The organism is Lacinutrix sp. WUR7 (assembly GCF_016864015.1).
Lineage (GTDB): Bacteria > Bacteroidota > Bacteroidia > Flavobacteriales > Flavobacteriaceae > Oceanihabitans.
This window is the reverse complement of record NZ_CP045067.1, coordinates 2053500-2111170: the sequence shown is the minus strand read 5'-3', so window position 1 is coordinate 2111170 and position 57671 is coordinate 2053500. Positions and strand designations below refer to the sequence as shown.

Below are 57671 nucleotides of genomic sequence, written 5' to 3'. Positions count from 1 at the left end.
TTTTAAAGCAGAAAGACATGCATTAATTTTATCTTCCGTCATTTCCGTTAAAACTTCTTGCTTCTTCTGCACCATGGTTAATACAGTTGCAAACGCTACTTTCTCATCGGTATTCGCATCGAAAATTTCTGCATACCATTTTACAATGCCGCTAGGATGTTCTGCCGCAGCCACATCTCTATCTACTTTTTGCTTACACGTTAATCGAACATAAATAGTATCGTTATGGTACAACGGACGTAAGAATCTGCATTCTTCTAATCCGTAATTCGCAGAAACTGGCCCTTTATTTGGGTATACAAATAATCCTGCAGCAGCCGAAATAATGAAATAACCATGCGCTGTTCTTTGTTCGAAAATACTTCCATCTAAAGAGGTAATATCTGTATGCGCATAGAAATGATCCCAAGTGACATTTGCAAAATTGATAATATCTGTATCTGTAAATGTACGTCTGTGGGTTTTCATAGACATTCCTGGTTGGATATCTTCCCAATGGTATTTAAATGGATGCTGTGGTGCTTCCTTGTATTTTGCGTTTTGCTGGTAAATACCAGTAATCTCCGTTAATGTTGTTGGTGAACCTTGGATTGCTGTACGTTGCAAATAATGTTTTATGCCACGCATTCCTCCCATTTCTTCTCCTCCACCAGCACGACCTGGACCTCCATGAACTAAATATGGTAATGGTGAACCATGACCAGTACTTTCTTTAGCCATATCACGATTAACCACCATAATACGACCGTGATGAGATGCTGCATTTATAACATACTCTTTCGCAATCTTATCATCATTTGTGGCAATAGATGATACTAATGATCCTTTACCCATTTGTGCTAAAGTAATCGCTTCGTCTAAGTTTTTATAAGGCATTATAGTACTTACTGGTCCGAAAGCTTCACGTTCATGAATAACTGTATTTTGAAAAGGGTTATCTGATCTTAATAAAATCGGACTAATAAAAGCTCCTTTTTTAGCATCTGCTCCAATCGTGTTTATTTCATCTAAACTTCCGTAAACGATTTGTGCTTCTTTAGATAAATCATTTACAGAATCTCTAACCGCTTGCACTTGTTGATGACTTACCAAAGATCCCATTCTTACTTCTTTCAATCTTGGATCTCCAATAGTTACTTTGTCTAAAGCTTTTGATAATGCGGATTGCACATCATCTACTAATTTTTCCGGAACAATGATTCTTCTAATCGCAGTACATTTCTGTCCTGCTTTTACGGTCATTTCTTTTCTAACTTCTTTAATAAACAAATCGAATTCTGGTGTTCCAGGAACAGCATCTTCTCCCAAAACGGAAGCATTTAAAGAATCGGCTTCCATAGTAAATGGAACAGACTCCTCAATTAATCTAGGATGCGCTTTTAACAAGCGTCCTACTTTTGCAGAACCCGTAAAGGTTACCACATCTTGAGACTCTACAGTATCTAAAATGGTTTTTACGGTTCCGTTTATGATTTGTAATGCGCCTTCTGGTAAAATACCGGATGCTATAATTTCTTTTGCTACCGCTTCAGCCAAATAGGAAGTCGAAGGTGCTGGTAAAACCACAGCAGGAACTCCAGCCATCCAGTTTACTGCACATTTTTCTAACATTCCCCAAACTGGGAAGTTGAAAGCATTAATATGCACAGCAACTCCTTTTTTAGGCACCATAATATGATGTGCCATAAAGCGTCCGCCACGAGATAAATCGATAGCATCGCCTTCTACGTGATAGGATTGATTTGGGAATAGCTTACGCAAGGAAGCGTTTGCGAATAAGTTTCCGAAACCACCTTCAATGTCTATCCAACTATCTACTTTGGTTGCTCCAGTCCTATAGCTTAAATCGTAAAACGCATTTTTTCTTTTGGTAAGATATAAGGCTAAACTTTTAAGCATGTTTCCACGTTCTTGAAAAGTCATTTTACGAAGTTTCTCTCCTCCTTTTATTCTTCCGTAGTTTAGGATTTCTGGAACGTCTAAACCTTCAATAGCAACGCTAGTGAATGCTTCACCTGTTACTGCATCGAGAATTGGTGTTCCTTCTTCTTTACCTGTTGTCCATTGTCCTTGGACGTAGTGCTCTATCTTTTTCATTGATAAATGTATTTATCATTCCCTCCAAGCGGGAAACTATTTTTATGTCTTCTCGATACCATTCCGATAGAAAAAATCGGAATCACTCGAAGTGACTTTATAATTATAATTTTTTACTTACAAGGTTTTTGAATCCTTGATCGATTTGTAATCTTCTATTTGTTTCGCAAAACTTCCCTCATCTTTAAAAGCAATTAAATTTCCTTCTGGATCTTTAAATTTTGCTACTTTCCCCCAATCATGTTCTTGGTAATCGACTTTAATATTTTGTTTTTTTAGCGTCTCTGAAACGGCTCTTACATCTGCTACATTTATTCGTAGACAACTGTAATTTTTATTTTCTGAAACGTCTTCTAAATAATCTAATCTATCTTCTTTTTCGACCATTAAATAGGTTCCGAAGAAATCAAAACACGTTAAATCTTCATTCTGAAATAAAACAGAAAGGCTTAAAACTTCAGCATAAAAATGAACACACTCCTTATATGCTTTTACATATAGAATTAAACCTGTTCTTTTTATACTCATATTCCTAATTGTTTTTTAATAGCTACAAGGCTTCTACAACCTCGCAGGGTAAACTATTCTAGACCTCAAAAGTTTAAAAAACCTATGCGGTCTTTTTCATTCGAGAGGGTTTGCGTTAGCGATTGAACGGTTTGTTTGAGCTCCTTTTTGATTTTCTCAAAAAGAGCGAGTAGTGAAAGCGCGACCCTTGTGGTAACGCCCAAACTATTTTACAAATTCACATTTTCAATAATCGCAGCATACCCTTGTCCGACACCAATACACATCGTGATCAACGCATATTTTTTGTTCTGTTGTTTTAATTCTAAAGCTGCAGAAAAAGCAACTCTTGCTCCTGTAACACCAAGCGGATGACCAATAGCAATTGCACCTCCATTTGGGTTAATTCTGGAATCGTTATCGGCTAATCCCCAAGCACGAATGCATGCTAATGCTTGCGCTGCAAAAGCTTCGTTAAGTTCGATGATATCCATATCTTCCATGGTTAATCCTGCTTTTGCCAATGCTTTATTTGAAGCTTCAACTGGACCAATTCCCATAATTCTTGGCTCGACACCAACCACTGCTGAACTTACTATTCGTGCTAATGGTTTTAGGTTGTATTTTTTTACTGCATCTGCTGAAGCGATAATAGTTGCTGCTGCTCCGTCGTTTAACCCCGAAGAGTTTCCAGCAGTTACACTTCCACCTTCTTTTTTGAATGCCGGTCTTAGTTTTCCTAAGATTTCTAAAGAGCTTGTTGGTTTTACAAATTCATCTTTAGAAAAAAGAATTGGATCTTTTTTGCGTTGTGGAATTTCAACGGTTACAATTTCCTTTGCTAAACGTCCGTTTTCTTGTGCTTTGGTTGCCTTTTGCTGACTCCAAAGCGCGAACTTATCTTGATCTTCTCTAGAGATATTATATTTTTCTACTAGGTTTTCAGCCGTCATTCCCATGCCGTCTGTACCATACATTTGTTGCATTTTAGGGTTGATAAAACGCCATCCGAAAGTAGAGTCATACATTTTTGAATCGCCACCAAATGCCGAAGATGGTTTTGCCATTACGTAGGGTCCGCGTGTCATATTCTCAACGCCTCCAGAAATAAAGACATCGCCGTCTCCTGCTTTTATTGCACGATTTGCGTGAATGATTGCCGATAAACCAGAGCTGCATAATCGGTTTACGGTTTCACCAGGCACGGTAAATGGTAATCCGGCTAACAGAGATGACATTCTTGCAACATTACGATTGTCTTCTCCCGCCTGATTTGCGCAGCCCATAATGACATCGTCGTATGCTTCCTTTGGGATACTCGGATTTCGTTTTACGATTTCTGAAATTACTAATGCTCCTAAATCGTCTGTTCTCACAGCAGATAATGTGCCTTTGTAGTTTCCTATTGGTGTTCTAATTCCGTCTATTATATATGCTTCCATATTCATGCCTGCGAAAGCAGGTATCTTTTAATTATTACTATTTTTTGGCGTTACACTACTTCGCTAAAGCTACGTAGTGTCGGGCTTTTCTATGTACCTGCCTGCCGGCAGGTGTTTTTTTTTTACTTATTCTCGATACTAAATTGCAAAAAAGCAATTTCACTCGAACTGACGTAAAAAAGGATATCGTTTCAATCCCTAACGCAGGTATTTGCTATGTTTTTTTCTTAGCCAAAGTTTATTTTCCTTTAACTAAGAGATTCCTGCCTGCGCAGGAACTTTACCAATCTTTTTGGGTACGATAAACCACGCCTTTAAAAAGTGCTACCATTTCATCACCTCTTTTCACTTCTATAATATTAAAGCCTAATCTATTCTTTACCGTTTCTATTACCGATTCTGCAACAATATAATCGCCTTCATTTAATGCTTCAATATGGTTAATACTTGTTTCAATGGAAACAGCATATTTACCATGTGTGTTTGCAGCAAATCCGAAAGCGGTATCTGCTAACGAATAGCTAATTCCGCCATGCGCTTTATTCATGCTGTTCAACATTTCCTTTCTAATGGTCATTCCGACTTTACATCGTCCGATTTCACATTCTAGAATTTCTATTCCTAGCCAAGTGCTGTATGCGTCTTGGGATAGCATTTTATGTGGAATTTGTTCTGGTTTCAATTTATATTTTTTTGTTATTTAAAACCTTTCGACTGCGCTCAAGGTGATACTTAGTTTCAATTGTTCTATAAAGAAAATTGCTATAAAAGCAATTTCACTTGAACTGACATTTAACTAAAAAAATGTTTTATTTTCTCTGTTCATTTTTCGTAACAACGGACTACAGCGATATCTATCTTCGTGGTATTCGTTGTATAATGCATCTAATTTTGAAACACACCAATCGATTCCTTTTTCATCAGCCCAAGCCAATAAGCCTTTCGGATAATTAACTCCTTTGGTCATCGCTATATCGATATCTGCTGCAGATGCGATATTTAAAAATAGTGCGTCTGCTGCTTCGTTGATTAGCATGACTAATACACGATCGAAAATTTGATTTTTAAGAACCATTTCCTTTTCATAGGTTTCAAAAGTTCTTGTGTTAGCATGATTTGTGTTAATTATTTTTCCGTTTTCATCGTAGTCATAATATCCTTTTCCTGATTTCCGTCCTAAATAACCTGCTTCTGAAAAACGTTTTTGCGTAAACGAAGGCTTATATCTTGGATCAAAATAGAAAGCGGTGAATACGGTTTCGGTAACAGTATAATTCACATCATTTCCAATGAAATCCATCAATTCGAATGGCCCCATTCTGAAACCACCTAAAGATTTTAAACTATGATCGATGGTTGCAAAATCGGCTAATCCTTCTTCATAAATTCTTAGTGCTTCGCCGTAAAATGGTCTTGCTACTCTATTTACTATAAATCCTGGCGTGTCTTTAGCAACTGCTACTACTTTTTTCCAATCGGTAATCGTTTGGATAGCTTTCTCCAAAACCTCTTTTGAAGTTTGTATGGCAGGAATTACTTCCACCAATTTCATTAAAGGCGCTGGATTAAAAAAGTGAATCCCAACGCAGCGTTCCGGTTTTTTAAGGGATGCTGCAATGGATGCTATAGATAAACTAGATGTGTTTGATGCAATAATACAATCATCTGCAACATAGCTTTCTAATTCTGAAAACACTTTTTTCTTAATGTCTAGGTTTTCAATAATGGCTTCTATAGTTAGGTTGGAATCTGCTAAATCTTTTAGGTTGCTTACATAAGCGATGTTTGCTTGAATTCTATCTTTTTCAGATGTATCAATTCTTCCTTTTTCAATTAAACGCAATAATATTTTCTCCAAACTTCCTTTTGCTTTATCTAAAGCTGCTTGATTGGTATCGTATAACTTTACTGTACAACCAGAAGTTGCAGCCACTTGCGCGATGCCGCTTCCCATGGTTCCTCCTCCTATGATTCCTATATTCATGTATATTTTATTAAAAACCTACAAGGTTTCAGAAACCTTGAAGGTTGCGTCCTTTTTAGTTTCCTTTAAAACTCGGTTTTCTTTTTTCAATAAATGCCGCAACACCTTCTGCATAATCATTGCTTTGTGCTGCTTCTATTTGCAATTTAGATTCTAAAGCCAATTGCGATTCTAAATCGTTAGTCATCGATTTATTGAATAATTCTTTAATCATTCCCAATGCTTTAGTTGGCATGTTTGCTAGTTTTAAAGCTAGTTTATAAATGGTTTCCTCAAATTCTTCCGTAGGAACACATTTGTAAATCATGCCCATTCTTTCTGCTTCTTCAGCTCCAATTTTATCACCAAGCATAGCTAAAGCCAATGCTTTTTGAAATCCGATTAATCTTGGTAAAAAGAAAGTCCCAGCACTATCTGGAACCAAACCTATCAAACTAAAAGCTTGAATAAAACTTACTTTTTCATGCGCAACAACAATATCACAAGCCAAAGCAATATTTGCTCCTGCTCCTGCTGCTACTCCGTTAACCGCAGCAATTACTGGTTTTTTAATATTTCTAATTCTAGTGATTATCGGATTGTAGTGTTCTTCTAGTATTTTTTTAAATCCTGGATTCAAATCTGGATCTGTAACTTCTTTTAAATCTTGACCGGCACAAAATGCTTTTCCGTTTCCTGTAAGAACAATGGCTCTCACATCTTCATTTTTTTCACAAGCATCTAATGTGTCGTGCAGTAAAAATGCCATTTCACGATTGAAACTATTGAAGACTTCTGGTCTGTTTAGCGTTATGTATGCTACTTTATTTTCTATTTTTATTAGAATTGAATTGTTACTCATACCTTATTTTTTATTTGTTCTCGATACAAAATTGCAAAAAAGCAATTTCACTCGAACTGACATCCATTTTCTATTTTAAACATTTAAAGTAATCAAATGGTTCTTGGCAATCATCACACTGAAATTGTGCTTTGCATGCTGTGGAACCAAACTGACTTACTAATCTTGTATTTGTGGAACCACAATTGGTACACTTTACTAATCGTTTTCCATTTAGCAATACATCTTTATCTGCTTCTGCGTTTAAAGGTGCTGCTATTCCGTAATCTTCTAGAGCTTTTCTTCCTCTTGGTGTAATCCAATCGGTGGTCCAAGCTGGTGCAAGAATTAATTCTATTTCGGAATCATATCCTGCTGCTTTTAAAGCACTTTTAATATCGTCACCAATAACATCCATTGCTGGACAACCACTATAGGTTGGTGTTATTTGCACTTTCACCATATCCTTTTCTATAACAGCTGAACGAACAACTCCCATATCCATAATAGATAATACTGGAATTTCAGGATCTGAAACCTGTTCCAGAATTGGAATTAAAATTTCGTCTATGTTTTGTTCTGTTGTCATATTTATTGAGACCTCTCGACTGCGCTCGAGGTGACATTTAGTTTTGATTTATGAGATTTCCGCCTTCGCGGAAATGACAAAAAAGGCATTTTCTACCATTCCATATTAGGATAAGCACGCTGCATATATTGAAGCTCTGCTAATAAATACCCTAAATGTTCTGTATGAATTCCTTTTTTACCTCCTTTTTGAAACCATTTAGATTCTGGAATTTCCAGTGTTGCTTCTTCTAAAACGGCATTTACTTTTTCATAATATGCTTCTTTTAACAAAGTAACATCTACACCAATTCCTTCAGCAACCATAGCCTTATCTGCTTCGGTTTGATGAAATAACTCATCGGTATACGTCCATAATCCATCGATAGCATCTTGCATTTTTTGATGGCTTACAGCTGTTCCATCTCCTAAACGTTTTATCCAATCTGTAGAAAAACGCAAATGATAGCTTACTTCTTTAATGGATTTGTTTGCTATTGCCGACAATGTTAAGTCTTTGCTTTTCTGTAATTCTTGTAAAAAAAGTAAGTGGTAGACATCGAATAAAAACTGACGTGCCATAGTATATGCAAAGTCCGTATTTGGTTGTTCTACCAACAATACATTTACATATTCTCTTTCTTTACGAAGCATTGCAATATCATCTTCGGTTCTATTATCACCTGCAATTTTTGCTGCATATTGGTAATAACTTCTTACTTGTCCGAATAAATCTAAAGACATATTGGTACATGCAATATCTGTTTCTAGACTTGGCCCATGACCTGTTAGCGACCCTAATCTTTGTCCGAGAATTAGACTGTTGTCTGCGATACCTAGAATGTATTTGTATAAGTTTTCGTTTATCATGTTTAATCGATTGAGACCTTTCGACTGCGCTCAAGGTGACATTTAGTTTCAATTTATGAGATTCCTGCCTTCGCAGGAATTTTACATATGTTTCACCTCATCTGGTAAATCGTAAAATGTTGGATGACGATATACTTTATCGTGAGCAGGCTCAAACATTTCACCATTATTCTCTGGATTGGATGCTGTTATATGTTTAGATTCTACTACCCAAATACTAACACCTTCACTTCTTCTGGTGTACACGTCACGTGCATTTTCTAATGCCATATCTTCATCTGCTGCGTGTAAACTTCCGCAGTGGCGATGTTCTAATCCGTTTTTACTTCTTACGAAGACCTCCCAAAGTGGCCAGTTTTTTTTATCAGACATAATTAATTGTATTTTTTATCTTGTTCTCGATACAAAATTGCAAAAGAGCAATTTCACTCGAACTGACAATGAAATTTAAATTGCTTGTTTTTGTTTTCTTTCTTGTTTCTTTTCTGCGTAAGCCATAGCTGCATCGCGAACCCATTCACCTTCTTCCCAAGCACCAACTCGTGCTTTCATTCGTTCTTTATTCATTGGTCCATGTCCTTTTACAACTTGCCAGAACTCATCCCAATTGATTTCACCAAAATCGTAACTCTGACGTTCTTCGTTCCATTTTAAATCGGCATCTGGAATTGTCAATCCGATTAACTCGGCTTGTGGTACCGTTTGATCTATAAATTGCTGACGTAAATCGTCGTTAGACTTACGTTTTAATTTCCATTTCATGGATTGTTCTGTGTGGATAGATTCTGCATCTGTAGGACCTAACATCATCAAACTTGGCCACCACCAACGATTTAAAGCATCTTGTGCCATGTCCTTTTGTTCTGGTGTACCATTAGCCAATTTTATCATGATTTCATAACCTTGACGTTGGTGAAAACTTTCTTCTTTACATACACGAACCATTGCTCTTGCGTACGGTCCGTAAGAGGTATTACACAATGGCACTTGGTTTATAATTGCAGCACCATCTACTAACCAACCTACTGCTCCCATATCTGCCCAAGTTATTGTTGGGTAGTTAAAGATGGAAGAGTATTTTGCTTTTCCGGAGTGTAATTGCTCGTATAATTCTTCACGAGAAACCCCTAAAGTTTCGCAAGCAGAATATAAATATAAACCGTGTCCTGCTTCGTCTTGTACTTTTGCCAACAAGGCAACTTTACGACGTAAGGAAGGTGCTCTTGTGATCCAGTTTCCTTCTGGAAGCATACCTACAATTTCGGAATGTGCGTGTTGCGACATTTGCCTAATATGCGTTTTGCGATATTTTTCTGGCATCCAATCTTTTGGTTCGATTTTCTCGTCTCTGGCAATACGTGCTTCGAATTGCGCTTCTAGATTTTTTATTTGTTCTTCACTCATAATATATAGTTGTTCGTGAATCGTTTTTTATTAATGGATTCCGCATCAAGTGCGGAATGACAAATCTTTTTGGTTACACTGCATTCGCGTTAGCGATTGAACAGTTTGTTTGAGCTCCTTTTTGTTTTTTCGCAAAAATAGCGAGCTGTGAAAGCGCGACCCTTGTGGTAACGCCCAAATTTTTATTACATTAAATTGATGAGATTCCCATTTTCATGGGAATGCTCGCCTTTGGCTCACACATCAAAATCGACCACAACTTTTCCTGTTGTTGGTACTGCTTGACAGCTTAATACTAGTTTTTGTGCGACTTCTTTATCGTCTAATGCGTAGTTTATTTTCATTTCTACTGCGCCTTCAACCACGCGACATTTACAGGTGCTACAAACGCCTCCTTTACATGCGAATGGCAAATCTGCTCCTGCACCTAAAGCTGCATCGAGAATATTATCGTAATCTTTAGTCATGGTGAAAGCAAATTCTTTTCCGCCATCGACAATAGTTACTTCAACACCTTCTACATTTTGTTTGGCTAAACGTTCTGCTCTTTTAATATCTTCATCTGAAAGTCCGGTAACAAAAAGCTCGAAATGCACCAATTCTTTAGGCAATCCTGCATCTATTAAATAAGTGCTTACATAGTTTACCATTTTTTCTGGTCCGCAAAGAAATACTTCACTCGTATCTGGAATATCGATAAACGTTTTGGTTAGCACTTGCATTTTCTCATCGTCAAATCGTCCATTAAACAGTTCAATATCTCTACGTTCTTTGGTTAAGAAATAATAAATTTCTAGTCTGCCAAAAAAGGTATTTCTAAGTTGTTCTAGTTCTTCTTTAAAGATAATGGATTTTGCGGTTTTATTTACATAAAACAATTTACAAGTTGCGTTTGGCTCTGCGGTTAAGTGTGCCTTTATCATGGAAAGCACTGGTGTAACACCGCTTCCAGCTGCAAAAAACAGATAATTTTTAGCTGCATCTGGTTGTACTGGAACTCCGAAGTTTCCGCTTGGCGCCATGACTTCTAGTGTATCTCCTGTTTTTAAACTATCGTTTACATAGCTTGAAAATTTACCCCCTGGAATTCCCTTTACAGCCACTTTCCATTGGTTATCTGCAGGACTAGAACAAAGCGAGTAGGAACGACGAACATCTTCGCCATTAATATCTGCTTTTAATGTTAAATGTTGCCCTTGACGGAATTTAAATTCGTTTTTTAATTCGTCTGGAACAGCAAAAGAAATTACAGAACAATCTTCTGTTTCTTTATATATATCTTGAATTTTGAGCTTATAAAATTGCGCCATATTTGTACTTTGTAATTTAACTAACACTTGTTAGTTTAGAGAACAAATATACAAAATAATATTATTAACTATTTGTTAATTCCGTGAATGAGGACTTCACTTAGGTTATTTGCTAAATCGTTTGCGTTAAGATCTTCTTTTTTGGGAATCCATAAATAGAGGGAACGCAGCGTAGAAAGCATAGAAAACATAATCACTTCGGGATTACTTTGTTTAATTTCTAAAGCATGTATCCCTTGATTTATAATTTTAATAAAATTAGCTTCGTAGTCATTACGTAACTGCAAATAATAATCTAATTGATCTTCTAGATGCATCCAATCGCTATTTAAGGAAGCCATTTGGTTGGTATTACACGCGGTAATATTTACATGCATAGCCACTATTTGCTTTAGCTTATCGATATTAGAAGTCTTGGAATTATAAATAGCATCCATCCCATTTGTAAATTCTTCGGCAAGGGAAATAATTATTTCTTTTAAAATTTCTTGCTTTGATTTTATGTGATTGTACAGACTTGCAGCTTTCATTCCCATTGCTGTTGCTAAATCTCGCATGGTAACGGCATTATAACCTTTCTCTTTAAAAAGCTTGGCTGCTGTTTTAATTATTTCGTCTTTTCGTGTTTGCTGCGTCATATAGTGGCTGAAGATAAAAAAAATATGTTGTAACCTATGTTACTTATCTTTTGAAAAAATTGAATGTAATTTGTAAAAAAACAAAATTATGGGATTATTCAGTTTCTTATCTGGAAATAAAAACGATAAAATTAAAGATTTTCAATCTAAAGGCGCAATAATTATTGACGTTAGAACGAAAGGAGAATATAGCCAAGGTGCCATTCCCGGATCTAAAAATATTCCACTACAAGTGATAACCGGAAAAATAAGCGAGATCAAAAAACTTAACAAACCAGTAATTACCTGTTGTGCAAGTGGTATGCGTTCTGGTAGTGCAGCAAGTATCTTAAAAGCACAAGGAATTGAAGCTATTAATGGTGGCGGCTGGTTAAGCTTGAGTAAAAAGCTATAACGGAAAGCTTTTTAACACTTCTAAATTACGAATAGGTTTTTCGTTGTATTGTAAGCTCCAACCTAAAGAATTGGTTAGAATATAAAACTTAGACAACTCACTAATCAGTCTGTTTTTGGCATTGGTTTTTAAATCGGATGCTTCTACTTTTCTCATTAAAGATTGCTTTACGGTTTCTTTAATAGCATTGTAGTCATTAGCTTCGAATGGGTTTAAAAAATCGGATTGCACGTCATAATATTCAAAATCTGGACTGATTTTAATTTCTTCTTCTGGAATACTTAAAATGGTAAGTGTTTTAGTTGCTTCGTCAATTTTATATTCTATTTTGCTTAAATCATAAGCAATAGTAACATCTGCATTAACAACAACAAGGGCTTTTTTATCGGATGTAAAATATTGTCCGAAAATCTCTTTAGAATTTTTATAATTAAAGACTTCGCTAAAATGACCTTCGGTCACCACCAGCTTTCCAACGTTTTTAATTTGTTCTTGAATTAAAGCAGAACTTTCTTGAAGTACAATTTTGTCTTCTTTTTTATCACCACAGTATTTGAAGGTGAATAGTATGACTAGGGTTAATAGAACACCAAAAATAATTTTACGCATATATCAAAAATACACATAAAAAAAACATCAACAACAAATACTTAAGTGATTAAGTTTGTGGCTGATGTTTAGTATGTAATTGATTAATAGCATTATAAATATAATACATATTAGCTATCATCAACTAATTTTTCGACCAAAAGAGAATTAAAAAGACTACAGGTAAATAGTTAACATGTTTGTAACTAAAAACTTACAAAACTATAATCCCTTTGTATATTCTTGATCTTAACTTGCAGTTTAGCAACAAATTGAAGGTGTGCTTCTGCATTTGGATTAAAAGGTTTGTGCATCAATCCTTTTTGAATGATCTCTATATCCTGCATGGTATTGCTTGCTTCGGAAGAAATCCAGACTTGTTGGAACTTATTCCAAATATATTGTATCGCTGTTTTATTTGGATGTAACATGTCTTCCTTGTAAAAACGATAATCGCGAAGTTCGTCTAGCATAATTTCGAAAGACGGAAAGTAACTTAGACCTCTCGACTGCTTTTGAGGCGACAATAGCTCATGAATAGCTGTTATTAAATGGGCTTTGCTTTGTGTATTTTCTATAAAACCATCTTTTATATGACGAACCGGAGAAACCGTAAAAATAACGGAAGCATTAGCATTTACTTCTTTAAGGCTTGCAACGATATTTTCTAAAGATGCTACAATTTCTGGAACTGCAAGTAATTCTTTTGTAAACGCTTTTTGAGGCACTTTATGGCAGTTGGCAACAACAGCTTTAGTTTCTATATGTTTATATACCCACGCTGTTCCTAAAGTAATGATAATGTGTGACGCTTCTGTAATTTGCTTTTTGGTGGATGTGATCGCAGCATTTAGATCCTCTATTAAATTTGCTTTGGAAGCATTACTTAATATAGAATGTGCTTGATAGCAATGCCATTGTTCTTTATGAAAAAAGATATCTTTTTCGGAATATACTTTTCCTTGACTTGCATTTACGATTAAAGATTCAATAGCTTTTGGATGGAATAAAATTCCGAAAGGATTTATTGTATTCTGAAACTTGAAGTAATTAAATTTCTCACCTATGTTTTCTGAAAAACACGAACCTAACAACAAGAGTTTAGCATCATAATTAATTTGATTATGCTCTTGTTGTTGTAATGGTATTTGTGTTTGTAGTTTCAATTAAGATTTGTTTTTGTCTGACTTTCTTTTTTCTTTAAATCTATTTTTTAATAATGTTTCTGTTGCTGCCAATAACAAAGCGTAGTCTCCTAAATTATTTTCTGTATTAAATTTCTTTAATTGGTTTTTAGTTTGAAAATCAAAAACACCAGTTTCCACAACAACATAACCCAGATAATTTAATTGTGATTGATTTTTTTCTGTTGTTTTCTTAGAAGGATTACTCAAAACCTTAACCCATTTCTCATTAGAATCTGCAGAATAACAATACATATATTTCTCGCCTTGCTTTGGGTTTTTAGGTAAGTTTATTTCTTGTGCATTACTACAAAATGAGACAAGAAAAACAAATAGCAACAAATAATACTTCATTTTTATATTAAATAATTTTTACTCTCCGCAAGCGCAGCTTCAATTCCTTCCGGATTTTTCCCTCCTGCAGTTGCAAAGAAAGGTTGTCCGCCACCACCTCCATGAATATACTTACCAAGTTCTCTAACTACCGTTCCAGCATTCAAGCCTTTTTCGGCAACTAGTTCCTTAGAAATATAACAAGAAAGTAATGCTTTTCCGTTTTGTTCTGTTGCAAACAACAAGAATAAGTTGGTTTGATTTTCGCCTAACTTAAAGCAAACATCTTTTATTCCTCCAGCATCTAAATCTAATTTTTTAGATAAAAACTGAATGCCATTTATTTCGGTTAATTCGTTTTTTAAATCGCTAATAATATTTTTAGCTTTGTCCTTTAGTAAGCCTTCTATTTGCTTTTTTAAATCGGTATTCTCGCTTTGCAGATTCTGTAATGCTTTTACTGGTTCTTTAGCATTATTCAATAAATCTTTCATTTCAAAATACGCTCTGTTATTTTCAAAATAGAAATCTTTTACCGCATCATTGGTAATTGCTTCAATTCTACGAATTCCGGAAGCCACTGCACCTTCTGAAGTAATCTTAAAATGCCAAATATCTGCTGTATTTTTCACGTGTGTTCCACCACAAAGCTCCATGGATTGTCCAAAACGAATGGTACGTACAGTATCTCCGTATTTTTCACCAAAGAGCGCCATTGCTCCTTCTTCTAGTGCTTTTTCCATTGGCACGTTTCTATTTTCCTGCAAAGCTAATTTGCCATCAATTCTAGCATTGACAAAGTTTTCTACATCTCGAAGTTGCTCCACAGTAACTTTAGAGAAATGGGAGAAATCGAAACGTAAATATTTAGAGTGCACTGCAGAACCTTTTTGTTCTACATGATCTCCTAAAACTTCACGTAGTGCTTGGTGTAATAAATGTGTTGCTGTATGATTGCATTCTGTTCTGTTACGTTGTTTGGCATCTACAGCTGCTTTAAAAGTCTCGTTTAAATGCTTTGGTAAGTTTTTAGTAAGATGAATGATTACATTATTCTCTCTTTTGGTATCGACAATATAAGATACGTCTCCATTTAGATCTTCTAGATACCCTTTATCTCCTACTTGTCCGCCACCTTCCGCATAGAATGGTGTTAAATTGAATACCAACTGATACATCTCGCCATCCTTTTTAGAAGTAACTTTTCGGTATCTAGTAATTTTTACTTTTGTTTCTAAAGTATCATAACCAACAAACTCTTGTTCGGCATCTTCCAATAAAACGGTCCAATCTTCAGATGTTAATGCAGAAGATTCTCTACCTCTTTCTTTTTGTTTTTTTAATTCTGCGTTAAATTCAGCTACATTATAGGTATAGCCTTTTTCACGTAAAATTAAATCGGTTAAATCTTCAGGAAAACCGTAGGTATCTTTTAATTCGAAAACTTTAGATCCTAAAATTTCTTTTCCGTTGGTGGTTTCAATAATGCGATCTAACAACAATAATCCTTGATCTAGTGTTCTTAAAAACGAAGCTTCTTCCTCTTTAATTACATTTTCAATTAATTGTTTTTGTGCTTTTAATTCAGGAAAAGCAGTTCCCATTTTTTTAGACAGAACATCTACCAATCTATAAATAAATGGTTCTTTTTTATCTAAAAAGGTAAAAGCATAACGAATAGCACGACGTAGAATTCTACGAATTACGTAACCCGCACCTGTATTACTTGGCAATTGTCCGTCTGCAATAGAAAATGCAACTGCACGCACGTGATCTGAAATGACACGAATAGCAACATCTACTTTTTCGTCTTTGCCATACTCTTTATTTGTAGTCGCTTCTATTTCGCGAATAATAGGTGTAAAAACATCGGTATCGTAATTCGACTGCACGTTTTGTAGCACCATACAAAGACGCTCAAACCCCATTCCTGTATCAATATGTTTGTTTGGTAATGGCTCTAAAGATCCGTTTGCTTTACGATTGTATTGCATGAATACTAAGTTCCAGATTTCCACTACTTGTGGATGGTCCATATTTACTAAAGACTTACCGTCTACTTTTGCTTTTTCTTCTGCCGAACGAATATCCACATGAATTTCACTACAAGGTCCGCAAGGTCCTTGTTCGCCCATTTCCCAGAAATTATCTTTTTTGTTTCCTTTTAAGATGCGGTCTTCCGAGATAAATTGTTTCCAAATATCATAGGCCTCGGTATCCATTTTAAGGTTGTCATCATCGTCACTTCCTTCAAAAACGGTTACGTATAAAATATCTTTATCAATTCCGTAAACATCTACTAAAAGCTCCCAAGCCCAAGCAATTGCTTCCTTTTTAAAGTAATCACCAAAAGACCAATTCCCTAACATTTCGAATAAAGTATGGTGATAGGTATCATAACCAACCTCTTCTAAATCGTTATGTTTACCAGAAACACGCAAGCATTTTTGACTATCTGTAAGTCTCGTATTTTTTGGTTCTGCATTTCCTAAAAAGTATTCTTTAAAAGGTGCCATTCCAGAATTGACAAACATTAATGTAGGGTCATCCTTTAAAACCATAGGTGCAGATGGTACGATGCTATGCTTTTTTTCTTCAAAAAAACTTAAAAACTTTGAGCGAATATCTTGAGACTTCATGTACTTTTATTAATATCTTGTTTCTGTTAAATTACTTTTAATGCGAAACAATTTCTATATTTGTTCGTTTGCTATTTATAAATAAATAGAATTTCTATTTATACTTCATGCAAAAATAGTATAAATTATATAATGAGTAAGGTAAAATATTATTATGATTCTGAAACGCTTTCTTATAGAAAGATAGAACGCAAAAAACGCAAGACTTTTAAATACATTCTTGGTTTTTTAAGTGCAGCTGCATTATTTGGATTCTTTTTTCTTTTTATTGCTGGTCATTACTTTGAATCTCCTAAAGAAAAAGCTTTAAATAGAGAACTCCAGAATTTAAAATTAAACTTTGAATTACTAAATAAAAAGTTTGATGAGGCAGAAGCTGTTTTAGCTAACGTGGAAGACAGAGACAATAATATCTACAGACTTTATTTTGAAGCAAACCCAATTCCAGAAGAACAACGCAAAGCTGGATTTGGAGGAGTTAACAGATATAAAAGTTTTGAAGGTTATGACAACTCTCAACTTATTATTGAAAGTAACAAGCGCATAGATAGACTACAAAAACGAATTGTTGTGCAATCGAAATCTTTAGATGAAATAGCAATTCTTGCCACAGAAAAAGAAAAATTACTTGCTGCAATTCCTGCGATTCAACCTATAAGAAATGAAGATTTAACACGTATGGCTTCAGGTTATGGTGTACGAACAGACCCATTTACTAAAGCAAGAAAAATGCATTGGGGAATGGACTTTACATCACCAAGAGGCACTCCAATATATGCTACAGGAGATGGCGTTGTAATTCGTGCTGATGCTAATGCAACGGGTTACGGAAAGCATATTAGAATAGATCATGGCTATGGCTATGTTTCTTTATATGCACACATGTACAAATATAATGTTAGAAAAAATCAAAAAGTAAAACGTGGTGATTTAATAGGTTTTGTAGGTAGTACAGGCCGAAGTGAAGCGCCTCATTTACATTATGAAGTCTTTAAAGACGATCAACGTATTAACCCAATAAACTTTTACTATGGTAGTTTAACTGCAGAAGAGTTTAATGAGCTATTAAAACATGCATCATTAGAAAACCAATCCTTAGATTAAATGTTTATAGATTTACCTGAAAAACGATATTATAGTATTGGCGAGGTTGCCAAAGCGTTTGGTGTAAACACATCACTTATTCGTTTTTGGGAAAAAGAATTTGATGCTTTAAAACCTAAAAAAAACGCAAAAGGTAATCGGAAATTTACTCCAGAAGACATAAACAACCTAAAATTAATTTATCATTTAGTAAAAGAAAGAGGTTTCACTTTAGAAGGTGCAAAAACGCATTTAAAAGAAGAGAAACAGAAAACCTTATCTAATTTCGATATAATTAGTAAATTAGAAGGAATTAAAAATCAATTAATAAAAATAAAAGAACAACTATAAAACTAACAAATATGAAAAAGGTACTACTTCCATTAATTGTCCTAGGACTTATTGCTTTTGCAATATTTTCTTGGGGAAAGAATTTTAATAATACAGCAGTAAACTTAAAAGAATCTGCAACAAAAACATGGGGAAATGTAGAGAGCTCCTACCAACGTAGAAACGATCTTATTGGTAATTTAATTAAAACCGTTCAAGGTGCTGCCGATTTTGAAAGAACCACTTTAAGAGAAGTTATAGAAGCCAGAGCAAAAGCTACCTCAACAAACATTGACGCTAGTAATTTAACAGCAGAAAACATGGCACAATTTCAACAAGCACAAAGTGGTTTAAGTGGCGCATTATCCAAATTATTAGTTTCCGTAGAGCGTTACCCAGAACTTAAAGCAAATCAAAACTTTTTAGAATTACAAAGTCAATTAGAAGGTACAGAAAACAGAATCAATGTTGCAAGAGATAGATTTAATGAGTCTGTAGAGCCTTACAATAAGCATATAAAAACATTTCCAAATAATTTATTAGCAGGATTTCTAAATTTTGCACCAATGGATTATTACAAAGCAGATGCAGGAAGCGAAAATGCTCCGGATGTAGATTTTGATTTCAAATAAAAACAATGTCAAATATAGTTGAAGCATTTTTAAGCACTATTGAAGAACAAGAAGTTGTTGAAGCTATTCGTTTAGCCGAAAAAAGCACTTCGGGTGAAATACGTGTGCATATAGAAAACACTTTTAAAGACGATATAGAAAATCGTGCTTTAGAAGTGTTTTCCATTTTAAAAATGCATAATACCAGACTACAAAATGGTGTGTTAATCTATGTTGCAGTAAAGGATAAAGCCTTTGCCATTTATGGAGATAAAGGCATACATGAAGTGGTTGGAACCAATTTTTGGAACGAAACCAAAGCAACCATAGAAAACCAATTTAAATCTGGAAACTTCAAACAAGGTTTGGTAGATGGCATTTTACATGCTGGAGAACAATTAAAAAAACATTTTCCTATAAGTGATTCTAACCGAAACGAACTTGATAACGAAATATCTAAAAGCTAATGCAAAAGCTAAAACACTTATTTTTAATTACCTGTTTTGCATTACTTTCTTTTGGAAATGTTTCTGCACAATTTGATATCCCGGAAACACCAGAGTTTCAAACTAGTGTTTATGATTATATTAGTATGTTATCTGCTAATGAAAAATCATCCTTAGAAAACAAGCTTATTAAATATTCGGATACTACTTCTACACAGATAGTAGTTGCTATTATTCCTAGTACAAAAGGAGAAAACATTATGTACTTGGCCACAGAATGGGCGCATAAATGGGGCGTTGGTGGTAGTAAAGAAAAAGATAATGGTGTTTTTATTCTACTTGCTAGAGACGACAGAAAAATAGCTATTGCCACTGGTTATGGCGTAGAGCACTTACTTACAGACGCGATGTCTAGACGTATTATTGAACGCGACATTATACCATACTTTAAACAAAACGATTATTACGGAGGTTTAAATAGAGGTGCTGACGCTATATTTGAAGTCCTAACTGGCGAATATCAAGGTTCTCGTCAATCTAATAACTCTGGAGAGTTCCCAATAGGCTTTGTAGTTCTTCTATTTATCATATTCATTATCATCTTAATTTCTATTTCTAAAAACCGACGAAGTGGAGGAAATGGCACCGATAATTTTGGAGGCGGAAGCAATACCACACGAAGTATCTTAGAAGCAATCATATTAAGCAACTCTGGTCGTGGCGGCTACAGAAGTGGTTCTGGCGGCTTTGGCGGAGGTGGTTTTGGTGGCGGAAGTTCTGGTGGTGGTTTTGGTGGTGGCTTCGGTGGAGGTGGCTTTGGAGGTGGAGGCGCTTCTGGAGGTTGGTAGTCCTGCGCTAAAGCTTCGGACTATGTCTGTTCCGTGTTCCGTGTTCCGTGTTCCGTGTTCCGTGTTCCGTGTTCCGTGTTTCGTGTTTCGTGTTTCGTAAAAACTAATCTAAATAAAACATATCATCATTTCCTGATTCTCCCTTTTTACCAAGGCTATTAAATTTCCAACTAAAACTTAACATAAAGTATTGTTCTAAAACAGTACTCTGAGCATCTTGAATATAGTCTTCGGTAGCAGTACGTCTTGCATTGGTATTTTGCCCCAATACATCATAGGCTTTTAATGTAACTACTCCTTGATCTTTTAAAACGGAATATGCTAATGTAGAATTCCAGAACCAAGCACTTTTTTGAAAACCTGCTGCTATATTTGGATTATAATTGTATTTAATATTATTTCTCCATTCTAAATTTTTAGGCAAAAAAGTAGCCGTTTCAATATCTAACGAATGATACAAAAACTCTCTATCCTCAAAGGCTTCAATATCATATTTATTCTTGGTAAAAGAGACGCTATATCTAGGTCTAATTTCTAATATATCTTTTACCGTATAGGTTATTGTAATTCTTGGTGAAACAGAGGCTACATTACTTGCATATTGCACTTCGTTATTAAAATTAATATTTTTATTATAATTACCATAGGCACCAACACTGTACTTCAGGCTACGTAAACTATCTATTTTCTTTTTTTTACTGAAACTAAAGCCTCCTCTTAATCTTTTTCCACCACTAACATTAGCGTAGGTAGTTTCTCTTACATAATCTTCATTGATTGTGGATTTGGAAACAATTTGATTTTCATTAAAAACGGCACTTAAATTAAAATAAAATCCGGTTCCTTTTTGAAAATCGAAAGCATTATAATTAGAATACAAACTATGTGTGGTAGTTGGATCTAAATTAGGATTACCAGTAATGGTATTTAAAGGATTAGAAACATTTTGAAAGGGCTGTAATTGCTGAATTCGCGGTGAACTATTACGCATTCTATAATTCATATAAAAAGTAGCCTTTGGACTAAATCTATACCGCATATAAGAACTTAATTCTACTGCCTGAAACTTTCGTTTTAGACTTAAACTAGGTCTTAAAAAGTCGGAATTTCTTAAAGATCTAAAAACGTAATTAGAATTTATTCTTGCCGATAATTTTTCTTTTTTAAGATTTAACGAAATCCCAGGACTGCTTTCTTGATCTACATACTCAAAATCGGTACTTAGTTCGGTATTAAACGAAGTAAAATTATCACTAATAAGGTCTCTATCAAAAGTACTTTTTAGGTCATTTCGTTTGTCTCTTTTAAAGTCATATTCAAAATTAATAAAGAGTTCCTTTGGGATAATTGGTAATCTATATGCAATTTCTGCAGCAAAACTATTTAATTTATTTTCTCCTTCTGTGAATTGATCTCTTGTTATATCCTCTGGATTTTCACCATAAATATTGGTTTCTGAAGTTAAAAAATCATCCGTATTATTAACATTAAATTTGTTGATGATTTCAAATTTAAGATAAGCCCCATTACTTCCTATTTTCTTTGTTACATCTATTTTATTACTAAAATTATTTCCATAAGATGACACAAAGGATGCAGCATTAGATTGATTGGTTAATGTGTTATCGGAATCTAAAGACTCTTCCGATCTATTATAACGTGTTTCGCTTTTAGAATACCTAAAAGAAGGCTTTATATTAACAAGTAAAGTAGAATCTAGTTCGACATCAAAATCTATATTAGCGCTATGGTTATAGTTATCATTTTGTGAATTAGAGATAGCATTAGTAAAATAACTACCATCTGGCAAAAAGTTTTCGCGTTCTGTAGTTGTTTTATCGTCAGAGCTACTAGCAGAATAAAAGTAATCGGAAGAAATATCTACTTTATCACTTAACTCATCTGCATAATTTACACCTATATTTTTGGAAGTAGTAATTCCTTTTCCGCCTCCAAAACTTCTACCATCTATTGCAAAAGAACCATTGCTGTTAAAAGACATACTATTTCCTCCTCCAAACATTTTACGTATTTCACCAAAACTAAATCCTGGGGAGTTGGTATTGTTTCCTCCTACTAAAACACTTACCCGTTGGTCATTATTAAAACGATTGAGCATTCCAGCAAACTCGTAAGTTTTTTGGGTTCCTGCTCCTGCCGAAACTCTACCAAAAATACCTTTATTGTTTTCTTCTTTTATAGTAAGATTGATGGTCTTATTTTCATCATCTCCATCTTCACCAGCATAGGCTTGTGCTTTGGTTTTTGTATCTACAATTTGTATTTTTTCAATAAGATCTTTAGTCAGATTTTTTGTGGTAATTGTAGGGTCATCCCCAAAGAAAGGTTTACCGTTTACCAGAATTTTATTGACAGGCTTACCATTTACTTTTATACTACCATCTTCTTCTACCTCAACTCCTGGTAGCTGTTTTAGTAAATCTTCAACCGTTGCATCTTTCTTTGTTTTAAATGAGTTTACATGAAACTCTAAAGTGTCTTTTTTAATAGTAATTGGCGCCGTAGATTTTATGACTACCTCATCTAAACTATTACTCGCTATTAGATTTAATTGGCCTAAATTTATTCCGGAAGTATTTAAATCTACCTGTTTATAATAGGTCTGATAGCCAACATACGAAACATACAAATTGGCTTTTTTATCTGCTGATTTTTCTTCTAACGTAAAGCTCCCTTTTTTATCTGAAATAGTATAGGTTATTAAAGAACTGTCTTTTACACGTTCTAAATAAACGGTTGCAGACTCTAAGGGCATGTTATCTATTTCTGAAATAATAGTACCAGAAACTTTAAAATCTTTGGTTTGTGAAAATGAAAAAGTGGCGCATAGAAATATTATACAGGAAAATATTTTCTTCATGATTGGTTTGATTGATGAATAGCAGTATAGTTACCTAAAACGAATATAGGTAGACTTTAGTGCTCATTATCTTAAAAAAACGATAAAATTATGTAAGATTCAGATTACTTCTTACGCATATAAACACTTATTGGAACACCATGGAAATCGAATTTCTCACGTAATTTATTCTCTAAGAATCGTTTATAAGGATCTTTTACGTATTGTGGTAAGTTACAGAAAAATGCAAATTGCGGTTGTGGAGTTGGCAATTGCATGATGTACTTAATTTTCACAAACTTAGCTTTAAGAGCTGGTGGCGGACGATTTTCTATAATAGGTAACATCACCTCATTAAGCACACTTGTTTTAATACGTTTGCTTCGGTTTTTGTAAACCTCTACAGCAGTTTCAATTGCTTTATAGATACGTTGTTTATTTAACACAGAAATAAATACAACTGGCACATCTGTAAAAGGTTCCATTTGTTTTTTGATTTCGCGCTCAAATTCTTTCATGGTTCTGTTGTCCTTGTCTTCTACTAAATCCCATTTATTGACTAATACAACAATACCTTTTCTGTTACGTTCTGCTAACCAAAAAATATTTTGTACTTGACCATCAAATCCACGAGTAGCATCTAAAACTACCAGACAAACGTCACAATGTTCTATTGCTCTAACGCTTCGCATTACAGAATAAAATTCTAAATCTTCTTTTACTTTCGATTTCTTTCTAATTCCTGCAGTATCTACAAGGTTAAATTCAAAACCAAAACGATTGTATTTTGTATCTATAGAATCTCTAGTTGTTCCAGCTACATCGGTAACAATGTATCTATCTTCTCCAATTAATGCATTAATAAAAGAAGATTTTCCTGCATTAGGACGACCAACTACAGCAAAACGAGGAAGCGCTTCGGCCTCTTCTTCTTCTTCTTCCACTTCTGGTAAAGCTTTTACAAGATCATCTAATAAATCACCTGTACCACTACCATTTATACTTGCAACGGTATAATACTCACCAAGACCTAAAGAATAAAATTCTACAGCATCTTCGGCACGTTTACCATTATCTACTTTATTTACTACTAAAAATACGGGTTTTGTTACTTTACGAAGTAATTTAGCAACATCTTCATCCATTCCTGTAACACCAGATTCTACATCTACCATAAAGATAATGGCATCTGCTTCTTCTATAGCTAAAACTACTTGCTTATCGATTTCTGCTTCAAAAACATCATCGCTTCCTTTTACATATCCTCCTGTGTCAATTAACGAAAATTCTTTTCCGTTCCAATCACTTTTACCGTAATGTCTGTCTCTAGTTACACCACTTACTGCATCTACAATGGCTTCTCTACGCTGAATTAAACGGTTAAAAAATGTTGATTTTCCAACATTTGGTCTTCCTACAATAGCTACTATATTACTCATAATTTCATGTTTTATCTGCATTACATATCCTGTAAGCGAGTGCAAATGTAGTGTTTAGTTATTGATTTTATCTCTTTTTTTTTCAATTCGCTGAAAAATCATTTTTCAGAATCTCTTTTATTTCCTTTTCTCCTTTATCTACTCACGTTATGCAACTTATAAAAGAAACCTTAATGGGGTATTAAACCTTCATTTTCGCTTCCTTAAAAAAAATCTAAACAAATTAGTAGAAAAAACGGTACATTGAAACATTAAAAATCTGTAAAATGTCTTTAACCAATGAAATAGTATTAAGACCACGTTTTAAATTTGATGTAAATGTGGATAACGAAACGCTTTTAAAACTTTTTGAAGACACTAAAAACGCACAAACCGATTTTATAGTATCTCGAATAGATGATCATGTTTTTATTAAAATACCTAAAGCTAAACAACACTTTTGGTCGCCACAATTGCATTTAGAAATCAATAAAAACGAAACCACTACAAATAGTACTGTTTATGGTTTATTTGGTCCGAACCCAACGGTTTGGACTATGTTTATGTTTTTCCATTTTATAGTTATCGGACTGTTTTTTGGCTTTGGTGTTTGGGCATATACCAATTGGTCTTTAGACACCAATTACTCTTTACAACTAGCAATAACCCTATTTATGGTAATCGTTTGGATTGCGCTTTATTTTGGTGGACGCATTGGAAAAAAAACAGGAACAGACCAAATGCACGAACTGCATACTTTTATGCGAGACACGTTAAGAAGTAAAGGTATTCACGCCATGCATACCTAGTTCTAATTTTAAAATAACACATAAAAAAAGCCTTAGTTTTTACTAAGGCTTTTTTTATGAGAGATGTTTTTACTGTTCGTTTTCATAAAAACTAACGGTACCACTATCTTCATTAGAAACGACTAACAAATCGTTTCCTGTTGGACTAGTTATCGCTGGAATAATTAAAACGCCTTCTGGTGCTTCGTCCCCTGCATGGGATAAAATAGATAAAAATGTTGGTGCAGTTGGATTGGTAATATCATAAACCATTACTTGATCTGTACGTTCTAAACCTACAAAAAGAATGTATCGTTCATTGCCAATATTTAAAACCTCTACGGCTTCTGGTTCTGCACCTTTATCATCACTTCTTTTATCTTCATCATTAAACCTATTAGGTGTTAATGCTAAAGTTTCTGTAGCGATACTGTTTCCGCTATCATACACTAAGTTTCCGTTTGCAGACCATACACTAAAAGATCTTGCACCATACGAATAGATAATATCATTATCGCCATCATTATCTATATCTCCCAAAGTTTTTGTTGTTTTTAAACGCCCTAGGTTTATTTCGTTTTGGTAATCTTCCGTTAGCGGAAAAATAGTTTCGTCTAAAGTTAAATCGTCTACTCTATCTTCTTCCGAAAAGCCATCATAATCTCTGGAATCTCCTTCATTAGCTGAAATAATATAATCTGTACCATTAATATTTACATTCACAATAGCGTCTGGTTGATACATCCCAAAAACGGGCCAATTTTTTAATGTGGTAAGACCATCTTTATCACTAACATCAAGTTCATTACCAGCAATACTATGATCTTTAAATCCGAAAGGATAAATAGCTTCAATAGTTTTAGATATTAAATTTACTTTAGCCATTCCGTTATTTTCTTGTAGGGAAACCCAAGCGGTTTGTGAATCTTCAGAAATGGCAACATATTCTGGCTCTACATCTTGTGCTAAAGTTGCGCCAGGACCAAAAACTCGGAAACCTTGCGCTTCAAGCGCTGCTTGTTGTGCATTAAAACTTGTAAAATCTAAAGTGGTGGTTGTACTATCGGCTAAATCTATAATGCTAATAGTTCCCATAGGATCTACCGTATAGTCATCATTTGGTTCTCCTTCATTAGCCGAAATAATTAAATTTCCGTCTTTGGAAAAAGTTACCATATCTGGTAATGCCCCTACATTATACTCATTTAATAAAGAGTCATCCGCTGTATTATACACTAAGATTTTTCCTGGATTTTGCTTCACGGTAGCCTCTACAGCTATTGCTAATTTTCCATCTTTAACAGCAACACTATTTGGCGCTCCGTAAACACTTAAATTTATTGGAGCCTCTTGTAAAGGTGCGTTTATATCTGAAATATCAAAAACAGATATCTGATTGGATGCTACATTAACAACATATAACTTATTTGTGACTGCATCAAAAGCGGAGATTTCTGACGCTCCTTCTCCTCCAACATTAATGGTAGATTTGTATTGAAAATTTACCGTAGTGTTTAATGGCGTGTCTTGCGAATTACTGTTGTGATCGTTATCACAACTAGAAAATATTGCAATACATAATACTAATAAAAGTGTGTTTATTTTTTTCATATTTGGTGGGTTTATTTATCCTCCAAATATGCTGCATCCATTTTAAGTTAATGTTAGCTTAATAAAAAGAAACTATTAGCAATGCTTAGTTATTGTAACCAAAACGTTTCAGCTGTCTTTGATTGCTTCTCCAGTTTTTATTCACTTTCACATAAAGTTCTAAATGAATTTGTTTACCAAAGAATTTTTCTAAATCTTTTCTAGCTTCTACTCCTACTCTTTTTAAAGCAGCTCCTTTATGGCCAATAATAATTCCTTTTTGTGTTTCTCTTTCCACCATAATTACAGAACGAATACGAATGATTTTTTCTTCTTCAAAAAATTCTTCGGTATCTACCTCTACTGCATAAGGAATTTCCTTTTTGTAATGTATTAAGATTTTTTCTCTAATATTCTCGTTTATAAAAAAACGTTCTGGCTTATCTGTCAGTTGGTCTTTTGGATAAAAGGCTGGTGATTCTGGGATTAAATCCAGAATACGATTAAACACCTCTTTTACATTAAAACCTTCTAAAGCGGAAATAGGAAAAATTTCTGCATTAGGCACTTTTTCTTGCCAAGTTTGCACTTGTTCTTCTAATTGTGCTTGATCGGATTTATCAATTTTATTAAGAAGTAATAAAACTGGAATTTTTGAATTGGTAATTTTTTTAAAAAAGGCTTCGTCTTTTAATTCTTTTTCTCCAATTTCTACCATGTAGATCAGTACATCTGCATCTTCAAATGCTGATTTCACAAAATCCATCATAGATGCTTGCAACTCATAAGCTGGCTTGATAATACCAGGAGTATCTGAAAGAACTACTTGAAAATCTTCTCCATTTACAATACCTAAAATTCTATGACGCGTAGTTTGCGCTTTAGAGGTAATGATAGATAGTTTTTCGCCTACAAAGGCATTCATTAGTGTAGATTTACCAACGTTTGGGTTTCCAATTATATTTACAAAACCTGCTTTATGTTTCATTTTATTTCCTTTTAATAGATTGCAAAGTTACGACCTTGGTTTGTTTATACCTCTATCTTACATAACAATACTTCCTGCAACGGATACATTTAGACTTAATTGCGATTTAAATTTAACCAAGAAATGGCTTTTTTCTATGGCTTGTTTCGATAACCCATGATCTTCTGCGCCTAATAAATACACACAACGTCTAGGATGATGAAAGGTTTCTAAAGCACAGCTGTTGGGTCTAACTCTACACCAACCAACCTAGCTCCTTTTGGGATATTGTTATAAAAATCTTCGAAGGTATCATAATGAAAATATGGCATTGCCTTTACCGCATTGTGTGTATCGCAAGCTTGTTTAGCATATCTATTTCCTATTGTAAAAATATAACTCGCTCCTAGATTTTGAGCTGTTCGCCAAAGTACACCTAAGTTTTCGGGGGGTTTTCCGTTTTGAATTCCGATTCCGAAATATTCATTTTCAAAATTATCTACCATTTTACAAAAGTAAAATTTTATGGATAAATTAGAAAATTAACCTTTTATAATTCCTTTTAAAGGAAAGGCATTATTTGCTAATTTTTCTTTGGTACTATTATAGCCAAGGTCAAATATAGCGTCCATACTTTTCATATTAAAAGTACTAAAACGGATTAATTCTTCTGGTGATATTACCAGATTGCAATCTGAAAACTTTGCTATAGCATGCGATTCAGCCATAATTTTATATGCTCTTTCTAGCACGGAATAGGAATGCCTTAAGCTTTTCGCTTTAATTGGTTTTAAAGGATTTACATACACACCAATAATAGTTTCACATAACTCTTTTAAAGGTTCTGTTGGAAAATTATTTAGCACTCCTCCATCGATATAATGGGATTTTTCAATAGTAACAGGAGTAAAAACACCTGGAAAAGAAGCAGATGCGAGTATTGGTTTTATTAATTCGCCAGAGTTAAAGACTTTTATTTTTCCTGTTTCAATATTAGTAGCTGTAACAAATAGCGCTTTTTTTAAACTATTAAAATCATCTTCGGGAAAACAACTATTAAACTCCTCTGCTAGTTTTTCGGTATCGATAAAACCTGGTTTTTTAAAGGTAAATTTATTGGTTCTAAAAATAGGTATTGTTTTAAAAAAGTGCAGTATCTCTTGCCAACTTAAACCTGCAGCATACAGACCGCCAACTATTGCGCCTGCACTTGTACCAGAGATATGCGTAGGATATATTCCTGCTTCTTCTAATGCTTTTATAGCTCCAATATGCGCTACTCCTCGAACTCCGCCACCGGATAAAACTAATCCTATATTCATTTTTCTGAGAATTTACTCACTACTTAATAACTACATCTATTTGGCTATCATTTGAAAGCTAATTAATCCGCCATCAATTTCTGCTCTGATAAGCTTTCCTTTTTTATAGTAATAAATGTTTTCTTTTCCTTTAGCGTTTACCTTCTTATAGGTATGATCTCCTAAAGGAATAATGGTATTTATACTTCCATCTTCTTCCGAAAAACAAGAAACAACATCTTTTGGTTCCTCAAAATACATTAAAATAGTACTGTAATTAATGGTTTCATCATAAAACCTTGCTTTATCATCATTTTGTTTAATTAGATAATGATCTCCTTGCCACTCTGTGCTTGTTTCTGCATGTGGTTTATTATTTATTGTGATATAAACATCTGCCTTTTTTAAATTGTGATTATTAAAAACCACATTGTATTTATAATTTACAGAAAGATCTGTTATAAACCTAGTACTGATATTAGTAGCACTCTGATAATGAATTTTAGAATCTTTAAAGGTTTTGGACGCCTGAAGCTGCCCTACAATCTTTTCTTTTAAAACGATATCGAATTTTAAATGGGTATCATTTGTATTTAAATTTAGATTATGAAAAGATAAAACATGGAATATGATCAAGTACCAAATCATGGAAAACAACTTTTAATATTGGACTACAAATTACCGAAATTAATTTATTAGAAAACTACTAATAACATATATTTACCATTAATTATCTCTTTTCACAAAACAAAAAAGCAGGATGTAAATTAGATTACAACCTGCTTTTAATACGACAATATTCTTCTTATTAAAAAATAAGGAATATTGTTTTAGTTTCCTTTATTATAGTCTTCTAAAAACTTAGCTAAACCACTATCTGTTAAAGGGTGTTTTAATAATCCTGTAATAGAAGATAAAGGCCCAGTCATTACATCTGCTCCTATTTTAGCACAGTTAATCACGTGCATCGTATTACGAATAGATGCTGCTAAAATTTGTGTTTGAAATCCGTAATTATCATAAATAATTCTAATTTCATCTACAAGGTTTAAACCATCAGTAGAGATATCATCTAATCTTCCTAAGAATGGAGAAACATAGGTTGCTCCAGCTTTAGCAGCCAATAATGCTTGTCCTGCTGAAAACACTAAAGTTACGTTGGTTTTAATTCCTTTATCTGAAAAATACTTACAAGCTTTTACACCATCTGCAATCATAGGAAGTTTTACAACAATCTGTGGGTGTAATGCAGCTAAAGCTTCCCCTTCTTTTACCATACCATCAAAATCTGTAGCAATAACTTCTGCCGAAACATCGCCTTCTACTACTTCACAAATCTTTTTGTAGTGGTTTAAAATATTCTCTGCTCCGGTAATTCCTTCTTTCGCCATTAAAGACGGATTGGTTGTTACCCCATCTAAAACACCTAAATCTTGTGCTTCTTTAATTTGGTCTAGGTTTGCAGTGTCTATAAAAAATTTCATATTTATTATGTTATACGGTTTGTAAATATTCTAATACTTGTTTGCTTACTTTTTCTCCAGTAAAGCCAAATTTCTCGTCTAATACTTTTGCTGGTGCAGAATAACCAAAGTGATCTAAACCAAAAACTTTACCAGAATCACCAACTAAACCTTCTAAATTTACTGGTAAACCTGCTGTTAAACCAAATAATGGTTTGTCTTTAGGAATCACGCTGTTTTGATATTCCTTAGATTGTAATCTAAAAACACCCTCTGAAATTACAGAAGCGATATTCACTTTTAAATTATTCTCTTTTTCTAATATTTCTGCTGCAGCAAATAATGTTGCAACTTCCGATCCGTTTGCTATTAAAACCACATCTGGATTTGCTACTTCTTTCACTAAGTAACCACCTTTTTCGGCAGCTAAAGCTTCGTTATATCTAGAATCTTTTTGAGGTTCTATATCTTTAATACCTTGTCTAGATAAAATTAAACCTGTAGGTCTGCTTTTGTTTTCTAAAGCCATTTTCCAAGCAACGTTAGTTTCTGCAGAATCTGCAGGACGTAGCGCTAAGAAACTTGGATCTCCACTATGATTTTTTAATTTCTCTAATAAACGTATTTGCGCTTCTTGCTCCACTGGTTGGTGTGTTGGTCCATCTTCACCTACTCTAAACGCATCATGTGTCCAAACATATTTTACACCTAATTCTTGAAGAGCAGTTAAACGAATTGCTGGTTTCATATAATCGGAGAACACAAAGAATGTTGCTACTACAGGAATAACTCCTCCGTGTAATGCCAATCCGTTTGCTACACAAGCCATCGTTAATTCTGCAACTCCTGCCTGCAAGAAAGAACCTGTAAAATCACCTTTTTGTATTGCGTGTGTTTTCTTTAAGAAACCATCTGTTTTATCTGAATTGGATAAATCTGCAGAAGAAACAATCATGTTTTCTACATTTTCCGCCAAATAACCTAGCACTCCAGAAGAAGCAGCTCTTGTTGCCAATCCTGCTTTATGTTCTATAGTTGAAAAATCTAATTCTGGTAACTCACCAGACAAGAAGAAGTCTAATTTAGTCGCTAATGCTTCGTTTGCATTTCTCCATGTAGTAATTTCAGCTTTCTTCTCTGCTGCTTTCGCCGTTTTTTCAGCTACAATGTTTTTATAAAATGCCTGAACATCTTCATAAATATCAAAAGGACTTTCTGGATTAGCACCTAAATTCAATAATGTTTTTTCGTAATCTGCATCTGTATTACTTATTGGTTGTCCGTGAGATTCACAGTGACCTTCATACTTACTTCCATCTGCAGTAACACAACCTTTACCCATTATTGTTTTACCAATAATTAAAGTCGGTTTTTCTGTTTCGTTATTTGCATCTGTTAATGCTTTTCTAATTTCGTCATGGTTATGACCATCAATTGTAACTACTTTCCAACCCCAAGCTTCATACTTCATTGCGGTATTTTCTGAAGTTACCTCATCTGTAGAAGTAGATAATTGAATATCATTAGAATCGAAAAACATAATAAAATTACTCAGTCCTAAATGACCAGCAATTCTTCCTGCTCCTTGCGATATTTCTTCTTGAATTCCACCATCAGAGATAAAACCATATACTTTATGATTCATCCATTCTCCAAAACGAGCTTGAAGGTATTTTGCAGCAATTGCAGCACCAACTCCCATAGTATGTCCTTGACCTAACGGTCCAGAAGTATTTTCTACACCTCTTGCAACATCTACTTCTGGATGACCAGGAGTATTAGAACCCCATTGTCTAAAGTTTGCTAAATCGTCTTTTTTGTAGTTTCCTAAAAGATAATACTGCGCATACATTAAAGTAGATAAATGACCAGCATCCATAAAAAAGCGATCTCTAAAAGGCCATGTCATTTCTGATGGATCGTAGTTAAAGAATTCGGAATACAGAATATGCATAAAATCTGCTCCACCCATTGGACCACCAGGATGTCCTGATTTGGCTTTTTCTACCATGGCTACTGCCAAGGCTCTTATGTTATCTGCTGCTTGTTGGTCAATTTGCTTGTTCATTTTTTATATTTTAATACGTTTAATAAACTTAATAATTTATTTAATTAACGATACAAAGATGCTGATTATTTCATGAAATTAATAGTTAATCTCCTATAAATTATTAAGGTTATTACCATTTTATAAACATCTTCTATTCGTTCTAATAAAATAAAAACGGAAAGCCTTGTTTCGAGTATTAAAATAGCAAAAATGAAATCCTTAGATTTATTCTCTATTTAGTAAACGCATTTGCTTTTCATCTTTTAGTATCCCTTTAAAAATTTCAAACAATTGCATTTTCAGATTTTTATAGTCGATAAAAAATTCGCTTATCACTTTAATAAGTTCTTTATGCTCTTTTTTATACCCTAATTCTTCTTTTGGCTGTTTTACATTATCTACTAAAAGCTCTAAATCATTGATATGTGTTTGAACAATCTCTAAAAGCTCGTCGTTTCTTTTTTGTGATCGGTTTAAAACATCAACAATTTCTTTATTATTTGCAAATTCATTTTTGTCTATTAATTGTAGGGTATAGGTTTTTACTAAATCATCAAAAAAGAGTTGTTCGTCTTTAATGAAGCTTAATTCGGAATACCATTTTTTAGATGCTTCATGCATTTCTGTAGCATTCATTAGTTCTAAGTATTTCTCTTGTGTTTTTGTAGTTATCATAATATTTTATTTTAAAAAGTTAAAAAAAATCGATTTTAAAGCATGTTTCTAATACGTTTAAATCAAGGTTTGTTCAGAATCGAAAAGTTTCGGAATTGTAGCATTCCAGTTATAAGTATCTTTAATTTTCACTCTAAAAGCATCCAATGCTGTGGGCTCTCCGTGAATTAGATATATTTTTTCTGGAGCATTTTTGATATTGCTCATCCAGTTTATTAAATCGTTTTGATCGGCATGGGCAGAAAGACTATCTATCTTTTTAATGGTTGCTTTTACCGGATAATATTTTCCGAAAAATTTAATTTCATGTGCACCTTCTTCCAACTGTCGTCCGCGAGTTCCTTCTGCCTGATAACCAACCAGAAGTACGGTTGTTGAAGCATGATCTATTAGTTGTTGCAAATAAGTTAAAACACGTCCACCAGTTACCATACCACTTCCTGCAATAATTATTTTAGATCTTTTATCATCTATGGTCTGCCAAGTTTCTTTGTATGATTGAATAATATTCACATGATTACACATGGCTTTATAATCTGCCAGCGATAATTTATGCCATTTAGGAAAACGTTTAAAAACATCTAAAACGTTATTTCCCATAGGGCTATCCACAAAAATTGGAATATTTGGAATTTTATTTTCTTTATATAGTTTCCAAAGAATATACATTAGTGTTTGCAGGCGCTCTACGGCAAAACTTGGAATAATTAGGTTTCCATTTTTATGTATGGTTTCTTTTATTATTTCTGAAAGCACAGCTTCTACATCTTCCTTAGGATGTAATCTGTTTCCATAGGTACTTTCAATAAATAGAAAATCTGCCCATTCTGGTTTTTTAGGATCGTTCAATAAATAATCATCTGTTCTACCGATATCTCCAGAAAAAACGAAACGTTTTCCGTTAATATCTAACTCGATAAAAGTTGCTCCAATAATATGTCCGTTATACTGAAAACGATACGAAATATTGTCGGTAAACGAAATCCATTTATCTGGCACCTCCACTTGAAAGTGCATTATGGTTCTTTCGGCATCTTTAATAGTATAAAAAGGAAGCGCTGGATGGTGTTTTGTAAACTTTTCTTTATTTGCTTTATCGGCTTCTTCTTCTTGAATTTTAGCGCTATCTTTAAGTATGATTTCGGCTATTGCTAATGTTGGAGCTGTGCCAATTATTTTCCCTTTAAATCCTTGTTTTAACAACCTTGGTAAATAACCAACGTGATCTAAATGTCCATGGGTTAGTAAAACGACATCTATATCTTCTACTATTACTGGCAAGTTCTCCCAATTGCGTTCCCGAAGTTCTTTAAGACCTTGAAACATACCACAATCTATAAGTATATTTTTCCCAAAAGCTTCTAATAAGTATTTGGATCCTGTAACTGTTCCTGCTGCACCTAAGAATGTTATTTTAGCATAATCTGACATGATTTTATTATTTTAGTTATTACAAAGTTTTTTAATTTCTTGTAATATTTTAGTTTTTCTTATTTCTGAAATCCCTAAATGATCTAAAAAGAAAGCATCATCTAACAAATCTCTACATAAAACAACATCTCTACTTAGTAAGAATTGTTTTTCTCTATTGGTTAATAGCGTAGATACGGTTACTGGATAAAGTCCTAGTCTATCTATTCGATCCTTTAACCCATCATTTTTAGGGTAATCCCAACTTAACAAGTATAAACCTGCACATTTACCAAACTGGGTTGCATCTTCTGTAAAACGCGTATTTGTAACCACCCAACCACTAGTTATTTTAGAAGCATTATTTTTATTCCCATTCCAATGGGTTCTAACATCTATATATCTTGAGTTGATATATAGCGGAATTTTAACATTACAGTTAAGACCTTGCTCATTATGAAACTTACATTCTATTAATGTTGTCTCATTATTTTTATGTGCTAACACATCAATTTCGTGCTTCACACAATCCCCTTGTATAATATCTCCTGTTGTTGTTTTATAACCAGAGTATTTTAAAATAGCACTTATAAAATTTTCAAAAGGAAACCCTGTAGGACCTAGTTCATATATTGCTTTTTTTAGCTTGTATTTTGAAGCGAAATAACTGTGTTTCTTTTTTAATAATGCAAAGGCTCTGTTATAGATTTCTTTGGTGGAAATACCTTGATACAATTCATCTCTAACAACATTTAAAATCTTACTAACTGTTTCATTATCTGCTCCTGTGTGTTGCAAAGAATTACGCAATTTATTCAAGGAGAATTTCACTTTTTCTCCTGAAGATTTTATTATATCCATGTCTACATTATCCATTAATTAAAGTTTTAAATTATTCTGGAATCACCAAAAAAGGTATGATAGGATGAAAACTTATCTTTTTAAGAACAGGCTCGTTAATAATACTTTCAATAAAACTGTGTTTATAATTTACCATAACAAGTATATTAATGTTTAGTTCTTCAATAAAATCATTAATTACAGTTGCTTTTTTAGCATAATTAGGCATCCAATGAAAACTATGTTCTACTTGATTTAAGTATTCGTCTAATTCATTAATATTATATCGTTGTACTTGGTTTAGTTCTTTTTCTTCTTCAATATGCACAATTCTAATTTTAGAATTATACAATTCGGTTAGGTTTCGCAACACTTGAATTTCTTCACCTTTATAAAAACGATTATAGTCTGTTGGAAAAGCAATTTGGGTTGGTTTTACAAAATCAAACTCATCTGGAACTACCATAATCGGACACGTTTTTACTTTATTTAAAACATGAACCGTGTTGCTTCCAAAAAGCACCTTTTCATTTTTTGATGCTCCTTTGGTTCCCATAATCACCATATTAATATGATGCTTTTCTATATTCTTTTTAATAGCAACTTCTATCTTCTCGGAACATAAAACAACTTCAAATTCATGATTTTCATTCGCATTAGAAACACTGGCTTGTTCCTTTAGTTCTAATAAATTTTTAGTTGCTTCCTGCTTTAATTCCTCCAAAAAATGCCCTGTTACTAAGCTTCTTCTATGCAATGCTTCATTATCTATAGTGTTAAGAAAGTAAAATACGCAAGACTCATTTGCATATAACTTTAATGCATATACTATGGCACTCCATGCATTATCTGAAAAATCTGTAGGTAATAATATCTTTGTTTTCATTTTTAAAATTTATTGTTTAGAAGGTATTACCAAAAACGGAGTAGTTAGTCGGAATCCTATTCGTTTTATTGTGGATTTAAAGAATATGTTTTCAAAAAAAGAATGTTTATTATTGATCATTACCAATAGATTAATTCTAGATTTTCTTTGAAATTCATTAATCGCTTCATCGATGTTTTTATTTTTAACATCATGAAATAGATGCGCAACATTTTTAAAATACCCCTCTAGTTTCGCTTTGTTTACTTGTTGTTTTTTGGAAAGCGCTTCTCCAAAATTCACATGAAGAATATTCACTCGAGAATGATATTGAGAAGCCAAATTGACTATTGGTAGTATTTGACTATCTTGAAAATCTACTTCATAATCTGAAGGAAATAATACTTCATGAGGTGCTTCAAAATAAAAGCCACTTGGAATAGCTAAAACTGGTGACTTCACAGAATTAATAACATGTATTGTATTAGAACCAAATAGAACACCTTTTACATCTGATGCTCCTTGTGTTCCCATAACAACCATATCTATATTCTTAGATTTCACAAGTTCTTTTATTTCAGAGATTAAGCTGTTAAATGTAGAAATCGTTTCAATGGTATGTTTCGCATTAAAATACGTTTTATGTATCTCATCCTTAATCGCAGACAAACCATTTAAAGAACTGTTCCTTACAATATCTAATAATTCAAATTGTGCTGAACTAGCTTGCATAAACTCCATTTGATAAACAACTGGCGTGTATGTATTTAAAATATAAAAAGTGCATTCTTCATCTTTAAACAACTTTAATGCATAAACAATAGCATTCATTGCATTCTCTGAAAAATCGGTTGGTAATAATATTTTTTTCATGATATTTATTTTTATTATTCGCGTCTTAGGTTTTGCAAAACCAATAATGGAATTGATATTTTTAAACTTATTTTATCTATTGTAGATTGAAACAATATATTTTCTAAATAAGAATGCTGTGTATTTACCAGGATTAAAAAATCTATATTATTATCGGTAACATAAGTATTAATCGCAGTTTCAATTTTCTTACTATCTGTAGTATGATAGCTAATTTTATTTTCACATATTGTTTCTTCAATAAATGCTTTATTATCTTCTTGTCGGAAAGACAATTTGTTAATTTTAGACACATAAAGCATATCTATTTTTGTTCTATAAGGAGAAAGGAGATCACAGAGTAATTTTAACTCTCTTCTTTTATAAGGTATTAAGTAATTTGTAGGAAACAATGCATGTTTAGGCTTCTCATAGCTATAATTTTGAGGAATAGCCAACACAGGACATTGCACATATTTTAAAACCTGTAATGTATTGCTTCCAAAGGTTAGGTGGCTGTGATTAGATTTTCCTTTTGTTCCCATAACAACAAGGTCTATATTTTTACTATCTACAATTATATCGGATTGGTCAAGTAAGGAATTATATGCAGATATGGTAAAATAAGTGAATCTGGGGTTTGGAGAAATTTCTTTTACCTTTGCCAACAGATTTGCTAAGTTTTCTTCAGATTGCTGTTTAACGCTTTCTACAATAGCACTAAAATCTGTTCTATTTACTAAATCTTTATGATTATACACTTCTGCTTCATAAGCATGCATAAAATAGAATTCTGTTTTTTGGTATTTAAAAAACTCTAATGCATAGGCAATAGCATTCATTGCATTGTCTGAAAAATCGGTTGGAACCAGTATCTTTATCATAGCTATATTGTTTATATTTAATTAACTAAATGTAACAATGCATGCTATATAAAACAATGACAAATATCAGTAAAGCAAAGAATTACTATATATAAAAAAAGCCAGATTAAAATCTGGCTTTTTCATGGATTAATAGCAAGTAATTTAATTAATAATGAACATCATATACTCCTTAAATTACATTATAAAATTACTTTAATTAAAAGCAATTTACTATGACTTTTGTCATGTTTTATTTTTATTTTCAACTCTAATGTTTCCCTATTCTAATTGTTATATTTCATGCAATACTAAAAACGGAATATCGGTATGATAACTAATATTTTCTACTTTGTTATGAAATAGTATTTGCTGAAAATAATTAAGATTCTTTGCTACCATTGCAATTAAACCAATATTTCTAGACTCTATAAAGCATTGTATGGCATTTTCTACTTTTTTATTGGTTAGATTATGAAAACTATACTTACTATTATTAAAATAATCTGCTAATAGCTCTTTGTTTTGTTGCTGACTAACATTTAGTTTTTCATCTACATTACTAATGTGTAATATTCTTAAATTTGAAGAATTAGCATCTAATATTTTAGAAAGAGGCAACAAGGTTTGCAGGTTGTAATTTATGGAGTAATCTGTAGGGAACGCAACTTCTTCAATCTTGTTATATTTTGCGTTTTCTGGCACCACCAATGTGGTACACTTCACTTTAGTTATCACATCGCCTGTATTACTACCGGTAATATATTTTTTTAATCCAGATGCACCTTTGGTTCCCATTACAATGACATCAATCTTTTTTTCTTGCACCTGTTCTCTAATAGATTCAATAAAAAAGTTATTATCTGAAATAGTGTAAAGCTTATGATTATTATTGTGTGGTATCTTTTCAGATATTTTTTTTAATAATGCTACCAACTTCTTTTTAGTTGGTTTACTATATACTTCTTGAATAGTTTCTTGACTAGTATCATATGAAGAATCATTAACCACAATATCGCTTAGTTCATTTACATGAAGTAAATAAAAGTTACATGCAGCATTCTCATAAAAATTTAACGCATAAGTAATTGCATTCCATGAGTTGTCTGAAAAGTCTGTTGGTAATAAAATATTATTCATTGATATTCAACTTTAAAACAAAGTTAAATGTAATGCACTTTTTAAAATATGACGAATATCATAATGATACCATTTTAAACGATTTCCTTTAGTTTTTCAAGGTTAACAATGGTAACATTTCTGCCTTCAATTTCAATTAAACCTTGCTTTTTAAAACTAGACATGGTTCTAATTAAAGTTTCTGTTGCAATACCTGCAACACTGGATAAATCACTACGCGAAATTTTTATAGGTTGATTTGGTTTGTTGTTTAATTTTTCGGCAAATTTTAAAATAGTGCTTGCTGTTTTTTTACTTACAGAGCTGTATGCCATTTCTAACAATTGATTTTTTACACCTTTTAAATCGTCTGTGAGTAATTGAATGAGTTCTAAAGTTATTTTATGATTACTATTTAAAACATCTGCAAGTTGTTCTTTAGAAATACCAGCTAATTCTGCGTCTTTAATAACTCCTGCAGATTCTTGGTATGGGATATTTTGAATAAAAGAAGTGTAACCAAATAAATCATCTTCTTTGTGTAATGCTGTTATTAGTTCCTTTCCTTGTTCATCAAATTTGTAACACTTTACAACCCCTTTAGTTACTAAAAATATATAATTAGAGTTTTGACCTTCATTATATATGACGTCGCCTTTTTTAAAACTAAAAGGTTTGCCGTTATCGTCAAAATAGTTTTTAAGATCATTTAATGTTCTTAGTTCATTTTCTTCTTCTTCCGTATTGCTATTTTGCTTATCTCTTATATCTTTTAATATAGAAGCTCTTGCAATTCTACTTTCTATAGCACTTGTAAGCTCTTCTTCTTCAAAGGGCTTGGTGATATAATCGTCTGCACCAAGGTCCATTCCTTTTCTAACATCTTTTCTTTCTGTTTTAGCAGATAAGAATATAAATGGAATGTATTGTGTACTTTCATTTTTAGATAATGCTTCTAAAACACCATAACCATCTAGTTCAGGCATCATTATATCGCAAACTATAATATCTGGAAGCTCTTTAATTGCTGCTTCCACTCCTAATTTACCATTTGCAGCGGTAACCACATTGTAATTAGAAAGTTCTAAAAGTTCGGCTGTGTTTTCTCTTAAAACGATATCATCTTCAATTAATAAAATATTGTTCATTATTTGACTATATTAGGTATTGTAATTATAAATGTAGATCCTTTATTTTCTTCACTTTTAAAGTTTATGCATCCGCCTAAGTTTTCAAAATGGGTTTTAATTATGTTTAGTCCAATTCCTGTTCCTTGTGTTAGCAATGCATTTTCGGCTCTAAAATAACGATTAAAAATATTTTTTTGGTCTTTTTCAGGAATTCCAATGCCATTATCTACTATCTGAATGCTAGTATTTTTGTTATCTTGACTAATAATAATTTTTACAGTAGAATTTTCTGGCGAGTATTTAATAGCGTTATTTACTAGGTTGGACAATGCTAGTTCAATAATTTTTTCGTCTTGAGTTAGCGAAATATGATCAATATTTTCTGGATAACTAATTTTTTGTCCAAGCTTTAAAAGCATATTAGCACTATAAACCACTTCGTTTACCACTTTACTTAATTTAAAAGTACTCACCTTATAATTAACATTACCCGTTTCTAATTTTTCAATAGATAAAAAATCATTTAAAATATTATTAAGATAGTGCACTTTATTGGTAATCGTTTCTATATGCTTATCCCTTTTTTCTTGTTGTTCTTCTAGTTTATATTTACTTAAGAGCATTGTAGAAGTCAATATCCCACTTAATGGCGTTTTAAATTCATGAGATACTAGCGATAGAAATTTCGTTTTTAATTCGTTAAGTTCTATTTCTTTTTTAAGTGCATTTTTTATTTTGTTTTCCGCTTCAATTCGCTTTTTATTTTCTGCATCCAACTCTATATTTACAACTTTTAATTTATCTATTGTAGTACTTAACTCTTTGGTTCTTTGGGATACTTTTTCTTCCAACTCTTCATTTAATTGCTGGATTTCCATTTCTTGTTGCTTTCGTACAGAAATATCAATTACCAAAGCCATTATATACCCTTCTCCATCCATTTCAAATGGATTTAATCCAGCCTCGACAGGAAAACTACTTCCATCTTTTCGTGCTCCATACAAATCACGACCTCTTCCCATTGGCCTACTTTCTTTGTGTTTCATGAAACCATTAAAATGCGCTCCGTGTCCTGCATGATAGTTTTTTGGAATAAGAATACTTAACGTTTGGTTTAAAAGTTTTCCTTTTTGGTAACCAAACATGACCTCTGCCGAAGAGTTTGTAAACACAATATTCTGCTGTTCGTCTACTACAATCACACCTTCAGAAACAGCTTCAAAAAGTACATTAAAAATCTCTTGATCTATTTTAAACATATATAACGCTAAGTTTTAATACTGCTTTAAAAATACAAAACTATATGTGCTAAACCATACATATTTAATTCTAATAACTGATTAATATCATAATTTAATCGCTAACAAGTAATTAGATTTATACTTGCAAATCTGTGAAAGATGAAAAAGAAAAAAAAATTAACTCATAATTTTTATCAAAACTTAGGAAAATTATTTTACGCCATAGCTGCTGCAGACAACAATGTGGCACCTTTAGAGGTTGAAACCTTAAAACAAATCGTGAAATTAGATTGGTTAAAAGTAGATTGTTTAGAGGATGAATTTGGTTCTGATGCGGCTTACCAAATGGAATTTGTTTTCGATTTACTGCATCGTGAAAACAATTTAGATGCAGAAAACTGCTACTCCGATTTTATACATTATAAAAATGAACAAAACCATTTATTCACAGAAGCTATTAAACAGTTAATATTACAGACTGCCAATGCGATAGCAAATAGTTTTGCTGGTAAAAATAAATCGGAACTTATATTACTTGCTAAACTTGAAATTGAATTAAAGAAAACAGATATATAACTTTAAAATAATCAAAAATAATAAGATCATGAAAAAATTAATATCACTATTCGCATTATTACTAATCCCACTTTTAGGGTTTACACAAACCATGGAAAACTTAGACTACATTTCCACATTTAATGAGGACTTAGCCGCTATTAAAAAAGATAACCAATGGGCATTTATAAATAAAGAAGGTACCGTCGTTATAGATTTTCGAGATGATGTGGTGGAAACGAAAACAGAAGCTGGTAACTATCCAATATTTAATAACGAAAGATGTTTAATCAAACAAAAAAAAGATGGCATTAACTATTATGGCTTTATCGATACATCTGGAAAAACCGTTATTGAACCTCAGTTTTTAAATGCTACTACTTTTAACAACAACTACGCTATTGCTTTAGAATTAGTTAAAGTAGATTTAGGCAGAAATAATCTGCTTAACAAGGAAATAGTGGAATACAAATATTTTCAAGTTGTTATAGATACTTCCGGAAAGATTAAAACCTATTTAACAGAAGCAATTCCAGTAGAATTATCCGCTACAAATTTAAAGAAAGCACCAGCGATTACATCTCAGTTCATTTCCGAAAAACTAGTAGCTGTAATGACAAAAAACAAGCAATGGAATCTTAAAAAAATAGACTAACATTACATGAGATATTTATTTGTCCCTGCTATACTTTTCTTTTGTATTTCCTGTTCTAAAAATGAAGATAAAATCCTTCCTATTGAACAAGATTTAACCGAATCTGTATATACTTCTGTTACGGTACAACCGGATAGCTTATACCAAGCTTACGCCATTGTTTCTGGTATTTTAGACAGGAATCTTGTGGAAGAAGGGGATATCGTTAAAAAAAACGAAGCTATCGCTCAAATAATAAATAATACACCAATTTTAAATACCCAAAACGCGAAACTATCTTTAGATTTAGCGAAAGAAAATTACAATGGAAGCGCTGCCATTTTAGCCGGAATTAAAGATGAAATAGAAGCTGCTAACCTAAAATATAAAAATGATTCTATTAACTTTTTCAGACAACAAAACCTTTGGAAACAAAGCATAGGATCTAAAGCAGAATTTGATGCAAAACAGTTAAACTACCAACTATCGAAAAACAATTTAACAGTACTTAAAAACAAATATAATCAAACTAAAAACCAGTTAAGCACAAGTGTAAAACAAGCACATAATGTCTATCAAACGTCATTAATTAGCACGAAAGATTTTACTGTAAAAAGCGCTATAAACGGTAAAGTATATGCGCTTTACAAAGAATCTGGCGAATTAGTAAATACCATAGAACCTGTAGCCTCTATTGGTAGTGCCTCCACATTTATCATGGATATGTTAGTAGATGAAGTAGACATTGTTAAAATTGTAAAAAACCAAGATGTTTTAATCACTCTCGATGCTTATAGTGGTAATGTAATAAAAGGAAAAGTATCTAAAATATATCCTAAAAAAGACGAACGCAACCAAACCTTTAAAGTGGAAGCTGTATTTGTAAATCCTCCAAAAGTACTTTACCCAGGACTTTCGGGTGAAGCCAACATTATAATATCTAAAAAGGAAAAAGTTTTAACGGTTCCAAAAAATTACATCACAGATAATAACCAAGTGAAAACCGACGATGGTTTAGTACCTATTACTACCGGTTTAGGAAACATGGAGTTTATTGAAGTCTTAAGCGGAATCACCAAAGACACCTATATCTATAAACCAGAATAATGGTAAACTGGACCGTCATAATAGACATTGCAAAAAAGCAATTATTAACCAAATTTAAGTCTACTGCCATTGCTGCTTTAGGTGTTACTTTTGGTATTGGTGCATACATTACTTTGGTTAGCTTTATGACAGGTTTAAATAATATGTTGGACGATTTAATTTTAAATCAAACCCCTCACATTCATATATATAATGAAATTGAACCTTCAAAAAAGCAACCAGTAGATATATATGATGCTTTTAAAAACAGCTTTAATGTGGTACATTCTATTAAACCTAAATTAAGTCAGAAAAAAATCCATAATGCCTCACCAATCATTCAATTTTTAAATAAAAACGAAGATGTAAAAGGTGCCATACCACAAATAAAAACACAAATATTCTACATAGCTGGATCTATTGAAATAGCTGGAAACTTAACAGGAATACAACCAATTGATGAAGCTCGATTATTTAATTTTAGAGATTACATTATTGCAGGTTCTCCAGAAAAACTTAAAAACACAGAAAACGGTATTTTATTAGGTTCTGGTATTGCAAAAAAAATGGCATTATCTGTTGGAGACAGAGTACAAATAAGCACTATAAAAGGAGATATATTCCCCTTAAAAATTGTGGGGCTTTACCAAAGTGGTGTTTCTGATATTGATGCGATTCAAAGTTTTGTAAACCTAAAAACGGTACAACGTATTTTAGGGGAAGCACAAAATTATATCACAGATATTAATGTGAAGCTTTATGATATCGAAAAAGCATTACCCTTATCTAAAAAAACAGAACAACAATTTAATGTAACGGCAATAGATATTAAAACTGCAAATGCACAATTTGAAACAGGAACAGATGTTAGAAATCTTATTACTTACGCCGTTTCTATAGCCTTATTAATAGTTGCTGGTTTTGGTGTATATAATATTTTAAGCATGCTTATTTATGAAAAAATGAATGACATTGCCATTTTAAAAGCAATCGGTTTTTCAGGTAATGATGTGCAGTATATTTTCATGAGTCAAGCGTTGATAATTGGTGTCATTGGTGGTGCTCTAGGACTCTTAATAGGCTTAATATTTACAAATATAATTAGCACTATTCCGTTTAAAACAGAAGCATTAGCCAAAGTAGATACGTATCCTATTGATTTTAATGTTTGGTATTATGTAATAGGTTTTTCTTTTGCAATCATCTCTACTTTTTTCGCAGGCTATTTGCCATCACTAAAAGCAAAAAAAATAGATCCAGTAAAAATAATACGAGGACAATAATGGAAACAGTTCTAGAAGCAAAAAATATAAACAAATACTTTAAAAAGCCTGTGCTTTTTCATGTGCTTAAGGATATTAACTTTAAAATTAATAAAGGAGAATTTGTTTCCATTATGGGAAAATCTGGTTGTGGAAAATCTACCTTATTGTACATTTTATCTACTATGGATACAGAATACGAAGGAGAACTGTATTTGAATAACGATTTGATAACGGGAGACAGCAGACAAAAATTAACGCTAATTAGAAATAAACATATTGGCTTTGTATTTCAATTTCATTATTTACTTTCAGAGTTTACCGTATTAGAAAACGTCATGCTTCCTGCCAAAAAACTAGGAGAAAAAAGCGTTAAAGAAATTGAAAAAGATGCACTTGAAAAACTAAGAATTTTAAACATCGAACATTTGGCACATAAGCGCGCATCTCAAGTCTCTGGTGGCGAAAAACAACGTGTTGCAATAGCAAGAGCACTGATCAATAATCCATTAATAATTATGGGTGACGAGCCAACAGGAAACTTAGATAGTCATAATGCAGATAATGTCTTTAATATATTTAAAAAGCTAAGTGTAGAGGAAAACCTTTCCTTATTAATTGTAACCCATGATGAAGATTTTGCCAATCGCACCGATAGAATTATCACGATGGAGGATGGTAAAATAATTCACGAATAATTAATTACTCAAACTGATATTAATCAGTTAAAGCTATTACTTTTATGAGTAAATTTATAGTTATTAAAATAGTTAGGTATGAAAACAAAACAAGAATTATATAGGCAGATTACCCAATTAACCACTAATATAGAAACTAATTATCCCGAATTGTATACTTTCTTATTAGAAGAACCGGTTACAATTCCTTCGGAAGAACATCCACATGTAGGTATTCCAGAATTGCAAAATTATTTGGAAACCTTAGAACAAGAGCTAAAACACCACATAGAAACTCATAAATTGAAATAAATGGCAGCTATAGATTATTATAAAACACTTGGAGTCTCTAAAACAGCGTCAGAAAAAGATATAAAAAAAGCATACAGAAAACTAGCACGCAAGCATCATCCAGACTTAAACCCGAATGATAAAGAAGCGGAAAAGAAGTTTAAAGAAATTAATGAGGCTAATGAAGTATTGAGTAATCCTGAAAATCGTAAAAAATACGATAAGTATGGAGAGCATTGGCAAAACTCGGAAGCCTACGAACAAGCAAAACAGCAGCAACAGCAACAAAGAGCATATCAAGGGCAAGCAGGAGGTTCTGGAGGTTATAGCGAGAGAGATTTTGAAGATATTTTTGGCAACATGTTTGGAGGTCAATCTTCAGGAAGAAGAAGCCAAGGAAATTCTAGATTTAGAGGCCAAGATTTTAATGCAGAACTTCAGTTAGATCTTAAAGATGTTTACGAAGAGCACAAGCGTACACTTACTGTAAATAATAAAAACATACGAATTACTATTCCTGCTGGTGTAGAAAACGGACAAACCATTAAGATTAAAGGGCATGGTGGAAAAGGTGTTAATGGTGGTCCGAATGGCGATTTACTAATTCAGTTTTCTATTCAGAATCACACAAAATTCAAAAGAGATAAAGACAACCTTTATACCACTGTAGATTTAGATTTATACACCGCAATGCTTGGTGGCGATTTAATGGTAGACACGTTTACCGGTAAAGTTAAGTTAACAGTCAAACCAGAAACACAAAACGGAACGAAAGTGAAGTTGAAAGGAAAAGGGTTTCCGAAGTACAAAAAATCAGGACAATTTGGTGATTTATACATAACCTATCAAATAAAAACGCCGACAAAACTTACAGATAAAGAGAAAGAATTATTTACAGAACTTCAAAAACTAAGATAATTATGGAAGTAACAGATTTAATTTCTATAACCACCTTTTGTACCCATTATAATGTGCCAGTAACGTTTATTAATGATTTACAAGATTATGAACTGATAGAGATTGTGGTTTCAGATGATGATAATTATATTAAAACAACACAACTTAACGAGCTTGAAAAATTAATGCGTTTGCACTTTGATCTTAATATAAATTTAGAAGGTTTAGATGCTGTATATAATTTATTAGAACGTGTAGAAAACCTGCAAAGTGAAGTAATATCCCTTCAGAATACATTAAGACTTTACGAAGATTTATAGACCACAATAATGGAGAACATACAGCAATTATTTCAAGAGTATCCTCTTGTAAAAATTATTCTTAAATACATTATAATCGTTGCATTTGTACTGTTGTGTATTCAGTTTATTAGAAGATTTTTAAAACGAAATATTGCCAATACTTCGGTAAGATATAAGTCGCAAAAAGGTGTAGAATTACTAGGCTATTTTATACTAGCCTTTATTACCATTTTATATTTTACTGGAAGCATTAAAGACTTTACCGTTACGCTAGGATTGCTTTCCGCAGGATTAGCATTTACACTACAAGAGTTAATATTAAGCATTGCAGGTTCTGTATATATCTTTATTGTAAAAGTATATGAACCCGGAGATCGAATAGAAATTAATGGCATAAAAGGAGATGTTATTGATGTCGATAGTATTTACACCACCATGATGGAAATTGGACAATGGGTGGAAAGTGATAATTACACCGGTAGAATTGTAAAACTGAGCAATGCATTTGTGTTTAAAGGACCGGTTTATAACTACTCTAAAGATTTCCCTTTTATTTGGGACGAGTTTAATTTACCCATACGATATGGCTCTGACATAGAACTTGCGAAAACTATAATTATAGGAGCAGCAACAAGTACCCTTACCGAATATACGAAAGCATCTAAAGACCAATGGAAGGAAGTTGTAAATAAATATTATGTTGAAGATGCTATGGTAGAACCTACACTAGCAACTACATTAACAGACAATTGGATACAATTTAATCTAAGATATATCGTCGATTATAAAAAAAGACGATACACAAAACACGTATTAAACGATATTATTAGAAAAGAAATTGAAGCTACAAATGGTAAAGTCATTTTAGCATCTGCTACTATTGAATTAATTAAAATACCTGAAATAGAAATTAAAAAATAACCATTTTTTAGAGTTTTCAAACGATTATGCGAAGCCATTCTATATTTAAAATAGTCCTACTATGCCTAGCAATTTTGGTTATTGATTCCCTTGCTTTTTATTGGCTACAATCAATTACACAACTTATTCCATATCCCTTTTTAACGACAGTAATTCATATACTTTTTTGGGTATTTACAGTAGGTTTAATTACAGCGATTATGGTCTTAAAAATAAGACTTGATCATGTAGACCAAAAGAAAAAACAATTACTTATATCTTCTTTATACGGACTTACTGTATCTTCTTTTATTCCTAAAATAATTTTTATAATTGTAATTTCTATCCTCTATTTTTCAAACTATATATTAACAGAAAGACAGTCGCTTATTGTGATTCCTTTGATAGGTTTATTCTCTGGTTTTCTACCTTTTTTTGTTATTGTAAATGCGATATTTAAATCTGCTTATCATTTTAAAATACATCATATAAAAGTTACTTTTAAAAACCTTCCAAAGTCTTTTGACGGGTTAAAAATCATACAAATTTCGGATTTACATTTAGGGAGTTTTAATTATCGATACCATCTATTAGAAAAGGCAGTAAAAAAAATAAATCATGAAAATGCAGATTATATATGCTTTACTGGAGATTTGGTAAATAATTATGCTTGGGAATTAAATGGTTGGGAAAACACCTTAGGAAAACTAACCGCAAAAAAAGGTAAATATGCCATTTTAGGAAATCATGATTATGGAGACTATAGTAATTGGGATACGGAAGAAGAAAAGGAAGCAAATTTTAAAACGATAAAAGCGTTTTTCAACAAAATAGATTTTAATCTTTTATTAAATGAAGCACATATAATTGCTCGTAATAAAGAAAGAATAGCCATTCTTGGTATTGAAAACTGGGGAAATCCACCGTTTAAAAAATATGGTGATTTACAAAAAACGTTAAGCGAAGTCCAAACTATTCCTTTTAAAATATTATTATCTCATGATCCAACACATTGGAATGAAGAGGTTATTGATAAAACCGATATAGCCTTAACCCTATCTGGTCATACACACGGCATGCAGGCAGGAATAAAAATTAAAAAGAAAGAATGGAGTCCTATTAAATATAAACACAAACATTGGGCTGGCTTATACCAACATCACTCGCAATACCTTTATGTTAATCGTGGTTTGGGCTGGCTAGGCTTTCCTGGAAGAATTGGTATGCGACCAGAAATAACATGTATAGAATTAAAAAGAAAGCTGTAGGCATAGACTGATATTTATCATAGGCGTCTTCAAATAGTATTTATACTTTTAATACTATATAATAGTAACTTTAAATTCCAATAACATGAAAAAAGTAATTCTTGGTTTATTTATTTTTGGTTTAACTATGCATTTATATGCTCAAGAGCCTACAATCACCGAATTAGAAGAAGTTGTATTGGTAAATACCAATTATAAATATATTAATGGCACAGATGCTGAAGACTTAGCCATTCCTGTGGAAGAATTAGAACTGAAAGCAGCAAATTTTGATATTAAAACATTAGATGTTTATACGGATGAATATGATTTCTATGATGTATATTTTATTATACCTGAAGGAAAAATTCTTGCAACGTATGATAATGATGGGAATATTCTAAGAACTGCTGAAAAATTTAAGGATATAGATTTACCGATTTCTGTAGTAAAAGCTGTTTTCAAAAGATTTCCAAAATGGGATATTACAAAAGATGTATATTTAGTAAACTATAAAGAAGGTGAAATTGCGAAGAAAAAATATAAACTCACTTTAATTAATGGAGATAAGCGTATAAAAGTGAAAGTAGATGCAGAAGGGAATTTTCTTTAAAAGCACTAAAAATCAATACCATTGACAATTAAATCAAAATAGCTATGTTTAAAAATTTAGAAAAAAAAGAAATCGATTATATTTTAGAAAACAATTATATTGGTCAGTTAGGATACATATTTAACAGCGCACCTTATGTAGTGCCTATTACTTATTTTTTTGATAAAGAAAACAACGCGATAATATGCTATTCTGGAGATGGACACAAAATGAATGCGATGCGTAAAAACCCTACAGTTTCTTTGCTAGTTGCAGATGTTGACAATGTAACCAATTGGAAATCTGTCTTAGTGCATGGTAAATTTGAGCAACATTTTGGGAGTGATGCAAAAGCCTATTTACACAAATTCTCCTTAGGAATTAAAGACATTATTTTAGAGAAAGAACAAAGTAAAGCCAACTTTATTAGCGACTTTTCTAGTAAGATTTATAAGGACGATATTCCTGCTGTATTTTTAATAAACATTGGAGAAATAACAGGTAAAAAACGTTTAGATTTTAAAGCGTAAAATTTAAAATAGAGATATAAAAAAAAGAGCTAATATGTAGCTCTTTTTTTTATGGATACAATTCTATATTAATTGTTTAAATATCTATTAAACAAACTGACTTGTAATGCACGTTTTGCATCTTGAAACAACTGCTTCACTTCTTTTATTGTAGATTTTCTTACTACTGCAATTTCTTCGAACGACAGGTACTCATTTGTAAACAACTCAAAAACTTGACGCATTGCAAAAGGCAAATTACTCACTACAAAAGCAGTATGATTTTTTATCGTGTCTTGCTTTAGGTGTTTATCTATTTCATCTATAAAAGCAACTTCATTATCTTCTACAAAAACAGGTTTTAATTCATAATCGTTATGGTTATAAGAGCTATCGCTTAGCTCTTCTATTAGCAATAAATCTCCATCTGCATCCTTTGTATATTTTTCTTCCATGGCGTCCCATTCTGGTTTTGAATAGGTATCAATATTCTTGAAGAAAAACTCATTAAATTCTTCTTCTACTTTAATATCTTCCATTATTTCATCTGCTTTTAAATACAACCAAGCATAGAAATCTTTTTCCTGTTTTACATCTTCAATATGATCGTAAATTTCAATAAAAAGCTGATCAATAATATCGTCTCCTTTGTATTTTCCTTTAGAAAAATTACCGTTTTTTATAAAAGCATTTAAGCTTCTATTTATATAATTTCTTAAGGTTGGCAATATTTTTAAAACCAAAGCATTAAAGGCCTCTTTATCTCCTTCATTCTTTAATTTAAGAAGACTAGTGTAAGACTGTTGTACGAATAAACGGTACTCTTGTTTGTTTTGGTAATAACTAATATCTGTTTTCATAATTTCAAGATTTGAAATAAAAATAATAAAAATCAAGATCATAAAAAATGACATTAATCATACCTAACTATCCATTATTTATAATTAATAGCCAAGCTTATTTTTAATGGATGGCACATCCCATTTTATCATTTCCTTTAAAAATTCATCTACTTTTTCTACAATTACTTTTTCGTTAATTTCTTTGGGATTTAGAATACCTAAATCTATGGAGCTGTTTTCGATTGGCATATTTTCAATAATAGGAAACAAAATAAAGACGAAGATATCTCCATTATAAGATTGAGAAAAAACTAATGCAGCTCCTGGAATAAATTGATACGCAGGAATTTTATTGGTACTGCTAATTAAATCTGCAGGAAATGACTCGAAAATAATATTTACTGCTTCATTGCTATTAATCCAATTTAATTGCTGCACTTTCCAGCCAATATGATACTGCTTTGTTATTGTTGTTAAGATTTCTACAAGATTCTTTTTTGTAGTTGTTTCCCATAGCATTTTTTTTTCAACAACAATTTCTATGGATTTTTTATAATCATTAATACGTTCTTCTAAATGTTCAATTTTCATAACATATATTTTTAATCCTCTTTTTCAGCTTCTTTTTTCTCCTGACGTTCTAATTTCTTAAAATAACCTCGTGTCAAAAAGTTATGTTTTAAAGCTTCCATATTTTGATTAAACTTGTCTGTACCTTCATTTATATTATCAATAGATTCTTTTAGGCTTTTAACAACATCTTCATCTTTTGTTAAATAATTAAACGCGCCATCTCCTGCTTTAAAACCATTAACCGTTTCATTTAAATTATCAATAACCGTTTTAATATCTTCACTAGATTGGTTTAAATTTGCAATCATATCTTTTACTTTTTGTGCTTCTTCTCCATCATTAAGTAAAACTCCTGCAACACTATTCTCTATATCTACAGAACTAACTATGGTATTAATATCTTTCATGGTTTTATTAGCTTCCATGCTTGTTAATTTTAAATAATGAATGGTTTGTTGCAACTCGTTAGATGTAATCGTGTCATTAATAAGCATTCCTAAAGTTCCTTTTCCGCTAGTTATCGCATTGGTTATATTTAATAACTTTGAAGTAAGTAAAGCCGCATTTTCATTAGTTGTACTAAGTGTATTAAGCATTTCATCTGTTCCTATTTTAGAATACGATTTAATGGTATCACCAGAAGATACAACTGTAGTTTCACCTTCTCCTGGAGTAATATTTACAATCATATTACCAACTAAACCATCAGAACCAATTGTTGCAATAGCGTCCTTTTTAATATGGGGCATCATTTTTTCTTCGATTTCCATAGTAACTTGAATGGTATTATCGTCAAGCATTAAAATGCCTTTTACAGTACCTACATTTACACCAGAATAACGCACGTTATTCCCTTGCATTAATCCGTTTACATTATTAAAATTAGAATTTATGGTAAAGGTTTTCCCAAATAAATTTTGACGATCCCCTATAAAATATATGGTAGTAATAAAAAGAAGCGACCCAAGAATAACAAAGACTCCTAATCTTAATTTTTGACTATTTGATTTTTCCATCTGTTATATTTATTGTGTTTTTACTAGCACATGTTGATCCCTTTAATCCTAATACGGAATGATAAATACTATTAACATGTTCGGTTCATAATTTGCTTATAAATTTACTTAAAAAAAGCTTTTATTTGACTATCTGTAGCTGTTGCTAATTCTTTAAAAGTACCTTCTGCATAATTAATACCATCGACTAATAAAATAATACGTTCGGAAACAACACGTGCGCAATCCACATCATGTGTGATTATTAATGAAGAGGTTTTATATTGCTTTTGCACATTTCTCATAAGCTCAATAATTTCTTTAGATGTGATAGGATCTAAACCACTGGTTGGTTCATCATATAAAATTATTTTAGGTTTTAATATTAAGGTTCTTGCCAATGCAACACGTCTTTGCATTCCTCCTGAAAGCTCTGCTGGCATTAAATCTATAGCATGTAATAACCCTACATTTTCTAAAGCTTCCTTTACTAACTCATCGATGTTTGATGCTGTATCCAATTTCCGTTTATGTCTTCGTAAAGGAAATTCTAAATTTTCTCTAACCGTCATCGAGTCATACAAAGCACTACCTTGAAATAGAAATCCTATTTCTGTATGTAATTTATCTAGATCTGCTTGATTTCGCGTATTAATTTCTTTTCCCATAATTTTTATGGTTCCAGAATCTGCTTGTAATAAGCCTACCAAACATTTAATCATCACCGATTTACCAGATCCTGATTTCCCCATAATAACCAAATTTTCTCCTTCAAACAATTTTAAATTAAAACCATTTAAAACATGATTATCACCAAAGCTTTTTCTCAAATCCTTAATTTCTAACATTATTGGTTTGGCACTTGTGTTTTCTTCTCGTGTCGTTATGTTTTGTTTTGTACTCATAATTTAAAGGTCGAAAAATATATCGGTTATAAAAACAGCAATGAAATCTATAATAAACAACAGCATGGAAGAGAATACTACTGCTGAATTTGCAGCTGCGCCTACTCCAACAGTTCCTTTATCACAATTATATCCTTTAAAACAACCAACTAATGCAATTGCAAATCCGAAGAAAAACGTTTTAATAGTAGCAGGAATAAGGTCACTAAATTCTAAAACATTAAAAACTTTATTAAAATAAAGTAAAAAGGAAACTTCCCCTTTTATATTTTCTATAATATAAGATCCTAAAAGAGCGAGCGCATCTCCTAAAAGGACTAAAAGAGGTAACATAAGTGTAGCGGCAACAATTCTAGTTACCACCAAAAATTTAAACGGATTGGTACCAGAAACCTCCATCGCGTCAATTTGTTCTGTTACACGCATAGACCCAAGTTCTGCTCCAATACCAGAAGCTATTCTACCAGCAAAGGTTAAGGCAATAATTACAGGACCTATTTCCCTAATTATGGATAAACTTACCATAGAAGGCATCCAAGATTCTGCACCAAACTCTTCTAAAGTTGGTCTCGTTTGTAAAGTGATTACTAAACCAATAATAAACCCAGTAACAGCTACTAACAAAATGGAACGGTTACCTATACTATAACATTGTTTAAGAAGTTCCTTACCCTCAAAAGGTTTCGTAAATAATTGTTTAAAAAACCGACCAGCGAATAAGGTCAGTTCGCCAATTTCTATAAAAAAAGTTGTAACAGCATTGGATTTACTCATTATTCCGTATTTACAATATAAAGATAGCCAAAAAGGATAACTTCAAAAATGACATAAATCATAGTATCGCTATATCTAACAAAAGGAAGCGAACTCACAAGAAGAATAAAAACACATTGTAACATACCGATTTCAAACTACAAAAGCGCCGTACAAAAAACATATTTTATACGGCGCTTCTACTTTAAAAATAAAACGTTTTACTTTACATGTGACCTAGTCTGTGTACACTCGCACTCACTAATACCTTGTAAAAAGTCGAAGCCTATAGTTACCATATGCGTACCTGCGTTATAACCAGATAACTCATTTATGGTAATTTGATAAGCATATCCAAAATAAAAATTAGACTTATTAAAACCAACCATTGGTCCAAGATTTAAGGGGTTAAAAAATTGATCATTTAGAAAACGATAAGAAATTCCTCCCCAAACATAATCTTCATTTCTACTAAACTTTCTCACTTTAATATTTACATCGGTACTAGATCGATCATCACTATCAAAATATTGAAAATATAAAGAAGGTTCAATTTCGATTTTTTTATCTCTAGGATTTACAAGTACGATTCCTGTATATGCTTGGTAATTTAAAAGTAAATCTGGCTCTACTCCAACAAAATTATCAATCTTTTTAGGTAGAATATTACTAGCATTAAAACTAAAATAAAAACCCTTGTTTCTATATAAAGCACCAACATCAAAGTTATTATTCGCAATATATCTATCGTCTGTCACTCTAGGATCTATTACTGGCATGCTCTCTGTAGGTCTGAAATTATGAATATCAATTTTAAACGTATTATAATTATAAGAAATCCCTAAAGACAAATATTGTTTGGAGTAATAATCTAAAGTAAGATGATGTGCAAACGAAGCCTTAAATCCTTTTTGTACTGTGTTTCCGTTTCTATCATTATATAAAGATAGTCCAACTCCGGAACGATTACCTAGTCTAGCATCCATATATAAAGATTGATTATCTGGAGCACCTTTAATACCAACCCATTGTGTTAGTCCATTCGCTCTAATTTTTATATTGTCGCCAATACCGGCATAGGTTGGAGAAACTACGAAACTATTATCTGCTAAATACTGTGTAAATACTGGTATGTTTAGCTCTTGACTATAACTTACTGTCAAAGACAATAAAAGAATATATATGGTTAATTTTTTCATTTTAAATAGTATTTAGTTAGATAATAAAAACACATTATGATTATCTGTATAATGTAAAGTGCCCTACGAAATCTCTGTTTTCTGACGGATCATTTAATTCAATAACGTACCAATAATCTCCCGTAGGAAGCTCTGCTTGGTTATATGTTCCGTCCCACTTTTCACCTCTTCGTAATGTTGCTATTTTACGACCATAACGATCAAAAATCGAATATTCAATATTTTGGTATTGATTCACACATTCTGGAGCCCAACCATCTAAAACACCATCTCCATTTGGTGTAAAATAGTCTGGAATACAGATATCAACAAATTCAAAATAATCTGTAGCTATTGCCATACATCCATTACTATCGGTAACCGTCACGGTATAGCTTCCAGATTCGGTGATCATGAATGTGCTTGTGCTTCCATAATCTTCTCCATTAAAGGTAAATTCATAATTACCAGATCCTCCTGCAACTATAGCAACAATCTCATTAAACTCACCATCTATTATAGAAAGTGTTAACGGATCGAAAAATGAAATATCAAAAAGATTTGTTCTTTTAATACAGCCGTTGGTATGTCTTACATCAATATAATGGCCCATTCCAGGAACCACATCTATAAAGACATTACTCGCTTGATATGCTCCACCGTTTAAAGAATAATCTAAATCTGTTGGATCTGTAATACTATCATCTACCGTTACGATAACCAAATTACTAGAAACATTATTTACACAACCGTACTCTATATTAACTATTGGATTAATCGTTACAGATTCTGGGAAAGTGATATTCCATTCCGATTCACATCCAAAGCTATCTCTTATAAATACCGTATGATCTCCACCGCTTAAACCTGTAAAATCAAATTGTGTTTGTCCTACGACTCCTGTAATATATGGTCCATTATAATCATCTAAGCTCACCGAATATACAGGTGTTCCTCCCGAAATATCTACACTAAATTCTCCATCATTATCTCCAGAACATACTTCTGGGAAAATAGATCCAGAAACCATACTAAGTAATACAGCACTTGGCTCGTTTATGGTGAAACTAGAAGTTAAATAACAACCTAGTTCATCTTGAACAACAACATCGTAATTACCAGGTTCTAAATTCTCAAAAGTATTGGTTTCAAAAAACTGATTCATTTGCGGAGAAATCGCATATTTAATAATACCTGTCCCACCGGAAGCATTAATGATTAAAGAACCATCATCTGCACCATTACAAGTAATATCATTTACTATAAAAGTAGCTGTTAATGGCGCCGCTGGTTCTGTAATATTAATTAATGCAGATGTTGTAAGACAATCTCCACTAACTACTTCTACTTGATAGGTACCAGCTATTAATTCTGTAAAAACGCCTGGACTTGTTTGTGTTGCAATAATTGGAGTACCAGAAGCATCTTGCAATGTGTACACGTAATTTCCTAAACCACCTGCAGCAACTGCTACAACAGCACCATTATTATCACCAGCACAGTTAATAACTACATTGGTTAATGTTAAATCTATTGTTAAATCTGGAAGTGCATCAATTTGAATATCATTAGAAACTTCAGAAATACAACCATTAGCATCACTTACATAATACATGTAATTTCCTTCCGCTACAGGAAATGTAATAGCATTTGTAAATGTACCTAGTACCGGTATCATGGAACTATTCGCACTATACGTATACGTACCAGTTCCGCCTGACGCACTTAAAGTTAAAGTTGCATCATTGAAACAAGTTAAAGAGGATTGTTTTACTAAACTAGCTTCTACTTCTAATGGTGCTTGTATGTTGATATCTGCGGAAGTAACTGTACAGTTAAAACCATCTGCTATAGTAACAGAGTATACACCAGCTGCCAAATCGGTAAAGACATTAGAAGTTTGTGGTCCGGAATTAGTAACACTAGGCGATGCACTATTTAAAGTA

Annotated in this window: 59 protein-coding genes and 1 pseudogene (2 of these 60 cut by a window edge); 19 read left to right on the top strand and 41 right to left on the bottom strand. The window is 32.6% G+C overall.

The genetic code is table 11. From position 1 onward, the window contains the following. The 12 genes from paaZ to FG167_RS09145 form a co-directional block, all read right to left on the bottom strand. Nucleotides 1-2097: the 5' portion of a phenylacetic acid degradation bifunctional protein PaaZ gene (gene paaZ, locus FG167_RS09200; protein ID WP_203458023.1), read on the bottom strand. It extends 405 nt beyond the left edge of the window; 2097 of the gene's 2502 nt are visible here — the first part of the coding sequence; it begins with the start codon at nucleotides 2095-2097; its stop codon lies beyond the left edge, outside the window. A gap of 117 nt (nucleotides 2098-2214) precedes the next feature. Then, the gene (locus FG167_RS09195) at nucleotides 2215-2625 is read right to left on the bottom strand and encodes a VOC family protein (RefSeq protein WP_203458022.1); all 411 of its coding nucleotides are present in this window, start codon (nucleotides 2623-2625) and stop codon (nucleotides 2215-2217) included. Nucleotides 2626-2834: 209 nt separating this feature from the next. Beyond that, complete coding sequence (gene pcaF, locus FG167_RS09190) at nucleotides 2835-4046, bottom strand: 3-oxoadipyl-CoA thiolase (RefSeq protein ID WP_203458021.1); 1212 nt, start codon at nucleotides 4044-4046, stop codon at nucleotides 2835-2837. A 280-nt stretch (nucleotides 4047-4326) separates the two neighbouring features. Then, a complete protein-coding gene (locus FG167_RS09185; RefSeq protein WP_239004362.1) occupies nucleotides 4327-4728 on the bottom strand; it encodes a hotdog fold thioesterase in 402 nt (133 codons plus the stop codon). 114 nt (nucleotides 4729-4842) lie between these two features. Next, complete coding sequence (locus tag FG167_RS09180) at nucleotides 4843-6030, bottom strand: 3-hydroxyacyl-CoA dehydrogenase NAD-binding domain-containing protein (RefSeq protein WP_203458020.1); 1188 nt, start codon at nucleotides 6028-6030, stop codon at nucleotides 4843-4845. Between the two features lie 55 nt (nucleotides 6031-6085). Then, the gene (locus tag FG167_RS09175) at nucleotides 6086-6871 is read right to left on the bottom strand and encodes an enoyl-CoA hydratase-related protein (RefSeq protein WP_203458019.1); all 786 of its coding nucleotides are present in this window, start codon (nucleotides 6869-6871) and stop codon (nucleotides 6086-6088) included. A 70-nt stretch (nucleotides 6872-6941) separates the two neighbouring features. After that, nucleotides 6942-7439 (bottom strand): 1,2-phenylacetyl-CoA epoxidase subunit PaaD, encoded by a 498-nt coding sequence (paaD, locus tag FG167_RS09170; protein ID WP_203458018.1) that lies wholly within the window; start codon nucleotides 7437-7439, stop codon nucleotides 6942-6944. Nucleotides 7440-7531: 92 nt separating this feature from the next. Further along, nucleotides 7532-8287 carry a 1,2-phenylacetyl-CoA epoxidase subunit PaaC gene (gene paaC, locus FG167_RS09165; protein ID WP_203458017.1) on the bottom strand — a complete coding sequence of 252 codons (756 nt, stop codon included), beginning with the start codon at nucleotides 8285-8287 and terminating at the stop codon, nucleotides 7532-7534. Between the two features lie 81 nt (nucleotides 8288-8368). Continuing rightward, on the bottom strand, nucleotides 8369-8659 hold the full coding sequence (gene paaB, locus FG167_RS09160) for a 1,2-phenylacetyl-CoA epoxidase subunit PaaB (RefSeq protein ID WP_076732058.1): 291 nt from the start codon (nucleotides 8657-8659) through the stop codon (nucleotides 8369-8371). 75 nt (nucleotides 8660-8734) lie between these two features. Next, nucleotides 8735-9691: a 1,2-phenylacetyl-CoA epoxidase subunit PaaA gene (gene paaA, locus FG167_RS09155; RefSeq protein ID WP_203458016.1), complete on the bottom strand. Its 957-nt coding sequence runs from the start codon at nucleotides 9689-9691 to the stop codon at nucleotides 8735-8737. 236 nt (nucleotides 9692-9927) lie between these two features. Beyond that, nucleotides 9928-11001 carry a 2Fe-2S iron-sulfur cluster-binding protein gene (locus FG167_RS09150; RefSeq protein ID WP_203458015.1) on the bottom strand — a complete coding sequence of 358 codons (1074 nt, stop codon included), beginning with the start codon at nucleotides 10999-11001 and terminating at the stop codon, nucleotides 9928-9930. Nucleotides 11002-11069: 68 nt separating this feature from the next. Next, nucleotides 11070-11639, bottom strand: a complete 570-nt coding sequence (locus FG167_RS09145) for a TetR/AcrR family transcriptional regulator (RefSeq protein WP_203458014.1) — start codon at nucleotides 11637-11639, stop codon at nucleotides 11070-11072. Between the two features lie 88 nt (nucleotides 11640-11727). Between FG167_RS09145 and FG167_RS09140 the strand changes: the two genes are divergently transcribed. Then, complete coding sequence (locus FG167_RS09140; protein ID WP_055444534.1) at nucleotides 11728-12033, top strand: rhodanese-like domain-containing protein; 306 nt, start codon at nucleotides 11728-11730, stop codon at nucleotides 12031-12033. On the opposite strand, the gene FG167_RS09135 is transcribed toward FG167_RS09140, so the two are convergent. From FG167_RS09135 to alaS, 4 genes are all read right to left on the bottom strand, one after another. Continuing rightward, nucleotides 12028-12642 (bottom strand): DUF4230 domain-containing protein, encoded by a 615-nt coding sequence (locus tag FG167_RS09135; protein WP_203458013.1) that lies wholly within the window; start codon nucleotides 12640-12642, stop codon nucleotides 12028-12030. The two genes, FG167_RS09140 and FG167_RS09135, sit on opposite strands and share 6 nt — an antisense overlap. Nucleotides 12643-12827: 185 nt before the next feature. After that, nucleotides 12828-13787 carry a GSCFA domain-containing protein gene (locus tag FG167_RS09130; RefSeq protein ID WP_203458012.1) on the bottom strand — a complete coding sequence of 320 codons (960 nt, stop codon included), beginning with the start codon at nucleotides 13785-13787 and terminating at the stop codon, nucleotides 12828-12830. Further along, nucleotides 13788-14159 carry a hypothetical protein gene (locus FG167_RS09125; RefSeq protein ID WP_203458011.1) on the bottom strand — a complete coding sequence of 124 codons (372 nt, stop codon included), beginning with the start codon at nucleotides 14157-14159 and terminating at the stop codon, nucleotides 13788-13790. A gap of 2 nt (nucleotides 14160-14161) precedes the next feature. After that, entirely contained in the window at nucleotides 14162-16777 is a 2616-nt protein-coding gene (alaS, locus tag FG167_RS09120; RefSeq protein WP_203458010.1) for an alanine--tRNA ligase, read from the bottom strand. Nucleotides 16778-16909: 132 nt separating this feature from the next. Between alaS and FG167_RS09115 the strand changes: the two genes are divergently transcribed. Genes FG167_RS09115 through FG167_RS09095 form a run of 5 tightly spaced genes read left to right on the top strand, consistent with a single transcriptional unit; the run spans nucleotide 16910 to nucleotide 20095 of the window. Next, nucleotides 16910-17881 (top strand): M23 family metallopeptidase, encoded by a 972-nt coding sequence (locus tag FG167_RS09115; protein ID WP_203458009.1) that lies wholly within the window; start codon nucleotides 16910-16912, stop codon nucleotides 17879-17881. Continuing rightward, nucleotides 17882-18211, top strand: a complete 330-nt coding sequence (locus FG167_RS09110; protein ID WP_203458008.1) for a MerR family transcriptional regulator — start codon at nucleotides 17882-17884, stop codon at nucleotides 18209-18211. Nucleotides 18212-18222: 11 nt separating this feature from the next. Then, nucleotides 18223-18822: a LemA family protein gene (locus FG167_RS09105; RefSeq protein WP_203458007.1), complete on the top strand. Its 600-nt coding sequence runs from the start codon at nucleotides 18223-18225 to the stop codon at nucleotides 18820-18822. 5 nt (nucleotides 18823-18827) lie between these two features. Further along, complete coding sequence (locus FG167_RS09100) at nucleotides 18828-19268, top strand: TPM domain-containing protein (RefSeq protein WP_203458006.1); 441 nt, start codon at nucleotides 18828-18830, stop codon at nucleotides 19266-19268. Beyond that, nucleotides 19268-20095 (top strand): YgcG family protein, encoded by an 828-nt coding sequence (locus FG167_RS09095; protein WP_203458005.1) that lies wholly within the window; start codon nucleotides 19268-19270, stop codon nucleotides 20093-20095. Before FG167_RS09100 ends, FG167_RS09095 begins: the two co-directional genes overlap by 1 nt. A gap of 103 nt (nucleotides 20096-20198) precedes the next feature. Here FG167_RS09095 and FG167_RS09090 read toward each other — a convergent pair whose 3' ends face one another. Both FG167_RS09090 and der read right to left on the bottom strand, forming a co-directional pair. After that, the gene (locus FG167_RS09090; RefSeq protein ID WP_203458004.1) at nucleotides 20199-22976 is read right to left on the bottom strand and encodes an outer membrane beta-barrel protein; all 2778 of its coding nucleotides are present in this window, start codon (nucleotides 22974-22976) and stop codon (nucleotides 20199-20201) included. 104 nt (nucleotides 22977-23080) lie between these two features. Further along, on the bottom strand, nucleotides 23081-24394 hold the full coding sequence (gene der / locus FG167_RS09085) for a ribosome biogenesis GTPase Der (RefSeq protein WP_203458003.1): 1314 nt from the start codon (nucleotides 24392-24394) through the stop codon (nucleotides 23081-23083). Between the two features lie 266 nt (nucleotides 24395-24660). Here der and FG167_RS09080 point away from each other — a divergent pair, with 266 nt between their 5' ends. Continuing rightward, entirely contained in the window at nucleotides 24661-25182 is a 522-nt protein-coding gene (locus tag FG167_RS09080; RefSeq protein ID WP_203458002.1) for a GTP-binding protein, read from the top strand. Nucleotides 25183-25251: 69 nt separating this feature from the next. On the opposite strand, the gene FG167_RS09075 is transcribed toward FG167_RS09080, so the two are convergent. From FG167_RS09075 to FG167_RS09000, 16 genes and pseudogenes are all read right to left on the bottom strand, one after another. Further along, entirely contained in the window at nucleotides 25252-26772 is a 1521-nt protein-coding gene (locus FG167_RS09075; protein ID WP_203458001.1) for a choice-of-anchor I family protein, read from the bottom strand. An 85-nt stretch (nucleotides 26773-26857) separates the two neighbouring features. Further along, the gene (era, locus tag FG167_RS09070; protein WP_055444521.1) at nucleotides 26858-27739 is read right to left on the bottom strand and encodes a GTPase Era; all 882 of its coding nucleotides are present in this window, start codon (nucleotides 27737-27739) and stop codon (nucleotides 26858-26860) included. Nucleotides 27740-27796: 57 nt separating this feature from the next. Next, nucleotides 27797-28224, bottom strand: a pseudogene (locus tag FG167_RS09065) (RNA methyltransferase). A 36-nt stretch (nucleotides 28225-28260) separates the two neighbouring features. Continuing rightward, entirely contained in the window at nucleotides 28261-29040 is a 780-nt protein-coding gene (locus FG167_RS09060) for a patatin-like phospholipase family protein (RefSeq protein ID WP_203458000.1), read from the bottom strand. Nucleotides 29041-29076: 36 nt separating this feature from the next. Next, nucleotides 29077-29667: a DUF6134 family protein gene (locus FG167_RS09055; protein ID WP_203457999.1), complete on the bottom strand. Its 591-nt coding sequence runs from the start codon at nucleotides 29665-29667 to the stop codon at nucleotides 29077-29079. 182 nt (nucleotides 29668-29849) lie between these two features. After that, a complete protein-coding gene (gene fsa / locus FG167_RS09050) occupies nucleotides 29850-30503 on the bottom strand; it encodes a fructose-6-phosphate aldolase (protein ID WP_055444517.1) in 654 nt (217 codons plus the stop codon). 10 nt (nucleotides 30504-30513) lie between these two features. Beyond that, nucleotides 30514-32550, bottom strand: coding sequence for a transketolase (locus FG167_RS09045; RefSeq protein WP_203457998.1), 2037 nt, complete (start codon nucleotides 32548-32550; stop codon nucleotides 30514-30516). 207 nt (nucleotides 32551-32757) lie between these two features. Beyond that, nucleotides 32758-33207 carry a hypothetical protein gene (locus FG167_RS09040; RefSeq protein ID WP_203457997.1) on the bottom strand — a complete coding sequence of 150 codons (450 nt, stop codon included), beginning with the start codon at nucleotides 33205-33207 and terminating at the stop codon, nucleotides 32758-32760. Between the two features lie 57 nt (nucleotides 33208-33264). After that, complete coding sequence (locus FG167_RS09035; RefSeq protein WP_203457996.1) at nucleotides 33265-34638, bottom strand: MBL fold metallo-hydrolase RNA specificity domain-containing protein; 1374 nt, start codon at nucleotides 34636-34638, stop codon at nucleotides 33265-33267. 12 nt (nucleotides 34639-34650) lie between these two features. After that, nucleotides 34651-35493 (bottom strand): ATP cone domain-containing protein, encoded by an 843-nt coding sequence (locus FG167_RS09030; protein ID WP_203457995.1) that lies wholly within the window; start codon nucleotides 35491-35493, stop codon nucleotides 34651-34653. 16 nt (nucleotides 35494-35509) lie between these two features. Then, nucleotides 35510-36343 (bottom strand): universal stress protein, encoded by an 834-nt coding sequence (locus tag FG167_RS09025; RefSeq protein WP_203457994.1) that lies wholly within the window; start codon nucleotides 36341-36343, stop codon nucleotides 35510-35512. Nucleotides 36344-36352: 9 nt separating this feature from the next. Beyond that, nucleotides 36353-37195: a universal stress protein gene (locus FG167_RS09020; protein WP_203457993.1), complete on the bottom strand. Its 843-nt coding sequence runs from the start codon at nucleotides 37193-37195 to the stop codon at nucleotides 36353-36355. Nucleotides 37196-37209: 14 nt separating this feature from the next. Next, nucleotides 37210-38058, bottom strand: a complete 849-nt coding sequence (locus FG167_RS09015; RefSeq protein WP_203457992.1) for a universal stress protein — start codon at nucleotides 38056-38058, stop codon at nucleotides 37210-37212. 273 nt (nucleotides 38059-38331) lie between these two features. Further along, nucleotides 38332-39177 (bottom strand): universal stress protein, encoded by an 846-nt coding sequence (locus FG167_RS09010; RefSeq protein WP_203457991.1) that lies wholly within the window; start codon nucleotides 39175-39177, stop codon nucleotides 38332-38334. A 74-nt stretch (nucleotides 39178-39251) separates the two neighbouring features. Beyond that, complete coding sequence (locus FG167_RS09005) at nucleotides 39252-40304, bottom strand: response regulator (protein WP_203457990.1); 1053 nt, start codon at nucleotides 40302-40304, stop codon at nucleotides 39252-39254. Then, nucleotides 40304-41545 carry a PAS domain-containing sensor histidine kinase gene (locus tag FG167_RS09000; RefSeq protein ID WP_203457989.1) on the bottom strand — a complete coding sequence of 414 codons (1242 nt, stop codon included), beginning with the start codon at nucleotides 41543-41545 and terminating at the stop codon, nucleotides 40304-40306. Before FG167_RS09000 ends, FG167_RS09005 begins: the two co-directional genes overlap by 1 nt. Before the next feature lie 141 nt (nucleotides 41546-41686). On the opposite strand from FG167_RS09000, the gene FG167_RS08995 reads away from it, so the two are divergent. The 12 genes from FG167_RS08995 to FG167_RS08940 all read left to right on the top strand — a co-directional run bounded on the left by FG167_RS08995 (nucleotide 41687) and on the right by FG167_RS08940 (nucleotide 50500). Then, on the top strand, nucleotides 41687-42103 hold the full coding sequence (locus FG167_RS08995) for a hypothetical protein (protein ID WP_203457988.1): 417 nt from the start codon (nucleotides 41687-41689) through the stop codon (nucleotides 42101-42103). A 28-nt stretch (nucleotides 42104-42131) separates the two neighbouring features. Further along, nucleotides 42132-42737 carry a WG repeat-containing protein gene (locus tag FG167_RS08990; RefSeq protein ID WP_203457987.1) on the top strand — a complete coding sequence of 202 codons (606 nt, stop codon included), beginning with the start codon at nucleotides 42132-42134 and terminating at the stop codon, nucleotides 42735-42737. A gap of 6 nt (nucleotides 42738-42743) precedes the next feature. Then, on the top strand, nucleotides 42744-43823 hold the full coding sequence (locus FG167_RS08985) for an efflux RND transporter periplasmic adaptor subunit (RefSeq protein ID WP_203457986.1): 1080 nt from the start codon (nucleotides 42744-42746) through the stop codon (nucleotides 43821-43823). Beyond that, the gene (locus tag FG167_RS08980) at nucleotides 43823-45085 is read left to right on the top strand and encodes an FtsX-like permease family protein (RefSeq protein WP_203457985.1); all 1263 of its coding nucleotides are present in this window, start codon (nucleotides 43823-43825) and stop codon (nucleotides 45083-45085) included. Before FG167_RS08985 ends, FG167_RS08980 begins: the two co-directional genes overlap by 1 nt. Further along, nucleotides 45085-45762 carry an ABC transporter ATP-binding protein gene (locus FG167_RS08975; RefSeq protein WP_203457984.1) on the top strand — a complete coding sequence of 226 codons (678 nt, stop codon included), beginning with the start codon at nucleotides 45085-45087 and terminating at the stop codon, nucleotides 45760-45762. Before FG167_RS08980 ends, FG167_RS08975 begins: the two co-directional genes overlap by 1 nt. Nucleotides 45763-45840: 78 nt before the next feature. Further along, a complete protein-coding gene (locus FG167_RS08970; protein ID WP_055444500.1) occupies nucleotides 45841-46053 on the top strand; it encodes a hypothetical protein in 213 nt (70 codons plus the stop codon). After that, nucleotides 46054-46950, top strand: coding sequence for a DnaJ C-terminal domain-containing protein (locus FG167_RS08965; RefSeq protein ID WP_055444499.1), 897 nt, complete (start codon nucleotides 46054-46056; stop codon nucleotides 46948-46950). Between the two features lie 2 nt (nucleotides 46951-46952). Beyond that, complete coding sequence (locus FG167_RS08960) at nucleotides 46953-47249, top strand: chaperone modulator CbpM (RefSeq protein WP_203457983.1); 297 nt, start codon at nucleotides 46953-46955, stop codon at nucleotides 47247-47249. A 9-nt stretch (nucleotides 47250-47258) separates the two neighbouring features. Beyond that, entirely contained in the window at nucleotides 47259-48152 is an 894-nt protein-coding gene (locus tag FG167_RS08955; RefSeq protein WP_203457982.1) for a mechanosensitive ion channel family protein, read from the top strand. Between the two features lie 200 nt (nucleotides 48153-48352). Next, nucleotides 48353-49399: a metallophosphoesterase gene (locus FG167_RS08950; protein ID WP_239004361.1), complete on the top strand. Its 1047-nt coding sequence runs from the start codon at nucleotides 48353-48355 to the stop codon at nucleotides 49397-49399. Between the two features lie 85 nt (nucleotides 49400-49484). Next, a complete protein-coding gene (locus FG167_RS08945) occupies nucleotides 49485-49991 on the top strand; it encodes a nicotinate-nucleotide adenylyltransferase (RefSeq protein ID WP_203457980.1) in 507 nt (168 codons plus the stop codon). A 44-nt stretch (nucleotides 49992-50035) separates the two neighbouring features. Then, entirely contained in the window at nucleotides 50036-50500 is a 465-nt protein-coding gene (locus tag FG167_RS08940) for a pyridoxamine 5'-phosphate oxidase family protein (RefSeq protein WP_203457979.1), read from the top strand. A gap of 68 nt (nucleotides 50501-50568) precedes the next feature. On the opposite strand, the gene FG167_RS08935 is transcribed toward FG167_RS08940, so the two are convergent. From FG167_RS08935 to FG167_RS08905, 7 genes are all read right to left on the bottom strand, one after another. After that, nucleotides 50569-51339, bottom strand: a complete 771-nt coding sequence (locus tag FG167_RS08935; protein WP_203457978.1) for an RNA polymerase sigma factor — start codon at nucleotides 51337-51339, stop codon at nucleotides 50569-50571. Nucleotides 51340-51423: 84 nt separating this feature from the next. Further along, a complete protein-coding gene (locus tag FG167_RS08930) occupies nucleotides 51424-51912 on the bottom strand; it encodes a hypothetical protein (protein WP_203457977.1) in 489 nt (162 codons plus the stop codon). An 11-nt stretch (nucleotides 51913-51923) separates the two neighbouring features. Continuing rightward, the gene (locus tag FG167_RS08925) at nucleotides 51924-52910 is read right to left on the bottom strand and encodes an MlaD family protein (RefSeq protein ID WP_203457976.1); all 987 of its coding nucleotides are present in this window, start codon (nucleotides 52908-52910) and stop codon (nucleotides 51924-51926) included. Nucleotides 52911-53014: 104 nt separating this feature from the next. After that, entirely contained in the window at nucleotides 53015-53794 is a 780-nt protein-coding gene (locus FG167_RS08920) for an ABC transporter ATP-binding protein (RefSeq protein ID WP_239004360.1), read from the bottom strand. A 3-nt stretch (nucleotides 53795-53797) separates the two neighbouring features. Next, nucleotides 53798-54568: an ABC transporter permease gene (locus FG167_RS08915; RefSeq protein WP_203457975.1), complete on the bottom strand. Its 771-nt coding sequence runs from the start codon at nucleotides 54566-54568 to the stop codon at nucleotides 53798-53800. 200 nt (nucleotides 54569-54768) lie between these two features. After that, nucleotides 54769-55746: a type IX secretion system membrane protein PorP/SprF gene (locus FG167_RS08910; RefSeq protein WP_203457974.1), complete on the bottom strand. Its 978-nt coding sequence runs from the start codon at nucleotides 55744-55746 to the stop codon at nucleotides 54769-54771. Between the two features lie 40 nt (nucleotides 55747-55786). Next, a protein-coding gene (locus FG167_RS08905; protein WP_203457973.1) for a T9SS type B sorting domain-containing protein crosses the window boundary here: on the bottom strand, nucleotides 55787-57671 show its 3' portion. The gene runs 11948 nt beyond the window's last position; only the last 1885 of its 13833 coding nucleotides appear in the window; its start codon lies off the right edge, out of view — the gene reads right to left on this strand; the stop codon is at nucleotides 55787-55789.

Coding starts and splice junctions, on each gene's coding strand:
- FG167_RS09195 (WP_203458022.1), bottom strand. CDS start 2,625: ATGAGTATAAAAAGAACAGGTTTAATTCTATATGTAAAAGCATATAAG.
- pcaF (WP_203458021.1), bottom strand. CDS start 4,046: ATGGAAGCATATATAATAGACGGAATTAGAACACCAATAGGAAACTAC.
- FG167_RS09180 (WP_203458020.1), bottom strand. CDS start 6,030: ATGAATATAGGAATCATAGGAGGAGGAACCATGGGAAGCGGCATCGCG.
- FG167_RS09175 (WP_203458019.1), bottom strand. CDS start 6,871: ATGAGTAACAATTCAATTCTAATAAAAATAGAAAATAAAGTAGCATAC.
- paaD (WP_203458018.1), bottom strand. CDS start 7,439: ATGACAACAGAACAAAACATAGACGAAATTTTAATTCCAATTCTGGAA.
- paaC (WP_203458017.1), bottom strand. CDS start 8,287: ATGATAAACGAAAACTTATACAAATACATTCTAGGTATCGCAGACAAC.
- paaB (WP_076732058.1), bottom strand. CDS start 8,659: ATGTCTGATAAAAAAAACTGGCCACTTTGGGAGGTCTTCGTAAGAAGT.
- paaA (WP_203458016.1), bottom strand. CDS start 9,691: ATGAGTGAAGAACAAATAAAAAATCTAGAAGCGCAATTCGAAGCACGT.
- FG167_RS09150 (WP_203458015.1), bottom strand. CDS start 11,001: ATGGCGCAATTTTATAAGCTCAAAATTCAAGATATATATAAAGAAACA.
- FG167_RS09145 (WP_203458014.1), bottom strand. CDS start 11,639: ATGACGCAGCAAACACGAAAAGACGAAATAATTAAAACAGCAGCCAAG.
- FG167_RS09140 (WP_055444534.1), top strand. CDS start 11,728: ATGGGATTATTCAGTTTCTTATCTGGAAATAAAAACGATAAAATTAAA.
- FG167_RS09135 (WP_203458013.1), bottom strand. CDS start 12,642: ATGCGTAAAATTATTTTTGGTGTTCTATTAACCCTAGTCATACTATTC.
- FG167_RS09125 (WP_203458011.1), bottom strand. CDS start 14,159: ATGAAGTATTATTTGTTGCTATTTGTTTTTCTTGTCTCATTTTGTAGT.
- alaS (WP_203458010.1), bottom strand. CDS start 16,777: ATGAAGTCTCAAGATATTCGCTCAAAGTTTTTAAGTTTTTTTGAAGAA.
- FG167_RS09115 (WP_203458009.1), top strand. CDS start 16,910: ATGAGTAAGGTAAAATATTATTATGATTCTGAAACGCTTTCTTATAGA.
- FG167_RS09110 (WP_203458008.1), top strand. CDS start 17,882: ATGTTTATAGATTTACCTGAAAAACGATATTATAGTATTGGCGAGGTT.
- FG167_RS09105 (WP_203458007.1), top strand. CDS start 18,223: ATGAAAAAGGTACTACTTCCATTAATTGTCCTAGGACTTATTGCTTTT.
- FG167_RS09100 (WP_203458006.1), top strand. CDS start 18,828: ATGTCAAATATAGTTGAAGCATTTTTAAGCACTATTGAAGAACAAGAA.
- FG167_RS09095 (WP_203458005.1), top strand. CDS start 19,268: ATGCAAAAGCTAAAACACTTATTTTTAATTACCTGTTTTGCATTACTT.
- FG167_RS09090 (WP_203458004.1), bottom strand. CDS start 22,976: ATGAAGAAAATATTTTCCTGTATAATATTTCTATGCGCCACTTTTTCA.
- der (WP_203458003.1), bottom strand. CDS start 24,394: ATGAGTAATATAGTAGCTATTGTAGGAAGACCAAATGTTGGAAAATCA.
- FG167_RS09080 (WP_203458002.1), top strand. CDS start 24,661: ATGTCTTTAACCAATGAAATAGTATTAAGACCACGTTTTAAATTTGAT.
- FG167_RS09075 (WP_203458001.1), bottom strand. CDS start 26,772: ATGAAAAAAATAAACACACTTTTATTAGTATTATGTATTGCAATATTT.
- era (WP_055444521.1), bottom strand. CDS start 27,739: ATGAAACATAAAGCAGGTTTTGTAAATATAATTGGAAACCCAAACGTT.
- FG167_RS09060 (WP_203458000.1), bottom strand. CDS start 29,040: ATGAATATAGGATTAGTTTTATCCGGTGGCGGAGTTCGAGGAGTAGCG.
- FG167_RS09055 (WP_203457999.1), bottom strand. CDS start 29,667: ATGATTTGGTACTTGATCATATTCCATGTTTTATCTTTTCATAATCTA.
- fsa (WP_055444517.1), bottom strand. CDS start 30,503: ATGAAATTTTTTATAGACACTGCAAACCTAGACCAAATTAAAGAAGCA.
- FG167_RS09045 (WP_203457998.1), bottom strand. CDS start 32,550: ATGAACAAGCAAATTGACCAACAAGCAGCAGATAACATAAGAGCCTTG.
- FG167_RS09040 (WP_203457997.1), bottom strand. CDS start 33,207: ATGATAACTACAAAAACACAAGAGAAATACTTAGAACTAATGAATGCT.
- FG167_RS09035 (WP_203457996.1), bottom strand. CDS start 34,638: ATGTCAGATTATGCTAAAATAACATTCTTAGGTGCAGCAGGAACAGTT.
- FG167_RS09030 (WP_203457995.1), bottom strand. CDS start 35,493: ATGGATAATGTAGACATGGATATAATAAAATCTTCAGGAGAAAAAGTG.
- FG167_RS09025 (WP_203457994.1), bottom strand. CDS start 36,343: ATGAAAACAAAGATATTATTACCTACAGATTTTTCAGATAATGCATGG.
- FG167_RS09020 (WP_203457993.1), bottom strand. CDS start 37,195: ATGAAAAAAATATTATTACCAACCGATTTTTCAGAGAATGCAATGAAT.
- FG167_RS09015 (WP_203457992.1), bottom strand. CDS start 38,058: ATGATAAAGATACTGGTTCCAACCGATTTTTCAGACAATGCAATGAAT.
- FG167_RS09010 (WP_203457991.1), bottom strand. CDS start 39,177: ATGAATAATATTTTATTACCAACAGACTTTTCAGACAACTCATGGAAT.
- FG167_RS09005 (WP_203457990.1), bottom strand. CDS start 40,304: ATGAACAATATTTTATTAATTGAAGATGATATCGTTTTAAGAGAAAAC.
- FG167_RS09000 (WP_203457989.1), bottom strand. CDS start 41,545: ATGTTTAAAATAGATCAAGAGATTTTTAATGTACTTTTTGAAGCTGTT.
- FG167_RS08995 (WP_203457988.1), top strand. CDS start 41,687: ATGAAAAAGAAAAAAAAATTAACTCATAATTTTTATCAAAACTTAGGA.
- FG167_RS08990 (WP_203457987.1), top strand. CDS start 42,132: ATGAAAAAATTAATATCACTATTCGCATTATTACTAATCCCACTTTTA.
- FG167_RS08985 (WP_203457986.1), top strand. CDS start 42,744: ATGAGATATTTATTTGTCCCTGCTATACTTTTCTTTTGTATTTCCTGT.
- FG167_RS08980 (WP_203457985.1), top strand. CDS start 43,823: ATGGTAAACTGGACCGTCATAATAGACATTGCAAAAAAGCAATTATTA.
- FG167_RS08975 (WP_203457984.1), top strand. CDS start 45,085: ATGGAAACAGTTCTAGAAGCAAAAAATATAAACAAATACTTTAAAAAG.
- FG167_RS08970 (WP_055444500.1), top strand. CDS start 45,841: ATGAAAACAAAACAAGAATTATATAGGCAGATTACCCAATTAACCACT.
- FG167_RS08965 (WP_055444499.1), top strand. CDS start 46,054: ATGGCAGCTATAGATTATTATAAAACACTTGGAGTCTCTAAAACAGCG.
- FG167_RS08960 (WP_203457983.1), top strand. CDS start 46,953: ATGGAAGTAACAGATTTAATTTCTATAACCACCTTTTGTACCCATTAT.
- FG167_RS08955 (WP_203457982.1), top strand. CDS start 47,259: ATGGAGAACATACAGCAATTATTTCAAGAGTATCCTCTTGTAAAAATT.
- FG167_RS08950 (WP_239004361.1), top strand. CDS start 48,353: ATGGTCTTAAAAATAAGACTTGATCATGTAGACCAAAAGAAAAAACAA.
- FG167_RS08945 (WP_203457980.1), top strand. CDS start 49,485: ATGAAAAAAGTAATTCTTGGTTTATTTATTTTTGGTTTAACTATGCAT.
- FG167_RS08940 (WP_203457979.1), top strand. CDS start 50,036: ATGTTTAAAAATTTAGAAAAAAAAGAAATCGATTATATTTTAGAAAAC.
- FG167_RS08935 (WP_203457978.1), bottom strand. CDS start 51,339: ATGAAAACAGATATTAGTTATTACCAAAACAAACAAGAGTACCGTTTA.
- FG167_RS08930 (WP_203457977.1), bottom strand. CDS start 51,912: ATGAAAATTGAACATTTAGAAGAACGTATTAATGATTATAAAAAATCC.
- FG167_RS08925 (WP_203457976.1), bottom strand. CDS start 52,910: ATGGAAAAATCAAATAGTCAAAAATTAAGATTAGGAGTCTTTGTTATT.
- FG167_RS08920 (WP_239004360.1), bottom strand. CDS start 53,794: ATGAGTACAAAACAAAACATAACGACACGAGAAGAAAACACAAGTGCC.
- FG167_RS08915 (WP_203457975.1), bottom strand. CDS start 54,568: ATGAGTAAATCCAATGCTGTTACAACTTTTTTTATAGAAATTGGCGAA.
- FG167_RS08910 (WP_203457974.1), bottom strand. CDS start 55,746: ATGAAAAAATTAACCATATATATTCTTTTATTGTCTTTGACAGTAAGT.